The organism is Aureispira sp. CCB-QB1, assembly GCF_000724545.1.
In the GTDB taxonomy this organism is placed as follows: domain Bacteria; phylum Bacteroidota; class Bacteroidia; order Chitinophagales; family Saprospiraceae; genus Aureispira.
On record NZ_JHBV01000023.1, the window covers coordinates 57,672 to 114,847 of the forward strand.

The 57,176-nt window shown below is 35.8% G+C and carries 42 protein-coding genes and 2 tRNA genes (1 of these 44 only partly in view); 20 read left to right on the plus strand and 24 right to left on the minus strand.

All coding sequences use genetic code 11. The features are described 5' to 3' along the window. A protein-coding gene (locus CG11_RS11040) for an MbnP family protein (protein ID WP_052596136.1) crosses the window boundary here: on the minus strand, window positions 1-332 show its beginning. It extends 445 nt beyond the left edge of the window; the window shows 332 of its 777 coding nt (coding positions 1-332); its start codon is at window positions 330-332; the stop codon falls past the left edge of the window. A 786-nt stretch (window positions 333-1,118) separates the two neighbouring features. On the opposite strand from CG11_RS11040, the gene CG11_RS11045 reads away from it, so the two are divergent. Then, window positions 1,119-1,865 carry a geranylgeranylglyceryl/heptaprenylglyceryl phosphate synthase gene (locus tag CG11_RS11045; RefSeq protein ID WP_052596138.1) on the plus strand — a complete coding sequence of 249 codons (747 nt, stop codon included), beginning with the start codon at window positions 1,119-1,121 and terminating at the stop codon, window positions 1,863-1,865. A 117-nt stretch (window positions 1,866-1,982) separates the two neighbouring features. Here CG11_RS11045 and CG11_RS11050 read toward each other — a convergent pair whose 3' ends face one another. From CG11_RS11050 to CG11_RS11075, 6 genes are all read right to left on the minus strand, one after another. Beyond that, window positions 1,983-2,294, minus strand: coding sequence for an HU family DNA-binding protein (locus CG11_RS11050; RefSeq protein ID WP_052596140.1), 312 nt, complete (start codon window positions 2,292-2,294; stop codon window positions 1,983-1,985). 234 nt (window positions 2,295-2,528) lie between these two features. Then, a tRNA-Gln gene (locus CG11_RS11055) sits at window positions 2,529-2,599 on the minus strand. 55 nt (window positions 2,600-2,654) lie between these two features. Next, window positions 2,655-2,725, minus strand: a tRNA-Gln gene (locus CG11_RS11060). 141 nt (window positions 2,726-2,866) lie between these two features. Then, the gene (gene tsaE / locus CG11_RS11065) at window positions 2,867-3,289 is read right to left on the minus strand and encodes a tRNA (adenosine(37)-N6)-threonylcarbamoyltransferase complex ATPase subunit type 1 TsaE (RefSeq protein ID WP_052596141.1); all 423 of its coding nucleotides are present in this window, start codon (window positions 3,287-3,289) and stop codon (window positions 2,867-2,869) included. Window positions 3,290-3,533: 244 nt separating this feature from the next. Then, complete coding sequence (locus CG11_RS11070; RefSeq protein WP_052596143.1) at window positions 3,534-4,982, minus strand: porin family protein; 1,449 nt, start codon at window positions 4,980-4,982, stop codon at window positions 3,534-3,536. 54 nt (window positions 4,983-5,036) lie between these two features. Then, window positions 5,037-5,606, minus strand: a complete 570-nt coding sequence (locus tag CG11_RS11075; RefSeq protein WP_052596145.1) for an RNA polymerase sigma factor — start codon at window positions 5,604-5,606, stop codon at window positions 5,037-5,039. A gap of 671 nt (window positions 5,607-6,277) precedes the next feature. Here CG11_RS11075 and CG11_RS11080 point away from each other — a divergent pair. Next, complete coding sequence (locus CG11_RS11080; protein ID WP_052596147.1) at window positions 6,278-6,916, plus strand: hypothetical protein; 639 nt, start codon at window positions 6,278-6,280, stop codon at window positions 6,914-6,916. A 71-nt stretch (window positions 6,917-6,987) separates the two neighbouring features. On the opposite strand, the gene CG11_RS11085 is transcribed toward CG11_RS11080, so the two are convergent. The 5 genes from CG11_RS11085 to CG11_RS11105 form a co-directional block, all read right to left on the minus strand. Further along, the gene (locus tag CG11_RS11085; protein WP_052596149.1) at window positions 6,988-7,536 is read right to left on the minus strand and encodes a glutathione peroxidase; all 549 of its coding nucleotides are present in this window, start codon (window positions 7,534-7,536) and stop codon (window positions 6,988-6,990) included. Window positions 7,537-8,002: 466 nt separating this feature from the next. Then, window positions 8,003-9,433, minus strand: a complete 1,431-nt coding sequence (locus CG11_RS11090; protein WP_052596152.1) for an amidase — start codon at window positions 9,431-9,433, stop codon at window positions 8,003-8,005. Between the two features lie 203 nt (window positions 9,434-9,636). Continuing rightward, a complete protein-coding gene (locus CG11_RS11095; RefSeq protein WP_052596153.1) occupies window positions 9,637-10,197 on the minus strand; it encodes a Crp/Fnr family transcriptional regulator in 561 nt (186 codons plus the stop codon). 206 nt (window positions 10,198-10,403) lie between these two features. Beyond that, window positions 10,404-10,958, minus strand: a complete 555-nt coding sequence (locus CG11_RS11100) for a glutathione peroxidase (protein WP_052596155.1) — start codon at window positions 10,956-10,958, stop codon at window positions 10,404-10,406. 329 nt (window positions 10,959-11,287) lie between these two features. Then, a complete protein-coding gene (locus CG11_RS11105) occupies window positions 11,288-11,845 on the minus strand; it encodes a glutathione peroxidase (RefSeq protein ID WP_052596157.1) in 558 nt (185 codons plus the stop codon). Window positions 11,846-12,418: 573 nt separating this feature from the next. Here CG11_RS11105 and CG11_RS11110 point away from each other — a divergent pair. Next, entirely contained in the window at window positions 12,419-16,180 is a 3,762-nt protein-coding gene (locus CG11_RS11110) for a DUF2339 domain-containing protein (RefSeq protein ID WP_197043825.1), read from the plus strand. Continuing rightward, complete coding sequence (locus CG11_RS11115; protein ID WP_052596161.1) at window positions 16,149-16,637, plus strand: GNAT family N-acetyltransferase; 489 nt, start codon at window positions 16,149-16,151, stop codon at window positions 16,635-16,637. The genes CG11_RS11110 and CG11_RS11115 overlap by 32 nt, the downstream gene beginning before the upstream one ends. Before the next feature lie 35 nt (window positions 16,638-16,672). Here the strand turns inward: CG11_RS11115 and CG11_RS11120 are convergent, their stop codons facing one another. Further along, a complete protein-coding gene (locus CG11_RS11120; protein ID WP_052596163.1) occupies window positions 16,673-17,551 on the minus strand; it encodes an alpha/beta fold hydrolase in 879 nt (292 codons plus the stop codon). Between the two features lie 199 nt (window positions 17,552-17,750). Between CG11_RS11120 and CG11_RS11125 the strand changes: the two genes are divergently transcribed. Continuing rightward, a complete protein-coding gene (locus tag CG11_RS11125; RefSeq protein ID WP_063833085.1) occupies window positions 17,751-21,296 on the plus strand; it encodes an SNF2-related protein in 3,546 nt (1,181 codons plus the stop codon). Here CG11_RS11125 and CG11_RS11130 read toward each other — a convergent pair. Continuing rightward, on the minus strand, window positions 21,286-21,867 hold the full coding sequence (locus CG11_RS11130) for a Crp/Fnr family transcriptional regulator (RefSeq protein ID WP_052596167.1): 582 nt from the start codon (window positions 21,865-21,867) through the stop codon (window positions 21,286-21,288). The genes CG11_RS11125 and CG11_RS11130 overlap by 11 nt on opposite strands. A 14-nt stretch (window positions 21,868-21,881) precedes the next feature. Next, on the minus strand, window positions 21,882-22,460 hold the full coding sequence (locus CG11_RS11135) for a methyltransferase domain-containing protein (protein WP_052596169.1): 579 nt from the start codon (window positions 22,458-22,460) through the stop codon (window positions 21,882-21,884). A 527-nt stretch (window positions 22,461-22,987) separates the two neighbouring features. Here CG11_RS11135 and CG11_RS11140 point away from each other — a divergent pair. The 3 genes from CG11_RS11140 to CG11_RS11150 all read left to right on the plus strand — a co-directional run bounded on the left by CG11_RS11140 (window position 22,988) and on the right by CG11_RS11150 (window position 26,459). Then, window positions 22,988-23,914: a DUF2167 domain-containing protein gene (locus CG11_RS11140; RefSeq protein WP_052596170.1), complete on the plus strand. Its 927-nt coding sequence runs from the start codon at window positions 22,988-22,990 to the stop codon at window positions 23,912-23,914. A 448-nt stretch (window positions 23,915-24,362) separates the two neighbouring features. After that, window positions 24,363-25,067, plus strand: a complete 705-nt coding sequence (locus tag CG11_RS11145) for an SH3 domain-containing protein (protein ID WP_156039746.1) — start codon at window positions 24,363-24,365, stop codon at window positions 25,065-25,067. Window positions 25,068-25,118: 51 nt separating this feature from the next. Next, the gene (locus CG11_RS11150; protein ID WP_052596174.1) at window positions 25,119-26,459 is read left to right on the plus strand and encodes a DEAD/DEAH box helicase; all 1,341 of its coding nucleotides are present in this window, start codon (window positions 25,119-25,121) and stop codon (window positions 26,457-26,459) included. A 54-nt stretch (window positions 26,460-26,513) separates the two neighbouring features. On the opposite strand, the gene CG11_RS11155 is transcribed toward CG11_RS11150, so the two are convergent. From CG11_RS11155 to CG11_RS11165, 3 genes are all read right to left on the minus strand, one after another. Further along, window positions 26,514-26,990 carry an ASCH domain-containing protein gene (locus CG11_RS11155; RefSeq protein WP_052596175.1) on the minus strand — a complete coding sequence of 159 codons (477 nt, stop codon included), beginning with the start codon at window positions 26,988-26,990 and terminating at the stop codon, window positions 26,514-26,516. Between the two features lie 112 nt (window positions 26,991-27,102). Beyond that, the gene (locus tag CG11_RS11160) at window positions 27,103-27,900 is read right to left on the minus strand and encodes a 3'-5' exonuclease (protein ID WP_052596177.1); all 798 of its coding nucleotides are present in this window, start codon (window positions 27,898-27,900) and stop codon (window positions 27,103-27,105) included. A 123-nt stretch (window positions 27,901-28,023) separates the two neighbouring features. Then, window positions 28,024-30,981 carry a CHAT domain-containing tetratricopeptide repeat protein gene (locus tag CG11_RS11165; RefSeq protein WP_081909527.1) on the minus strand — a complete coding sequence of 986 codons (2,958 nt, stop codon included), beginning with the start codon at window positions 30,979-30,981 and terminating at the stop codon, window positions 28,024-28,026. A gap of 694 nt (window positions 30,982-31,675) precedes the next feature. Between CG11_RS11165 and CG11_RS11170 the strand changes: the two genes are divergently transcribed. The 3 genes from CG11_RS11170 to CG11_RS11180 all read left to right on the plus strand — a co-directional run bounded on the left by CG11_RS11170 (window position 31,676) and on the right by CG11_RS11180 (window position 33,713). Beyond that, window positions 31,676-31,900: a hypothetical protein gene (locus CG11_RS11170; RefSeq protein ID WP_052596180.1), complete on the plus strand. Its 225-nt coding sequence runs from the start codon at window positions 31,676-31,678 to the stop codon at window positions 31,898-31,900. A 96-nt stretch (window positions 31,901-31,996) separates the two neighbouring features. Further along, window positions 31,997-32,545, plus strand: coding sequence for an RNA polymerase sigma-70 factor (locus CG11_RS11175; protein WP_052596182.1), 549 nt, complete (start codon window positions 31,997-31,999; stop codon window positions 32,543-32,545). A gap of 145 nt (window positions 32,546-32,690) precedes the next feature. Continuing rightward, window positions 32,691-33,713 carry a FecR family protein gene (locus tag CG11_RS11180; protein ID WP_052596184.1) on the plus strand — a complete coding sequence of 341 codons (1,023 nt, stop codon included), beginning with the start codon at window positions 32,691-32,693 and terminating at the stop codon, window positions 33,711-33,713. 108 nt (window positions 33,714-33,821) lie between these two features. Here CG11_RS11180 and CG11_RS11185 read toward each other — a convergent pair whose 3' ends face one another. Beyond that, window positions 33,822-36,554 carry a valine--tRNA ligase gene (locus CG11_RS11185; RefSeq protein WP_052596186.1) on the minus strand — a complete coding sequence of 911 codons (2,733 nt, stop codon included), beginning with the start codon at window positions 36,552-36,554 and terminating at the stop codon, window positions 33,822-33,824. Window positions 36,555-36,909: 355 nt separating this feature from the next. Between CG11_RS11185 and CG11_RS11190 the strand changes: the two genes are divergently transcribed. After that, on the plus strand, window positions 36,910-37,425 hold the full coding sequence (locus CG11_RS11190) for a hypothetical protein (RefSeq protein ID WP_052596188.1): 516 nt from the start codon (window positions 36,910-36,912) through the stop codon (window positions 37,423-37,425). A gap of 442 nt (window positions 37,426-37,867) precedes the next feature. Further along, complete coding sequence (locus CG11_RS11195) at window positions 37,868-38,449, plus strand: hypothetical protein (protein WP_052596190.1); 582 nt, start codon at window positions 37,868-37,870, stop codon at window positions 38,447-38,449. Window positions 38,450-38,590: 141 nt separating this feature from the next. On the opposite strand, the gene CG11_RS11200 is transcribed toward CG11_RS11195, so the two are convergent. Then, a complete protein-coding gene (locus CG11_RS11200) occupies window positions 38,591-40,450 on the minus strand; it encodes an ABC-F family ATP-binding cassette domain-containing protein (RefSeq protein WP_052596193.1) in 1,860 nt (619 codons plus the stop codon). 633 nt (window positions 40,451-41,083) lie between these two features. Here CG11_RS11200 and CG11_RS11205 point away from each other — a divergent pair. After that, complete coding sequence (locus CG11_RS11205) at window positions 41,084-41,485, plus strand: hypothetical protein (RefSeq protein WP_052596195.1); 402 nt, start codon at window positions 41,084-41,086, stop codon at window positions 41,483-41,485. A gap of 504 nt (window positions 41,486-41,989) precedes the next feature. Here the strand turns inward: CG11_RS11205 and CG11_RS11210 are convergent. Next, window positions 41,990-42,772: a phosphatidylcholine/phosphatidylserine synthase gene (locus CG11_RS11210; RefSeq protein WP_052596197.1), complete on the minus strand. Its 783-nt coding sequence runs from the start codon at window positions 42,770-42,772 to the stop codon at window positions 41,990-41,992. A 175-nt stretch (window positions 42,773-42,947) separates the two neighbouring features. Between CG11_RS11210 and CG11_RS11215 the strand changes: the two genes are divergently transcribed. From CG11_RS11215 to CG11_RS11240, 6 genes are all read left to right on the plus strand, one after another. Then, window positions 42,948-44,597, plus strand: a complete 1,650-nt coding sequence (locus CG11_RS11215; protein ID WP_052596199.1) for a sodium:solute symporter family protein — start codon at window positions 42,948-42,950, stop codon at window positions 44,595-44,597. Window positions 44,598-44,806: 209 nt separating this feature from the next. Beyond that, window positions 44,807-45,184, plus strand: a complete 378-nt coding sequence (locus CG11_RS11220; protein WP_052596201.1) for a CoA-binding protein — start codon at window positions 44,807-44,809, stop codon at window positions 45,182-45,184. A gap of 140 nt (window positions 45,185-45,324) precedes the next feature. Next, on the plus strand, window positions 45,325-46,608 hold the full coding sequence (locus CG11_RS11225) for a sigma-54 dependent transcriptional regulator (protein ID WP_052596203.1): 1,284 nt from the start codon (window positions 45,325-45,327) through the stop codon (window positions 46,606-46,608). 220 nt (window positions 46,609-46,828) lie between these two features. Then, window positions 46,829-47,524 carry a peroxiredoxin-like family protein gene (locus CG11_RS11230; RefSeq protein WP_052596205.1) on the plus strand — a complete coding sequence of 232 codons (696 nt, stop codon included), beginning with the start codon at window positions 46,829-46,831 and terminating at the stop codon, window positions 47,522-47,524. Between the two features lie 298 nt (window positions 47,525-47,822). Next, a complete protein-coding gene (locus CG11_RS11235) occupies window positions 47,823-48,227 on the plus strand; it encodes a T9SS type A sorting domain-containing protein (protein ID WP_156039747.1) in 405 nt (134 codons plus the stop codon). Window positions 48,228-48,395: 168 nt separating this feature from the next. Further along, window positions 48,396-51,350, plus strand: coding sequence for a lamin tail domain-containing protein (locus tag CG11_RS11240; protein WP_052596208.1), 2,955 nt, complete (start codon window positions 48,396-48,398; stop codon window positions 51,348-51,350). 65 nt (window positions 51,351-51,415) lie between these two features. Here CG11_RS11240 and arsM read toward each other — a convergent pair whose 3' ends face one another. From arsM to CG11_RS11255, 3 genes are all read right to left on the minus strand, one after another. Then, window positions 51,416-52,390, minus strand: a complete 975-nt coding sequence (gene arsM, locus CG11_RS11245) for an arsenosugar biosynthesis arsenite methyltransferase ArsM (protein WP_052596210.1) — start codon at window positions 52,388-52,390, stop codon at window positions 51,416-51,418. Window positions 52,391-52,587: 197 nt separating this feature from the next. After that, window positions 52,588-55,425: a tail fiber domain-containing protein gene (locus CG11_RS11250; protein ID WP_052596212.1), complete on the minus strand. Its 2,838-nt coding sequence runs from the start codon at window positions 55,423-55,425 to the stop codon at window positions 52,588-52,590. A 463-nt stretch (window positions 55,426-55,888) separates the two neighbouring features. Beyond that, window positions 55,889-56,932 (minus strand): glycosyltransferase, encoded by a 1,044-nt coding sequence (locus CG11_RS11255; protein WP_052596214.1) that lies wholly within the window; start codon window positions 56,930-56,932, stop codon window positions 55,889-55,891. Between the last annotated feature and the right edge of the window lie 244 nt (window positions 56,933-57,176).

The window sequence follows — 57,176 nt, forward strand, 5'->3', positions numbered from 1 at the left end:
TCGTTGATTGTAAAAGTAGTACCTTCTTCAGCAGCTTGTTGTGTAATACTATTAACCATAGAAATATAGCCAACATCGGCAAAATCTGTTTTAGTACCAGCATTAACTCCTTTGATATCCGAAATAAAAAAATCTAATTTTTTGAATAAAATATTGGTAGGGTTGCTTTGACCTGTTGCTGTTTGTTGAAATAAGATCAATGGATCAGCGCCATATCGAGCTTTGAATGTAATGGCTAAATTGCCAGTTATTTTGTCCTCTTTTTTGGGAGGTGTTTCGCAGGAGCTAGACCACATTGTGATGGATAGCAAAAGGAGGATAATCGTGCGCATAATTTTATTTTTAATTGTTAAAAGTTAATACTCCGTTGATTTTTTAGTTTCTCTATGAACCCGTAGGCTCAGGAAGTAAAAATATAAAAAAACACCTTGTATTAGTTTGATTATCAGTTTTTTTGGTGTAAAATATTGGTGAAAATGTATGTTGTTGATAATCAAAATAATACAATTTTTTAACGGAGTAATGAAAAGTGAGTTCTTGGATAAATTATCTAGTAGATCAAATGACCATATCTGTTTATAATGTACCTATGATAACAAACTTACAATTTTGCTTTTTAAAACACCAATCCTTTTCTAAAAAAGAGTGGTAGTATACAATTGATGACACTAGCTAGTAAAACGAGCAAAATTTGATAAATTTTTTAGCAGGATAGAATACGAGTAACATAATGACTACCAGTACCGCTAATCAAAGAACGAAAGTTATTAATAGTTAGGAGAAAGTCTATTCATTAAAACGAAATGAAAGTCATTTCTGTTGATTTGGGATAAAGGAAATTAGCGTTTTAATAGGCACAATTTTTATGCCTTGGTTTCAAAAAAAAATAGTTAAAACAGTTTATCTTTTGAATGTTACTAAATTTACTGTATTATGACACCTTGATATGCTATAATTAAGAGGTATCTATGTAAAGAAACATAATGGATGATCCATAGAATTGCTAGAAATTTTGATAAAAAAAGCAAAAGAAGTAGCGATGGGAACGCTGTCACGAGACCTTTTGACGAAGTTAATCGTAAAATTACTGCTTAAGTAATCAATATCAACAAAAAGTAATGAATACAAATCAAATTTATACCAACTGGCGAAAAGCAAAAGAAAAACAATCTAAAGAATTTGCAGTTTTGATTGATCCTGACAAATTGCGTTTAAAAGATATTGATAAAATTGTTGAATTGGCAGAACAAGCTGCTGTGGATAGTTTTTTTATAGGTGGTAGTTTGGTTGTAAATGATGCTTTGGATGATATTATTATGAATATCAAAAAAAATTGCAATATTCCTGTTGTTTTGTTTCCAGGGAGTTCTAGGCAATTGAGCTACAAAGCGGATGGTCTGTTATTCTTGTCGTTAATATCGGGTAGAAACCCAGAACTGTTAATTGGCAAACACGTAGAGACAGCTCCTTTTCTGAAAATAAGCCCAGTGGAAATTATTTCAACAGGTTATATCTTGGTAGATGGTGGGGTGCCTACTTCCGTTTCTTATATGTCCAATACTCAACCCATTCCAGCCAATAAAGATAGTATTGCTGTTTGTACGGCTATGGCAGGAGAGATGCTGGGGCTAAAATTGATTTATATGGATGCAGGGAGTGGTGCTCAAAACCCAATTAGCACTTCTATGATAGAGTCGGTTTCGATGGCAACAGAGATCCCCTTGATTATAGGAGGAGGAATTAAAACACCCGAAAAAGCAAGTGCGAATGTAAAGGCAGGGGCAGATATTATTGTGGTCGGAAATGCTATTGAGAAGGATCCGCAGTTGATTTTAGAGTTGGCTGCTGCGGTACACGAAGGCTAGGAGACCAATCCTCAATATGTCTCTTTTGTGAAGATAGATGAGTTATAGAGATAAAAGTAAAGCACATACTGTTTGAGTATGTGCTTTTATATCTTATCTATCAGGGCAAACAAAAGCTTACTTTTTCTTAGGCTTTAAAGCCTTTCTTAACTTCGCTGTGTTAACAGAATCAGAAAGAAGTTTACCTGCTTTGAATTTAACAGTAACTTTTTCATCAATCGGCACAGGTTTACCCGTACTAGGATTTACACCTGTTCTAGCTGCACGATAAGAAGTGCTCAATGTGCAGAAACCGACCAAAGTAACTTTGTCACCTTCTTTTAGTGCATCTTGAATTGAATCTAGAGTAGCATCTAATGCAGCAGCAGCATCTGCTTTTTTCAAGCCAGCTTTCTGTGCAATTTTGTCGATCAAATCTCCTTTGTTCATAATAGTAAATGATTTATAATTTGGATGACAAGCAAAAATTAGGATGTTTTTAATTAATGCTTAAAAATTAAGTACTTACAAATGTATACTCTTTTGCTGTATTTTACAATTTTTGTCTTAAAAAAACGCTATAAACGCTTTGTTTTCTGCTCTTTGAAAGACTCTTAATGTTTCAAAAATTAAAAAATACGCAAAAAAAAATCTTTAACAAAATATTTGCTAAAGACTTTTTAGTTGGCCCACTAGGGCTCGAACCTAGAATGACAGAATCAAAATCTGCTGTGTTACCATTACACCATGGGCCAAAAATGAATGTTTGTAGAACAAGACATTCTTATATAACGCTTTTAGGAAAGTTAGTTGGCCCACTAGGGCTCGAACCTAGAATGACAGAATCAAAATCTGCTGTGTTACCATTACACCATGGGCCATTACTTCCTTAAATGCGAATGCAAATATAATTGTTGTTTGCTGAACAAACAAACTTTTGAACAAAAAATTTTGCTTTTTTTTAGAAAAAAAATACGTGGCAAAACTTTTCTGTCTAAGAACGAATACTTTAGAGTGGTTCCTTATTCATAATAAATATCAAAGATTCTATTTTCGGATTCGTCAACAGATATTTTAATCCATAGAGCTGATTCAGGAAAATAGTTTTCTATGATGCTTGGCCACTCAATAAAACAATAACTATTATCATCTAAAAGTTCCATCAACCCAATAGAAAATGCTTCTTCTTCTGACTTTAGTCGATACAAATCGACATGATAAATGGTCGCTTGTGGAGCTTCATATTGATTGATGATCGAAAATGTAGGGCTAGAAGTTAAATCTTTGACACCCAAATTACGACAAAGTTGTTTGATAAATGTTGTTTTTCCAGCTCCTATTTGCCCTAAAAAGGCTACTTTTTTTCTAGTTTTTATAATAGGAGTCAATGCCTTTACAATAGCATCTAATTGGTCAATAGAATTGGCTACAAATTGCTGTCTCATTTCATTTTTTTTGACAAGAAAGATAAGAGCAGGTTAAAATTCATGTTTTTCAATTTGGATGCACATGAGTTGATTTTAGTGCCTAACAAAACAGTTGATAGGGGCAAAAAGCTTGAAGACAGAATTTAAACAGGCTCAAAGGCAAAGATAAAAAAAGGTAGCATTCTAAAAACAAGAATGCTACCTTCTGTGAGGTAAAAGTTGTATTTTCTTAGTTAAGGTACCAAAAGCAAACGATTACCTTTTAAAACGTATATTTTAGTAGTACTTGGACATCATTGTTGCGCAATTGATTGGGAACTTTCAATGCTTGATGACTCGCACCTGTCGCTTCAGAATGAACTGGTACGATCAATTCTCCATCATTTGTCAATGCATTGATATTGTATTGAGGATCGTTCCCTGCATCTATTGTTGCGCTAACTTCTTCATTATGCATGCTTGATGCTTTTTGAGTTAAGTTGATTAAGCCAAGGCTGTATTGTATGCCCATAGACCAGTGCTCATTAAAACAATATTCCATACCCAACAAAAGACTAAAGTCAAATTCACTAATTCCCATTTCTGCATTCGACAAATTGTTTAGGTCAGGATTACCTGTTTCAACATTCATCAGCCATGCTCCTTTGACACCTGCTTGTAGATTGTACTTAGGGTGTGGATGAAATTGATAAACCAAAGGTACTTCTAAAAGATCAATTCTTTGAATAGATGGTTCTGGTTTTGCGTAGGGCATATATGTTGTTGGATCGGTTACTTTTTTGCTAGAATTTTGAGTTAAATTCCCCATGCTTTTGTATTGAACACCTGTTTGTATTCCGTGGTGTTTGGCAATGCGATAAGAAGCGCTAACTCCAGCAAAAGGCATGACAGAAAAATCTTTTGTAGCACCATATAGTTTGGCACTAGCACCACCAAATACAGCTGCTTTTAAAGGCGATTTTTTAGTGTTTAATTCATCTCCAATACCAAAATTACCAATCGTATTTTGCTTTTCCATCATCTTACGCTTTTCTTGAAGGGCGCGTAATGGAGTGGTTGAATATTGGTAAATAACCTCTGTACGAGTTGTTTTTACTTTTCGTTTCTTATTTGTTGCTACTGTTGTTTGATTAGTCTCTAAAAGATCAGTTGCAAGAGGCGTTTCATTTTTCTTCTCTTGTTGTGAAGTTGTATTAGGAGTAGAAACATTGGCAACAGTTGGTGCTGTTGTCGTTTTTTTAGTACTTGTTGCAGGGCTTGTTGAAGCTACTACAGCCGATTTAACGACAACCTTTTTAGTTGGTTGATCAAGCGTTTTAGGTGCTTTTTCTTCGGCCACCTGAACTTGTTCGGATGTTGTTTTTTCAGTCGTATTTATACTTCTATTTACTGACGGATTAGCATTAGAAACATTTGGAGCAATTGCGACAAAGGATTCTTTGACATTCGTCTGTTCAGCGACAGGTGCACTTGAGTTGGTGATAGGAGCGGAAGTAGGGGTAAAATACATTCCTAATCCAATAACACCTGCTAGTGCAGCAGCAGTAACAAAAGGTACCGACCACCAATAACCTACTGCCCGTTTAGGAACTACAGGATGTTGGTCAAGTAGTGCCGACATATTTTCCCAGGCGTTGGGGGTTTGTGCAAACTCATGTTGTGTGAGTTTGTCACGTAGTAAGTTGTCATTTTTTTTGTAAAAATCGGTCATTTCATTCGGTCTTTCTTCTAGTTAGAATATTTTTTTTATTCAAATTACCATCAATTAACAGCCTCTTACCAAAAGTTCTTCTTGGTCTTGTTGGCGAATCAAGCGTTGCAATTCTTTTCGAGCGTTTGCTAAATGCCATTTTGACGTCCCTACCGTTATATCTAGCATTTCAGCAACTTCTTTATGTTTGTAGCCATCAACAACATACAAACAAAAAACTGTTCGAGAAGCAGTGGGTAATTTTTGAATGAGTTTAAATAAATCTTCAGCGTGGAGGTTATTAATACTATCATTGAGAACAGGCGCATCACGCTCTACTTCAAAATTCATTACTTGACGGTACTTGGTGTGCCTGCGAACATGATCAATAGAACAGTTGAAGACAATTTTGGCAATCCAACCAGCCAAGTTGTTGTTGTCTTGGTATTTGTCTAAAGCAGTAAAAACCTTTAGAAATGCTGCATTTAGAATTTCAACGGCCTCTTCTTGCTGTTTGGTATACCTCATAGCTATACCGAGCATCTTACCAAAATATCTTTCATACAAGACTTTTTGGGCTAGACGCTCGCCTTTGCGGCAGCCAGCAACTAATTCTTTATCAGTATTTTTTGCAGAATATCTCATTCAACCAAGTTGTACATCGTCTAAATAGAAGCGCCAATTGTTTGAGCCTCTATAATCTAAAACTTAAAATGGCACTATTTCATTTAGATACTATTGTAAGTTTGTATTAATAATAACCTTTTTGCTATAAACTTATTCAATGCCACATTCCTTTTAGAAAAATAAGCCTATTTGCATTTGATGATTTAACGCTATAAAGCTTACTTTTGGTATGAATTGTGGTGATAAAAACTCAATTCTACCTAGAAAACGCAGTAAAAAATAAAAGCGTTGGTGATTTTTGTTTTTTTTGTTAAAAAAAAATAATTGACCAACCTTAAAGAATGCCTAAAACGTATTATGTAATGTGGCTCTTTTTTTTTGATCGTAACAAAAATAGTTTGTTAAAAGTTTTAATTTATTGGTTAATAATGTGTTAGAGCTTGGTGGGGAGGAGGAGGTTTTAAGAAGTTGACCAATTGTATGAACTTTTTATAGATTATTGAATTAATAAAAAAAAGGACTTGAGTATTCTGTCATAACAATCCAAAATGGATGTTATAGTATATCAAATGAATAAAGTTTTTTAGCAAGCTGTTGTTAGGGATTTGTCAGATTAGCCTAAAAAAGCAAACGATCGGTACCAATTTTCGATAATTTTTTTCATCATTTACTTATCACAATTAATAAAAATGCAATACAAATTATTCTTCCTATTGATTATCTTATTGGGTGCACAAATTTCTTTTGCACAAGTTGATACACTTCCTGATGATGAGGTAATTGATAATACAGTTATTATAAATGATAATGTAAAAGATAGAAAATACAAAGAACCTAAGAACAAGTTTAAGGTAGAGAACTTGTTTATTGGAATGACATTTAGTCTCTCCTTTGGTCAATACGTTTTTGTAGATGTCTCACCTTATGCAGGGTATCTTTTGGGAAAATATGTTGGTTTAGGAATAGGAGGAACATATATCTATAGTGCTTATTTTAATGGGGTGCAGTATATTGGCGACAATGTTTATGGAGGAAGGGTGTTTGCTAATATTCGTCCTTTTCCAGAAGTGAGAGGAGTGAAAGGCCTATATGCACATGTAGAAGGGGAGTATTTAAACCATACTCAATACAATGGGGGGCGATTAATTCGTGCTTTTGTGCCTGCCATTAATGTAGGATTGGGATACAATACATCTTTTGACAAAGGATTCTCATTTACCGCAGAACTTTTAGTCAATGCTCTTTGGTTTGGGCAGCGAAAAGCATTGCAGCCAACGGTTTACAATTCTCCTTGGCAATATCGTTTGGGGCTATATTATGCCTTTTAGAGAAAAGACTCAGATTTTAGACGAGACACTCTTAGGAGCCTAAAATCTGAGTAATAATTCCTAAAGAATAGCTATTTTTGCTTTAATACTTTTTCAATGGCTTTAATTACTTTGGCATCGGTTACTTTTTCGTTAGGGGCGAATGATTTAATCACTTTCCCTTCTCTATCAACTAAGAATTTTTGAAAGTTCCATGTAACAGGCGCATCAAATTTGCCATTTTGTTCTTTGGAGGTCAAATACTGATATAATGGGTGTATATTTTTTCCTTTGACCGAAATCTTTGAGAACATTGGAAATGTCACATTAAATTTATTGGTACAAAACTGTTTAATTTGACTGTTTTTGCCAGGCTCTTGCCCCATAAAGTTATTGGCAGGAAACCCAAGAACGACGAGGTCTTGCTCTCTATATTTTTCATAAGTAGCTTGGAGTCCTTCGTATTGCGGTGTCAAACCACATTTGCTTGCTGTGTTGACAATGAGTAAGACTTTGCCTTTGTATTTAGATAACTCTACAGGCTGATCATCAATGTCATTCATCGTAAAGTCATGTACAGAAGTAGGGGTTGTTGTCCAACAAAATATACTTGTTAAGAGGCTAATTAATAAAAATTTCATGTTAATTTAGTTATGAATTAAGTGAAGTTTGAATGTCTAAAATAGATAGTAAGTTATCTCAGTATCAATTACTATTGCAATAATAACGGTTATTCACATAAGTTTTATATCACAATAGTTAGCTGCGCTGCTACTGCGTGGTCGTTGAAAAACTTTATTAGTTTGATGATCAATGCGTTGCGAACTTATTATATTTTGTGTTAAAATTTTGATTATCAACTGCGCAGCACTCACGAAGTACCACGCAGTAGCAGCGAAGCTAACTAAGCTTGCGACCTCATGACCGCAGGGAATAATCAACGAACTACGAATATCAATAATATGAAATAATTGTTGACAGAGTAAATACAATCAATATTCCAAACCATAACTTTTAGAACCATAAAATGTTTAGACCAAGTTGAGATTTTTTTAATATCTTCTTTCTTTCAAAGTTATATCAAACTATGTTTTGTTAGAAAGGAGCCTATTCAATTAACTTTTCCAAATGTTGACCGATGTCTAACAAGCGTTGATCAGACCACTTTTTTGCATGAATTTGAATGCCAACAGGCAAGCCATTTTTCTTTTTTCCAATGGGGATAACTAAAATAGGATGCCCTGAATAAGCAGTTGTAAAGGTATAAGAAGCAATCGCCTTTGTGTACGGTACTTTTTGTCCATTGACAGAGAAGGGAATGCCAGCCCGTTGGTGTTGGTATGCTTCTATGGCACAAACAGGTGTAATCCATATATCATACTTTGTTAAAAAATTATGGTAAATGCTAGAAAAAGTGTCTTTTTGGTCCATGGCTTTGGCATACTCTAAGTTAGACAACTTCAAGCCTTGACGCATTCCTTTTGCCCAAAGGTGGTCTCGATATTTTAGCAGAATAAATAAATACATCCATACACTCATAAAAGGAATTTGAGGGCTGTTCATACCCATTTCATAACCAATAATTTTGCTACAGTTTAGGTAGGCTGATTGTTCATCATAAATAGGCTGATCGTAGTGGATGTGATGTTGGGTGTTTTGTAGCTGCTGTACAAATAGTCTAAAAATACTCAAATATTCCTCATCTATAGGTATGTCATTAATAGACTCTGAAATGGCAATATTTAATGTTTGCCCTTGCCAAGCACTTTGATGGAGATCTACTGGTGGAATGTCAGGCAAGGGATATTCTTTGTGATTGCTGAGTACTTGCATAAACAATTTTAAATCTTCTACTTGTCGCGCAAAAGGACCAGGGACAACAATATGTCTTCTACCTTGTGGTTTATTGGGGTTTTTAAGATGCCCTTTATTTGAGAGCAATCCCTCCGTTGGTCGCAATCCACAAATGCCGCAAAAATGAGCAGGAACACGAATAGAACCTCCCGCATCTGAGCCAATAGAGATAGGGCAAAATTGAGCAGCAACAGCCGCCGAAGAACCCCCAGAGCTTCCTCCTGCTACTCTAGTTAAATCATGAGGGTTATTGGTTGTCCCATTCCAAAAATTGGTGCTTTGCCAGTCGATACAAAATAGAGGGACATTGGTCATTCCTAGAATAATAGCACCCGCATCTTTGATGCGTTTTACTAACTCGGCATCTTCTGTGGCAACGTAGTTTCGTAATAAAGGGTCGCCATTACTTACCCGAAAACCTTTGGTTAGAAAGCTTTCTTTAATGGCAATTGGGATGCCAAAAAGCAACCCTTTGGCTGTGCCATTTTTGAGTTGTGCATCCTTTTTTTTGGCTTCTTTTAGGATACTTGCCCTACTTCGTAAGTGGCAAATGGCATTGATGTTTGGGTTGAGCTGCTCGATTTGATTCAAATAACACGTAACAACATCAAGAATAGAGACTTGTTGTTGTCTAATATTGAATGCAAGTTGTTGAGTCGACCAAGATAAAATTTCTTTGTTCATCTGAAAAGAATTAGTGGTTGTGAGGCAACCATTTGCAAAAGCATCTTTGTAGGAAGAGAAAGTTATGAGATTAAAAAACTTATTTACTTGCTATAATGGATGCGTTACTTAATTGTCTTTCAACAAAGAAACAAGATGTGTAAGAAAATCTATTTGACAAATGTCAAAAAAGGAAAGATGGTTTGTTGTTGCACGGCATAATATTATTTAGAAGCCCGTATTCTGCTGAGTGTTTCTTGCGTGACACCAATATAAGAAGCAATGTGCCCAAGGTTAACTCGTTGATCAAGACTAGGATTTTTTTGCATTAGATTATCGTAACGTTCTTTGGCATTATAGAACAATAAGTCCTCTATTCGTTCGGCAAGATCGATGTAAATATGTTCTAAAAACAATCGAATAAATTTTTCATATTGAGGGTTTAGAGCTAACAATTGATCAATAGCTTGGTGGGTCATAGAATAGATGACAGCTTCTTCTAAAATTTCAATATTATAACGGCTTTTTTTGCGTTGAATAAAGCTGTCTATAGCTGTAATTGCTTCGTTTTCGAGCGCAAAATGTGCTGTAATGTCTTTTCCATCTTTGTGGTAATAAGAACGAGCAATTCCTTTTTCGATAAAAAACAATTCATTACAAATAGTTCCTTCTTCATGTAGTAAGAAATGTTTTGGGAAGGACTTTATAGTAGTAATGCTCCTAAAATCGTTAATCAAGTGATTTAAAACAAACGGATCTATACTTTGAAATTGTTTTGGTATCATGGATGGAGTAGAAAATAATAAGAATAAGGAGTGTATAATTGACAAGCACTGTCTATTAAAAGAACTTTGCAAATGCAAATATAATTGAATAGACAGTGCGTATCAATTTTTGAGAATAAGTATCGTTCAAAAAAAATAGCAAGTGCCACGCAGTAGCAGCGCAGCCAAAACAGCCTTATTTTTTCTGACCTCTTACTTAATAAATTTTATTCGCCTTTTACTTGCTTGCGAATAGCACGTTTGATGAGTTTATCATTGACTCGATCGGTTGGTTTGAACGATTTGATTACTTTACCATCTTTACCAATCAAGAATTTTTGAAAATTCCATTTAATAGGTGCATCTATACGACCATTTTCTTTCTTATTAGTTAAGTATTTATAAAGTGGGTGCATGTTCTTGCCTTTGACCGAAATTTTCGAAAACATCGGAAATGTTACCCCATATTTGCTTGTACAAAAACGATTGATTTCCTCGTTGCTGCCAGGTTCTTGATTCATAAAATTATTAGCAGGAAAACCTAAAACAACAAAGTCATCATCTTGGTATTCTTCATATAATGCTTGTAAGTCTTCATATTGGTAAGTGTTGCTGCATTTGGAGGCAACATTAACGATCAGTAGAACTTTACCTTTGTATCGGTCCATTGATACATTATTTCCAATAATATCCTTTACTTTGATATCATAAATATCGTTTGGCTTCGGCGCACTACTACTAAATAATAAGCTAACGAATAAGGCTGCAAATAAAACTTTCATATTGTATTTTTTTTTGTAAAAAGTAGGACTGTTTTAAGGTTACTGTGCGGTAATAACCTTTCTTAATCAATAATTGTTCTCAATATTTCGAGATAAAATCGTATCAATCGAACTACGTTGCTACTATGTACTGCTTTATGAGAACTATATGGTTGATTGTCAATAGAATGATTCTATGTGTTAAAGTTTTTTAAATGTTGACAATCAGGATTTTATATAGATTTTTTTGTTTTGAAATAGCAACGCAAATAAATCCACGAAATATGATCCTTAAACTTAATGATTAAATTTTACTTTTATGACTCACCCTGTGCATTTTATGAAAAAAATTAGATTCCCTTGACATGTTTTCTAATAGCCTTTTTTATCAACTTGTCGTTTACACGTTCTGCTGGTCGAAAAGAACGGATTACTTTTCCATTACGACCTACTAAGAATTTTTGAAAATTCCAACGAACGGGATCTTGAGCACGTCCATTCTTCTTTTTGTTGGTCAAGTATTCATACAATGGATGCATTTCTTTTCCTTTGACCGAAATTTTAGAGAACATCGGAAAAGTAACTCCAAATTTGCTCGTGCAAAAGCGGTTGATTTCTTCGTTAGTGCCTGGTTCTTGATTCATAAAATTGTTGGCAGGAAACCCCAAAACAACAAAGTCATCGTCTTGATATTCTTCGTACAGAGCTTGCAAATCTTTATATTGATTGGTAAAACCACATTTAGAAGCTACATTGACAATGAGTAGTACCTTGCCTTTGTACCTAGACATAGAAACTTCATTTCCAATAATATCGTGTACTTCAAAGTCATAGACGGATTCGGATTTAGGACTATTGCTCATTAATAAAATGCTTAGAGCTAGGGGAATCAGCATTAATAATTTCATAATTTTTGGATTTTAAATAGGAAAAATAAACACAATCGTTTGTTGAAACGATGTAGTAGCACTGGGAACTATCACGCAGTAGCAATGAACTGAGCTGTGTGAGTTTATGACCGCAGAGCGTAGCAAAGCGAATCAACAATCATACAATAAGCGTGCAACTAACTACTCTAGATTAAATATGTTTATTTGAATTTTTAATAATATTTTACTTTTTGAAGGTATACTTATTTGTTATTCAAAGTAAAGTGCTTCTATTTTTATAACTAAAAAAGCTCTAAATGGTTTATGAAAAAAAACATTTTTTTATGAAAAAATATTGCAATAATTACTGCCTATTTAGATGGTTTTTAATCGTCTAAATTTCAAATAACGACTTTTTAATTTAAACATCTATTTAAAATACTAGTACTTAAGTATCTATAGTTTATGAAAAAATAGCTACTTTGTAAGAGTGAGAATAACCTTGCTATATTTTATGCAACAGTTGATGAATTACTTAATAACACTAACTTTAATTGAGTATTGTTAATCGGGTAAGATTGATCGACTATTGCAGATAGATAAACTATGCCAATGAAAATTGTTTGCCCTACTTGTAGTACTATAAATGATACTACCAATGAAAATTGCACCTCGTGTACTAAAGAACTAACGTTAAATCTGACTAGCACATTCCAGTTAGAAAATGGTCTGACCTTATCAATTGTTGCTTTATTGGAGAAAGTACAACAACTTGAAAAACGTTTGGTATATGTTGAAGAAAACTATAGTGCAAGCGCTAAACAAGTTGCAGAAAAGAAAAGATTAGATGAAAAGTCCAATAATATTTTTGAGGTTCCTAAAGTGTTACCGAGTGATTTAGATGCTTTAAAAGGATTGCTAAAAGAAGTAGTTAGCGCCCAAAAAATTGCTCAGGAAAAATCGGATAGCGCACGTTTGGCAGATTTGAACTTTGTAGCAAAAAAGATCGAAAAACGAATACAACGTTTGGAGCAATCTCCAGAAAGTAATTTAGAACCTCAAACCAAAACAACTCCTATCGTAGAGCCTAAGCCTACTCAAATGCCTTTCTTACAGTCTTACCCCAACACAATAGATGGTGTGCAAAAGGCATTGAATCAAATAGCTATTCAGAAAGAACTAGCTAATCTCAATCGCGACTTAAAAAAACTGGAAGCTTTGCTGGCAGCCGAAAAAGATTTTGAGCAACGGCTTAAAAATTTACAGTTGCAAGAGACTTATGGCAGAAAAGAGCAGGAAGAAAAAAAGACTCCCCAAGTAGAGTCGCCAAGGGAAGAGGAGCTTGTTGTGAATAAAAACTTGATTTTTGAGGTCGAACAAGAGCTGGCTTCAATTTGGAGCGCTAAGCAGCGAGCGCAAATTACCCAAGATAGCATCCGATTTAAGTATTTGGCTGAAAAAGAGGTGCACTTGAAGAAAGAATTAACCATGCTAAAACGGGGGATAATAACAGCTCGTTTGGATATTGAGACTGTTGAAGAAACAAAAGAAAAAGAAGTCGCAACCAGTAGTTTTTCTATTACCTCTACTGCTAAAACTGTTCAACAACAATCGCCTATTGCTGTGAAAACGGTTGCCCCAAAAAAGGAAGGTCCAACTGCTCTGGAACAGTTCTTTGCGCCACTCATTAGTGGAATTGCATTCATTGAGGAAAAATACGACGAATACAAAACGGAAGGCAAACTTTCTCTGTTTTTTTTGACAGTGGCGGGAATTGTAACTTTATTGTTTGGTTTTGGCTTTTTGGCTCAATATTCTGCGGTGACTTATTTTGGGGATTATCTAACCCAAATTAAAGTTGGTTTTGGTTTAATTTGTTCTTGTGCGGCAATTGGGATCGGAGGGCGATTAATAAAGAAAGACAAAAAATTTGTAGAGTTTGGACAAGCCCTGATGGGGTTAGGTTTGTCTCTAAATTATTTATTTATCTACTTTCTATCAGCCGATCCTCCTTTAATTAGTTCAACCATTGGCTTTTTGCTCATCTTTTTAAACACATCCGTTTCTATCGTATTGTCGTTGCGATATGAATCCAAAATTATAGCCTTATTAGCCTTGTCAGGAGGAGCACTGGCACCAAGTTATTTACAATCAACAGGAGAAAATACACACATTTATTTTGCGTATTTGTGGTTGCTTTGTGCCGCTTCTGCCTATTCCGCCAAACGCTTGGGATGGGAAACGCTTAATTTTATATCTTTTTTATTGGTAACCTTAATTTTAGGAAGCTCTACTTATTTTAATTATGCAGATGCCAAGGGCTTGTCAGATATCATGTACTTGTTGCTCTTTCATGCTTTTGCATATATGTATGCCTATATTAGTTTGTTCGATGGCTTCGCCCCCAAAAAAGAACAAAGTGCTATTGATCTTATCATATTGATTGGAGCACAAGCAGCCATGATGATGAGTTTGTATTTTGTTTATGGACAGCAACAAGAAGCATATGCTACTTTAAGTATAGCTTATTTGCTCAATATGTTGCCATTTGTATTGATAACAGTTGTTTTTTATGAAAAATGGACCGAGCAACAAAAATCTATTCTAGTTGGTGTTTCCAGTGCTTTTGTAGCAGCTGCAATTCCTGCTTACTTTGGAGTGCAATACAGAGGTTTACTGTGGGCACTACAAGGGATTGTACTTCTGGGAGGAGGGTTGATACTTAAACTGACCAGTGTTCGCCGTTTGGCTTATTTTATCTTGTTAGGCGGTCTAGCAAATATGTTTTTCAACTTAGATTGGTATTCAATGCCGCAACGAGAAGTTGGAATATTATTTACATCAGGATACATCAACCTATGGAGTATTGGCATTGTCTTAATTGTTGTTTCTGTTTTGCTCAAAAAACAAGAAGCGGTACTAGAAAATGACGAACAAAAGGTACCCTTAGTACTCAATGAGGTTTTATCAGTGTGGGGGCTATTTGTATTTTATATTACAAGTTATTTTTACTTTGAAAACTATGCTTATAATCTAGCACTAATTCCAATGTTTGCATTGTTGATTTGGAATAATTATCGCAAACTCTACTTGGCAGAAGTGTTAGGAATATTGCAAGTCCTTGTATTAGCGTTTACTGCTTTACACTCTATGGATGCCGTAGGATCTCGTCATTTTTCAGACCAGCTTTTGTATGGTCAGTTGGCAATGGTAGAAATTCTATTTGTACTATGGTTTTTGCAATTATTTTATGAAAAAGTGCTTACAGAAGCTGCTACTTACAAACATGCCTTGGCAAAAAGAGCAAGAGAAGTTTTTTATTTGATCCTGCCGATTGCTTTAATAGATAGCATTCATCATGGATTGCCTAGCTATATTTTATATGGCTTTTGGGTAGCAACTGGGCTTGCTTTTGTATTGGCAGAATTTACAAAGAGCAAACTGGTTTTAGTAGAATTTTTGGGCTTGGTAGCCGTTTCCATGTTTTTATCCTTTGGGGCATTTGAAATTGGTCCTTTGTTGTTAGGAAATGTATTGTTATTAGGAATTGGGTTCTATAAAAAAGCATGGAAAGAAGCGGCCTTTGAAAAGCTAGATTATTTAGGGCTCTATTTAGTTTTGCCTTACTTTTTTGCTGTATCAACAGGATTGATTTACTATATAGCTTTTAATGATACTGGTGATGATGCTTTTTCAGTGATGCAATTGACGGCATTGGTTCTATTGACAATGGTGAATTTAGGGCACCAACTAGCACCAATTAAAAGAACGCTATCTGTTGCTTATCGATTGGCATGGGGCATTTCTTTTATAGCATCTATCGTATTGTTTTTATATACAAGTAATGGAGAAAGTTTTTCATCTAAGTTTTTGATTGGGTTTGTATTATTAGGAGGCGTTTTAGCATGGTCACATAGAATGATTTACAAAGCAGAGATTCCTTACAATGGCGATCAGCAAAGTGCAGTTTGGAGAATGGAAGCTGTTGTGTTGCATTTGTTAAATGTACTTTCTTATACTACTTTTTTGTGTTTTATAACAGGAAACCCAGCAAGCCTTGCTTTAACAATCGTTTTATTTGTACACGGAATTGCTTTGGTGTTTAATGGTTTACAATCCAATTTTGCGCACCTAAATAAAGTTTATATTCCTTTGTTTGGAATTGCAATGCTGAAGCTGTTTTTTGTTGATATGAAAGACGCGGATACCATTATGAAGATTATTGTCTTTATCATTGTTGGAATAATTTGTTTATTAGCAGCTTATTTCTTAATTCAATACAACAATAAAAACAAACCTGTTGAAACAATAAATACAAAAAATTTTAAGAAAACAGAAGAGGATGATTCAACTGATACGGACAAAATCGGATAACCAAGATTTTATAGATTTGGTGTATTTATTGGATGAATATTTAGCCGAAAAAGATGGGAAGGAACATTCATTTTATGCACAGTTTAATACAATAGATGCACTACGACAAGTAGTCGTTGCTTATCTTGACAAAGAGCCGGTAGCTTGCGGTGCTTTAAAAGAGATTGATAAAGATCGAATGGAGATTAAACGAATGTTTACCAAAAAGGCACAGAGAGGAAAAGGAATTGCTAGCCAAGTGCTTGAAGAGTTGGAAAAATGGGCGCAAGAGCTCAATTACCCCACTTGTGTATTGGAAACAGGGAAACGACAACTAGAGGCGGTTCAGTTTTATTTAAAAAATGAATATCAAGTTACACCTAATTACGGGCAGTATATGGGGATAAAGAATAGTATTTGCTTTCAGAAAAATTTGACATCAAAGTCCTTCAATACCAATAGCTTTAGTGAAAAATAAGAGCGAGTGCGTACTAACCCGCTCTTTATCGTTTTTTACTCCAAAAAATGCTCCATCTCTTGTATGAGTTCTTGAGGCTTTTCTTCCTGCAAAAAATGACCACAGGCATAGGTTTTTACCGTTGCATTGGTGAGCGTTTTTTTCCAAATATCTAAATATTGAGTGCTAATGAACGCATCTTTTGTTCCCCAAAGCACTAAGAATGGTTTGTCTTTGATGCGGTCAATTTGTTGCCATTGAGCTTCATACCAATCCGAAGCTCCGACAAGAGAATAGCCAATTTTTAGCAAGCCCCAACGTTCAGCTTTATTGCGAAATAAATGCGTGTAATGTCGGTGTGTTGCTTTGGATAGTTTGGTTTTATCAAAAAAGGATTTTGGAATTAAAAACTTGGGCGAAAAATTGAGTCTCAAATACAAAAACTTTCCAAGCCTACTATGTAGTATTTTGTCTACTTTTTGAGCCGCTTCTTGATCTTTGGTTTTCCAAAACCAAGTATTCATCAAGACTATATTTTGAACATTTTCGGGGTGCTTTATTGCATAAGACAACCCAATTGGACCACCAAAATCATGCACTACCAATGTAATGTTTTTTAGTTTCAATTGCTGGATAAATTCAACTAAATTTTGCGCTAATTGAGGAGCACTGCCATCAATAGCTTCTGATTTTTCGGACAAGCCAAAGCCTAAATGATCGGGAACAATACAGCGATGTGTTTTAGAAAAATGTTGAATCATTTTGCGGTACAAAAAAGACCAAACGGGTGTACCATGTACCATCAAAAGAACGGGTCCTTGTCCTTCGTCAACATAGTGCATCGCTCGTCCATTAACAGTTAGGTAATGACTTTTAAAAGGATAGGCTTTAGAATCAAACCAGGTTTCTTTTTTTATTTGATTGGCAATAGACATAGTATTAGTTTTGATAGAAATTGACTAAGGCTGAGTGTGGTGAATGTGCGCCTTAGACTTATTCTAAATGAAATGAATTAATATTGATAACTCAAAGGTCGCTGATGTTGAAATGGTAATAATTGGTCTATACCAAGATTTATATGTTGTCTGCTTTGTAGCAATAGCAAAATAAGGAGAAATACACTATATTTGTTTTATGATGAATGATATAGAATATGGTAATACGGAATGGAGTAATACTTGGTTAAAAGAACTATTAAAAGCGGTTGATGCTAAGCTCTTACAGCAGGGAATAGTTTATGCCGAAAATGGAGGTCTACGCTCTTTATATCTTAATTCCAAAGGGATTGTCGAGGCGACAGTAGAAGGTTTTGGGACCAAAAATTATGACCAACAAATTCAATTTATTTCATTCTCTTCTACTCAAAAAAAAGCTTGGTTGGATTATTTCGAGTCGAATATTCATGTCTTAACCTCCTTGCTAAATCAACAACTTCCAATAGAACTAATTGAGTTTGATGAAATGGCTCCAATTGCTTTTCTACCCAAGGACTTGAAAAAAGTAAATATGGCTTGTTCTTGTACTGCTGATAAAGTACCTTGTAAGCATTTGTTGGCGGTATTATGGGGATTAAAAGGAAGGATAGAGCAAAACCCTTTATTGCTGTTTGAATTACAAGGTCTAGATTTGACCCAAGCATTTCAAGAAAAAGGACTAAACCCTACCTTAATAGAGGATTGGACAAAGACTTGTAGCACAACAAACAAATCTAAAACAACAAATTTGGAAGTTGTAGAGTCTATTGATTTTTCTATCATTCAGCACCAATGGAAACAATACCTCCAATTATTGCCCACTCAAGTTTTATTTTATCAAGATGATTGGAAGAAAAAATTAAGTCATAGCACGAAAAAGGCATATCGTTCTTATAAAAAGAAACAATATCAAAAGGAGGACTTTGAGGGATGGCATCAAGAATTAAAGCAAACAAAAGACTTGGCATTAATTGTTGATGAAAATCATCAACTGATAAACTTATTTGCGATGCAAGACAAGGGGAATAAACCTTTGTTTGTGCAAGATAAGGCACTAGAGCAATGTATTGGGGTTTTAGAAACAGTAGCGTTGTCAGAATTGCCCTTGTATGCGGATACGTTTATTGCCTTGCATAGCGTGTATCGATTTTGTTTAAAATTATTAAAAGAGCAAAATTTTATTCCTAGGCTTAGAGCTTGTGCATCAGGATGTTTTGTGCAATGGATCCCTGCTTATACGATTAATAAGCCTATTTATAATTTAGTACAACAGTTAGTACAGCTTTGCCCATCTGATTTGTTGTTGGTCGAAAAAGGCGAATTAAAAACATTAAAACCAACGAGTCAAATATTGAGTCTTTGCCACTTGTTTTTATCTCATTTTATCCAGACGGCTACAGAAGTGATTCCAGAATTTTCTTCTTTGGATAAAAAAATTGAGTATTGCTTTTTTAGTGGAATGCCCGTAGCTTTTCAAGCTGCCAATGAACAGAATATTCCTTCCAGTATCCAAAATTGGTTGCAGCCATTTTATTTAGGACAAGAACAGTATGCGCCTGTCTTGAAGGTATTTGAGCACCAAGAGGCAGAGGAACGGAGTTTTTATATTCAATTGCAAGTCGAAAATCGTGGTGATAAGACAGCTCCTGCATTCAATTTAGAGCATTTCTTAAAACACAAGAAGTTTAAGGAATATCATTTTGTGGTTTTGAAATCATTGCAACGCTTGGCGACATATTATCCTGATTTAGAACAGGTGTTATCACAACAAAAGACCCGTACCGATAGCTATACTACTGCTGAGTTTACAGGAATCTTTTTCGATGTTCTGCCGATTTTAAAAATGCTAAATATTGCCGTGATTTTACCCAAAGCATTGCAACAGTTGACACGTCCTAGATTGGGCATTCATATCGGAAAGCAAGGGGGCGGAAAAACAAAGGGGAAATCTTTTATGAATGTTAAAACATTGCTAGAAATAGAGTGGAAAGTTATCATAGGGGATGAAATGATGGATGCTTTGGAGTTTCTCAACAAAATGAAGGGAAAAGAGGGCTTGGTCAAACACAAAGAACAGTACATTCATTTAAACAAGGAGGAACTTCAAAAAATTTTAAAGCAACTAGAACAGCCTCCAGTTGCTACAGCCAATCAAATTGTACAAGCTGTTTTAAGCCAATCTATGCAAGAGTACCCTGTCAGGGTTAGTGATGAGGTGCGTGCTTTGTTTGAAGCGTTGCGAGATAATCCTATTATTGAACCTCCTAAAACCTTGCAAGCAACCTTACGCCCTTATCAGCAAGTTGGCTATTCGTGGATGTATAAAAATGCACAACTAAATTTAGGCTCTTTGATTGCCGATGATATGGGCTTGGGCAAGACGTTGCAAGTGATTACTTTGTTGTTAAAATTTAAAGAGGAAGGGTATTTGAATGAAAAGCAGGTATTGGTTATCGTTCCAACGTCCTTGTTGACCAATTGGATGAAGGAAATTCAAAAATTTGCGCCCTTGTTAAATGCAGTAACCTACCATGGCGCAAAACGAAGGCTGACTTTAGAGGCAGATGTTATTATTACAACTTATGGTGTCGCTCGAATAGATTTGTCCCTGTTCAATCAATTGAATTTGTATTGTACGATTATTGATGAAGCACAAAATATCAAGAATGTCAACACAGCACAAACGGAGGCGGTTAAATCGATTGAAGCAGATTTGAATATTGCCATGAGTGGAACTCCTGTAGAGAACCGCTTGTCAGAATATTGGTCGATTATGGATTTTGTAAATCCCAATTATTTAGGCTCTATTGCTGAATTTACAATTGCTTATAGTGATCCAATCGAAAAAGACAACGACCAAAACCGTTTGGATGCTTTTCGGAAAATAACAGCTCCATTTATTTTGCGTCGACTCAAATCTGATCAGTCTATTATTCAAGATTTGCCAGATAAAGTGGAACAAAATTATGAAGCAAAATTACAAGGGATCCAAGCGGAAATTTATCAAAAAATTGTTCAAGATACGTTACGAGATTTAGCTAAGTTTAAAGACGATAAAAAGAAGCGTCAAGGATTGATTTTAAAATTAATGGGGGGCTTAAAACAGGTGTGCAACCACCCCTATCAATATATGAATACAGGGGGGAGTGGTCCTGAACAGTCGGGCAAAGGGCAAGTTTTAATGGACTTGTTGTCTAGAATCCAATACCAACAAGAAAAGACACTTATTTTTACACAGTATCGGAAAATGGGGAACTTGATGTTGAAATGGATAAAAGAGCGTTTTGGGAAAGAGCCAATGTATTTGCATGGGGGATGTTCTCGTACACAGCGAGATCAAATGGTGGAGGCATTTCAACAGGACAAACAACAAACTATTTTTGTCTTGTCCTTGAAGGCGGCAGGGACAGGCTTAAATTTGACCGCTGCAAATCATGTAATTCATTACGATTTGTGGTGGAATCCTGCGGTAGAAGCACAAGCAACCGATCGAGCTTATCGCATTGGTCAGAAAAAAAATGTACAGGTATATCGTTTTATTACCAAAGGAACATTGGAAGAAAAAATTGATGCTATGATTCAGAGTAAAAAAGCATTGGCAGATCGTTCGGTTTATTTGGGGGAACAATGGTTGGGCGATTTGCCAGATGATGCGTTGGCTGAATTGGTGCAGTTGGATGGAGGATTAGAGCATCTTATATCTTAATCCGCCCCATCAATTTGCTAAAATTAGTGGGATGAATATTTAAATAAGATGCCAAGTATTTTTGTGGAATCATATTTAATAAATGTGGGCTGCGCTGCACAAAAACTCTAAAACGCTCTTCAATATCCAAGGCTAGTAATTCATAATGCCGTTCCATCAAACCGATCAAAAGCCCTTCTGTTCCTTTGCGGAAAAATGTCTCGATACCTCGGTGTTTTTCGACCAATTCTTGCACTTTGTAATGAGGAATACGAAGCAGCACACTATCCGTAATACATTCCAAGCTAACTTTGGCTGGTCGTTGGGCTAAAAATGAATCAACTACTCCAGAAAAGGAAGGCGCATAAGTAAAGGCGGTGGTGTGTGCTTTCCCATCTTTTAGAAAATAAGCGTGTTGCACTCCTTTTACCACAAAATAGACATAGCGTTCTATTCCTCCTGCTTGTGTAATAATTTCCTTGCGTTTAAAGTGTACTTCTTTCCAAGCCGTCAAAAAAGCCAGCTCTTCTTCCTTATTTAAGGGATGTATTTGATTCCAAAATTTTTTTAGGACATTGGTATAATTACCCATAGATAAAAAAACGTTTACTTTCGCAACTCAATAAATAGTTCAGAACCCAAACGAGGGCGGATAGAATTTGTACAAGATTCCATTTGGATGGAGGAGAAGTAAGGTGTAAAATAAGTGAGGTACTCTGCTTTTGTTCCTCCAAAGGGTGGTCCTTCTAAATCCAATTCTTTACCAAAAAGTAGTCCAACTAGAATGCCACCATTCTTGAGCAAACTGGCTGCTTTTTGGGCATAATTAGAACGTAAGGCAGGATCAATAGCACAGAAAAACGTTTGTTCTATTATAACATCAAACGCACCTAATTCTAAATCAAAAAAATTGGCGCAAATCAATTGTTCTTTGGGAAAGTTTGGATGTTCTGCTGCAAAGGAATCGAGTGGAGCCTGTGCCCAGTCACATAAATATATATTTTTAAAACCTTGCTGAAACAAATAAGCTGCTTCGTGAGCATTGCCACACCCAGGAATCAACAGCTTGAGTTGCTTATGGTCTACGTTGTCAAAATATTCTTTAATCGGTGTGGTGATTTGACCAGCGTCCCAGCCTGTACGGTCTTCTTGGTAGCGATTTTGCCAATAGTCTTTACTAAGCATCGTATAATAATTTGGTAGTTAGTTAGGTTACTTCCTTTGTTACTTGCTGTATTACGTAAGCTCACACAGCTTGGTACACTGTGATTGTGTTGTGTTTTATGGATGGTAATTAGTTGGAGATAGTTTTATCAAAAAAATGAATACCTAGTATTAAAATAAAAGAAATGTTGAATGTTCTGGCGAATATGAAAAAAAACGCTCAAAAAAAAGCATAACCAACAGAATGATTATGCTTTGCACTATAAAAAACGCTAATTCTTTATTTAGTTATTATAATGCTATTAACGTACAAAGGTTTATCTTTTTTGTCTTTTATTCGTCATAATTTTATTTTCTATCTTTTATCTTTTGAATGAATTGTTGAACAAGTTGCTTTAAAAAGGAACTTTAACGTTTTAATTTGCGTATATTGGATGAATTGCAAAGCATCAATAACAAATGTTGCGATCAATATTAGCAATAGTTAGCTGCGTTGCTACTATATTAGAATAACAACCATTAATTCAACCAACCTTAAAACAACAACCATGAAAAAGTTAATTCTTTTCTTTTGGGCAGCTCTATGCCTAAACACAGGTATTGCACAAACCAATGATACCACGACTTCGGATGAAGTAACAGAAGCAGAAATTTTAGCCTATCTTGAAATGATGGATAGCATTGCACAAACATTTACTTACCAATATGGTACAATTGCCTTATCTAAAAATGGAGTAGACTTAGCCGTCTTAAACGTACCTGATGGATACAAGTATTTGGATCCTGAGCAGACAGAATATGTTTTGACAGAATTGTGGGGGAACCCATCTACAGGAGAACCCAATATGGGAATGCTGTTTCCTGACTCAATGTCTCCTGTGAGTTTAAATTTGACTTACGGTGTTGAAATCGACTATTCGGACGAAGGGTATATTGAGGATTCTGAAGCCAAAAACTTAGATTACGATGATTTGTTGGTGGAAATGCAAAAAGATACAAGAATCGCAAGCCAAAGTCGCGTTAATCGTGGCTATGAAGCAATTGAGTTAGTTGGCTGGGCTGCGGAGCCATTTTATGATGCACAAAATAAAAAATTGCACTGGGCAAAAGAACTTAAATTTGGAAGGGAAGAAGGCGGTATCAACACGTTGAATTATAACATTCGAATTTTGGGTAGAGGTGGCTTTTTAAATTTAAATGTAATTGGTGATATGGATGTGTTGCCAATTGTTCAGAACGATGTAGATCAAATTCTAGCAAGTGTTAATTTTATAAAAGGGCAAACTTATGCAGATTTTAATCCAAGCATAGATAAGGTGGCGGCTTATGGAGTAGGCGGTTTAATTGCTGGAAAAGTACTGGCAAAAGCTGGCTTCTTTGCATTGTTGGTTAAGTTTTGGAAGTTTATTGCTTTGGGGATTGTCGGAATGTTTGTTGGTATTAAACGAATATTTTTTGGAGATAAAGCAGCCTAAATAAACTTATAAAAAATTAGATAGTAGTTTCATTACTCCGTTGAAACCACGCAGTAGCAGCGCAGCAAACTAAAAGCAAAGCGCTCACGCAGTAAATCGTATTAGTTTACTTCGTGCGCCTACGGGTTCGTAGGAAAACTAAAAAACTAAGCTTGCCGAGTAGGCTTGTGCTAGTAGCACAAAAGCCCAAGTTCATGACCAGAGGGAACTAGCCTTGCGCTCTCATGAGCGTAGCGAATAATAATCAACGGAGTATTAAGCTTGCAATAATTACTTAAAAATGGTTCTTCTTAATATCTTTGAGAAGAACCATTTTTTATAATTGCTTATTTATCAATCGTTGTATGCGCCAAGTTAGATTTTAAGGTGTTGGTACATCCTAGTTGACATCTATAAAGAATAGAAGGTAAGTAAGTAGGATTAGTTATATTAGATAATGAATAATCACATGAGAGTCTTATTTCTATACTTATTTTTTTGGAGCTTTTCAATTCAAGCACAACTTATTCAGGACGAATCTTATTTGGATGAAAGTTTCTGGATATTTAAAAACAAGTTAGAAGCTTCTATTTTGACCGAAGATAAAGAAGCTTTCAAAAAATGCTTAGCGGATAATATTATATTAGGGGGATATGCTTGTGATAATGATGCCTCAAGTTGCTCCAAAGAAGAAGTAATGAAATCTTATTTCGAGAACGATGCCAATGCAGCTGAATCATGGAATGCACTGCGATGGATACTTCGGTTTGGTTTTAAACGAATGACCAAAAGCAGGCATATAGATAGCAGAATTATTAAAAATGGAATCCCAAGGTTTCAAGCACCCTCCTTTAAAACAAAGATTGATGAAGAAAACGAACTGATTGTTTTGGGAGAGCGAGTGAATATCCGAGAGGAACCTAGCCTTAATGCAAAGGTCATCCGTCAAGCTTCTTACGAGGTATTTGCTTGTGATTGTAATAGTAATACCCATAAAAAAACAACCTACCAAGAGGTTGATGGGATTGGATGGATGGAAATAAAACTTAAAAATGGCAAGGTTGGTTATATTGCCGCAAAATATGGTTCTAATATAGAGAGTCGAGAGTTGACAGTTGCAAAAATAAAAGGAGAATGGAAAATTATTTCCTTTTTTATGCCATTAGGTTGTTAATAGCCTTCTCGAACTGTATCTTTGCAGAAAGTAACTCAACAAAACAATAAGATGACTTTTAATGATTTAAATCTAAATACGCCACTTCGCAATGCATTGGAGGACCTAAAATTGGTAGAACCAACGCCTATTCAAGTGGAAGCTTTACCAGTTGTTATGTCTGGAAGGGATGTTGTTGGAATTGCCCAAACAGGAACAGGAAAAACATTTGCTTATTTATTGCCAATTCTTAGGCAGCTAAAATTTTCAAAGCAAAAACATCCAAGGGTATTGATTGTTGTGCCAACTAGAGAGCTGGTGGTGCAGGTAGTTGGTGAAATTGAAAAGTTAACACAATACATGTCTGTGCGTACGAAAGGTGCCTATGGAGGAGTGAATATGAACACGCAGAAGGATGAATTGGCAACAGGAATGGATATTTTAGTGGCAACTCCTGGTCGTTTGGTCGATTTGGCGCTGAGTCGAGCCGTTAAACTTAAAACAATCAAACAATTGGTGATTGATGAGGTCGATGAGATGTTAAATTTGGGGTTTAGAAAGCAATTGAACGATATCTTGGATTTGTTGCCAGAGCGTCGTCAAAATATTTTGTTTTCAGCGACTTTGACTCAAGAGGTGGAGAAGTTGATTCAATCAGCTTTTGAAAATCCACAGAAGATCGAAATTGCGGCTTCGGGAACTTCGGCTGATGGTATTGTCCAAAAGATGTATTGGGTTCCGAATTTTAATACTAAAACGAACTTATTAAAACATTTGTTGGCAACAGAAAAATCTTGGGTTAAGGTACTTCTTTTTGCCCCGACAAAGAAAGTAGCGGATGCTTTGTTTGATATCTTGGATGTTGATTTTCCAGAGCAAATAGGCGTCATTCATTCCAATAAGTCTCAAAATTACCGCCTTCGAACAGTAGAAAAATTTGATAATGGCACTCACCGAATTCTAATTGCAACTGATTTGATTGCTCGTGGACTCGATTTCCAAGAAGTTAGTCATGTGATTAACTTTGACACACCAGACGAAGCCGAAAATTACATCCATCGAGTAGGACGGACAGCTAGAGGAAACGCAGAAGGAATGGCGATTACCTTTGTAAATAAAATTGAATTAACTCAAGAACCTGATTATTTAAAAGCGATTGAGAGTTTAATGGGACAAGAGATCGAATGCCTACCTTTTCCTGATGAGGTAGACGTTTCCGAAGAGTTGATCGATGACGAGATTTTGACCTATAAACAAAAAAATGCTGCTCCAGAAACAAATATCTTAGAGCAATCTCAAGGTGCTTTTCACGAGAAAAAACTTAAAAATACCAAAGTAAACCGTGCTCAAGAAAAACGCTTTGCACGAAAACAGGAAAAATACAATTCTAAGCGTAGAGGAGGCAAGAAGTAACAAACTTCGTGGATTTTTTAGTTATTTGTCAAAAACTAAAAAATCCACGAATCACTACAATTGGTAAATTACTTCAAATTCTTCACAAATAACCATCATATCCTCTTCTGGAATTTCTCCAAAAGAAGCTAAATCTTTGCTAAAGAAATCCCAGTGTGTTTTTTTCCAATAAGACAAGCTTTGATCGCCTTCTCCTTCTTTGACAGCATAGTCTTCGGTAATCTCATCAAAAGGGACAATATTGACCTCTGTTGTACGAATAATGCATTGCGCTTCTCCGTCCCAATTGGTAATAATAGCCAAATCCCCCTCTGATGGTACCGGCACTTGATAATGCAAGTAAGAAGCTAAAGCTCCAGAAGAAGCTGTTTTAAGACCCGCTTTAATCAACATAGCACAAGTATCTGCATGCTCTTTATTAATTCCTAAATAAAAAGAATCAGGCATAGTGGTGTGGCTGTGCTCTTCTATATTGTCGGCTACAAAAGAAAACCAAAGAGCGGGAACGGATTTGTGTATTTGATCTGTCATGTTAGTATCTAAATAAAATAGTTTTTGAATGCCTCATGGAGAGTCGCTCAAAAGAATAATGTTTAACAGTATTACTTACTTTGATTGTTAGTAAACTAGGTTTGTTATCAATTTATTTCATCGTACCATTCAAAATGGCTTTAGCAATATTTTTTACTTGAGCAGGAAAATCCTTGCTAATAATCCACTTTAGAGTTTGGGGATTTTTATAAGCTTCTTGCCCTTTGTTGGTTCCAAAGTTAAAAATAATAATGCCTTCGGAATTTCTACTAAAACGACCTGTAAAATCTACGTTTCTGTTATCTGAAATAAAATCGTGAATGGCTTGCATGTCATTTTTAATAGGCGCAGCAATAACATTATCATCATTATCTACATAGTCGACACCTTCATAGCGTTGAATTTGTCCCCAAAAAACATCTGCTGTTGCTTTGGTATCTGCCATTGCATCGTGAGCATCTTCTAATTCTTTGCCACAATAAAACTTAAGAGCAGCTTTTAGCGTTCTTGGTTCCATTTTATAAAAAATTTGCATGGCGTCAATTAGACGGCGACCTTTCATAGAAAACTCCATTCCAACACGACCAAATTCTTCTATCAGCATTGGGATATCAAAACGTTTGGAATTGTATCCAGCCAAATCCGCATGTTCTAAGAATTCCATTAGTTCGACTGCATATTCTTTGAACGTAGGTTTGTTGCGAACCATATCAATCGTAATTCCATGCACTTTAAATGCGTCAGGTTTGATAGGATACTGAGGGTTCATTAAGATGTTTTTTTCAATTGGTGTGCCACCATCTTTGGGATACTTAATCATTGCAATTTGCATGATTCTGTCTCTCACTACATCTGCACCTGTAGCTTCTATATCGAAAAAGACTAAGTCTCTATCTAGATTAAAATTCATAATTAGTTTTATTTAAATTAGTAACCAACGGAGTATTATATAGTAAACAACATGAAGAGATACAACATACTTATATCCATTACCTGTTGAGCGGCTTGTTTATCTTATAAAATATCTCTAAGATTACTTTCTTCTTAAAAATAGTAGGGCAATTATCAACAAAGATAAAGTCAAGCCGCAAATGTACCATATTTTTCGATAAAATGGGCGACCTATATCCAATCTATTGGTGTTTCCAATCAAAATATACCCTGACCAAAAGTAAGGATGAGCACCAAAAGCAGACGCTTGTGTTAGATAAGTTTGCTTGGCATACTGCAATGCTTGATTTTTAGGCATGGTTTGCAAGTTTTGATAAAATTTTTGAATAACTTGGCTACTGGATTGATCGTTAATCTGCCAAAGCGTAGTTAAAATACTAGGCACCCCTGCATACATGAAATCCCTAGCCAAGCTCATAATGCCTTCTCCCTCTTGCCAATACCCAATAGCTGTTTGACAAGCTGATAAAACTACAAAATCTGCATGCAAGGGCAATTGCATGATTTCATGAGGATGCAGTGCCATAGCGTTGCTATCCGCTGTTGTTGCTGCAAAAAACAATTTTGCTTGTTGCAACTCGTGGTTATCAGCATAAGCATGAGAGGCTAGATGTAAAACACCAAAACGATTGCTTTGTTTTTGAAAGTTTTTTTTAGAGGCATTTTGATGATAATAATAGGTGCCTAAGAATTGCTGTTCCAAAAATTCGACTTCTTGAACATTCGCTTTAAGGGAAGCCAATTTAAAATGACGGTTGTAACTTGGGGCGAAACCAAGCACTTGACAATTTTTCTGATTGGTATGTTTGTATTGTTGATAATAGTAAGAAGTAGCAGAGTAGGCGTAACTAATGATGTGTTGATGCAATGCATATTTTAATTGATGGTAACCATTGGCATTAGGAGAAAAGCGAGTCGTTAAGGTTTCAAAAGGAATATAATTTAATTGCCCATCGGGAATAATTAGCAACTCTTTGGTACAGAGGGGAGGAATTAGCGTTTGATAAAGCATAAAAGCTGCTTGATCAAATTGTTGGCAAGAATGAGCTAGTTTTAGTTTGCTTTCTTCTAGGGCAAGTAAATATTTAGAAAATTGATCAATGTCTTTTTTGAGATCTAGATCAACTTGCTGTAATTGAACTTGCCGTGATTGGATATTTAAAATATAGATGTAGTGTTCGCCGTAGAAATAATTGATCACGGTTTGATTGTCCGAAAGTTTTGCTTGTAGCAAACTTAATTGAATTGGGCGATGGTGTTGAAATTGCTGCTCTTGTTGATTACTGATCTGTTCATAAGTTCTGTGCGCTTTAAATAATTGTTCTTGGAGTTGGATGGCTAATGATGTGTTTTGATCTTGTTCTGCCTTTTTCCATTTTTGCTCCAAAAGATGAATTTGTGCCAATGCCTGCTCTTGCTGCTGATAATTACTGTTGGTATGATTGTTTTGCCAGTAATTTTGCTTAATCTGTATGGATAATAAGACAGCTTTATTGTATTCCATCAATTCAAAAGCTTTGTTCAAATAAGCAGCATTTGGTTGCCGTTGGTACAACTGATAACAGAGCTCAATTCCCCTTTCGCAAACTTTTCTAAGTTGCTGAATTAGGTTTTGTTTATCAGTTAAGTAACGAACATTACTCTGAGTTAAAGCAATGATGTGCGGAATTTTGTCTAGGAGCAAAAAAGCATTTTGCTGCTCTTTGGGGGCTAAATCAAGACTAATATGCAATTGATTTTCAATGATGCCTAATAAAAGTAATCGATCCAAAGGGTGCTCTTTCAAGAGATTACATTGATAGGCTTTTTGGGTATAATAATTAGCCTTAACCAACATTTTTTGAGCTTGAAAAAGATAAGCCATGTCTAGGTACATTTTGGCTAAGTCAGGATGCTTGGTTCCAAAATGCTTTTCTTGTAATGTTGTAATTTTTTTTAGAATTCGTTCCGATTCTTGATAAGATTCTTGCTGACGATATAATTTAGCTAGTCGCCAAAGAGGCGCGATATTTTTAGGGTGTTCTGTCCCAAAGAGATGTTGGTAAATAGTAGCCGATTGATGCAAATGAGCAAACGCAGAATCTGTTTGTTCCAAACGCTGAAATGTTCCCCCAATATAGTTGTGAGATGAAGCGATAAGAGGGTGGAGTTTGGGATACGTTTTTTGTAAAATATGAAGGGTTTTATAATGATAACTTAATGCCTTTTGATAATTCCCTAATTGATAGTAACAGTTGCCAATATTGGTATATGTAGTATGCAAAGACAGGTGTTGCTGGGAATGCATTTTTTGTCGAAGAACGGCAATTTTTTGATAATAGGCTAATGACTCAAGAATGGCATGTTGTTGAAATTTTAAGGCAGCTAAATTATTATATATTCGAGCCAACAATTCTTTGTCAATTTTCGACTCAAATTGATGATAAAGTTGTTGGGTCAATAAAAATTTGTGTTGAGCTTCTTTGTATTGTCCTAGTTGAACATAAATACTGCCCAATAAAATGTGCAAATTAATCTCTGCATCAATTTGTCGCTTGGGTGCACTTTGATAAGCTTTAATGGTGTTAAGTGCAAGTGTTGTTGCCGCAACATAATCTTCTTGCAAATAGTAGGTTTGTGCCAAAAAGCGATAAATGCTAAGGCTTTCTGTATGGTTTTTACCAAATACCTTGAGGCAAATATCCAACGCCTTTTTTCCCCATATCAATGCCTTGGAATAGGCGGCTAGTGTTCTGTGCAAACTGGCAATATTAAAATATACTTCAGCTAGCTTTTTTTGATTCTGAGTTCTTCTCTGAATATTGGCTTCTTTTTGTGCGGCATCTAAAGCAGCAGTGTAATTGTGTTGTTTGGCTTGCAATCGTGTTAACTGTCGATAAATCTGTGCGGTGCTGTCAATGCTAATAGTGGGATTTTTTAAGTGTTCATATAAGTTAGATATAGCTTGGTTTTGCCCATAAGAGGAATTGGATGAAAATATCAAAATCAAGAGTAAGCACCCTCGCAGAAAGTGGCTTATTGGATAGGATAGGAGGTTCACAATATACTTTTAAAAAGTAATATTTACTTTAGTGAATAGGTTTGGTTAAAAGAGGGGCAATACTGTGTTGAGCAAGGAAAAAGAATTGAATTCAAAAAAAACATCAACTCTTCTCATCGTTAACCGAATAAGCAACAAGGATTTTATGTCAACAGAATCAGTATTTTTTGCACCGTACCCATTAAATATATATAACACTACAATTTAAATAAAAAATATTGGATCGAAATAAAATTTTATTGAGAACTGTTTTTTATAAAAGAGAAATTAACAAAAATCTTCTTCATTGTATGGGTAAACGATTATATTTGTAAGTAATTCTGTCTAAATGAGTGTGGTTGTAAATGTTTTGTATCTACAAATTAAACAACTAATAAAAATAAATTTGCCAATGTAGAAGGTGAGTTATTCAAAGGCAAAGTAGTATAGAACAAGAAGTAATTCTTTATACTTTTTTCTGAACGATTACTTAACTAGTTGTTGCTCATGAAACAGAATCAAACAATATTTTGAAAGCCTTATTGGAACAAACTTTCAAATGTATTTTTGAATTATCTATTAGTTGAGAGTTTATCTTTACAATAGTTTGTTGGAACCACACAGTCGCAATGAAGCTAACTAAAAGCAAAGCACTCATGAGGTAATCAACAAACTACAATCTTTAGATAAACTCGAATAAAATACTCTTTATAGCATGTCTAGAAAACAATTTAAGGTTGCAGGTAGTACGCATGAGAAAAAAATTACTAAAAAAGAGCGCCAACGCCTAGCCAAAGAACAACGTGCACAACTACCAAAAGAGGAAGTTGTTGTTACAGAAGAAGAAGAAGTGCAAATCAAGAACTTAGTACTTTACTCTGTCATTGGAATTGGTTTAGTTTTGGCTTTAATGTATTGGATTTTTATTTCTAATCAATAAAGAGAATAAAGTAACCTGTTTCATTTTTTAGCACAAGGTACACCTAACATTAAGGGTGTACCTTGTGCCTCTTTTACCACACTTTATACTATCAACGTGAGTCAACTTGTACAAATTAATAGTCAACGCGAATTCCAAGAGATTTACCATCGACATTTTAATGGTTTGGCCAACTATGCCTATTCGGTTCTAAAAGATAAGGATGCGGCCAAAGATGTGGTTCAAGATGTCTTCTTGGATCTTTGGAATAAACGAGAAACACTATCTATCAAAACTTCTTTGGAAGCTTATTTGATTCGGGCTGTCAAATTTAAATCGATTGATTTTATTCGCAAGGATAAAACCAAACAACAATATGTTGCTAATATGACACCTTCTGGAGTGCCGCAGACCGAGTCAGATGATGGAGACGAACGCAATGAGGATCGCAAAAAGCAGTTGTCATATGCTATTGCTCAACTGCCAGCCAAGTGTCGACAAGTTTTTTTATTGAGCCGAGTGAACGGTTATACCTACAAAGAAATTGCAGAAGAAATGGATATTTCTGCCAAAACAGTAGAAAACCAAATTTCTCGTGCCTTAAAACTGTTGCGTCAAAAGTTATCAGATCTAATGATTTTGATATTTTTTTTAAATTTCTTATAAATCTTTAGGGGGAATGTTTTTTAGAAACGACTCTTCATTGAAAGAAATATCTAAAAATGTAGTAATTGACAAATTCTATGATCTGTTAACCGTGAAAAAGAAGATTTCTATTAGAAATCTTAAAGACATATAAATCGAAAATTAAATGGAACATATTTACGCAATATTACCTAAATACTTCAACAAGCAATCTACGGCTGAAGAAAATGCGCTTGTAGAACGTTGGAGAAAAGAGCATCCAGCTGAATTTAAAGAACATAAAGCCATTTGGTCTTTAACAAAAAATGTAGAATATATTGAATTTGATTCTAAGGCATCTTGGAACGAATTACAGCCTTTGTTGAATGATTCGGCTTCCTCTACGGCAAAACCTGAAACCAAAGTGATCGGAATTGCTATGTGGAAAAAAATCGCAGTGGCAGCTGTATTTGTTCTTGTTTCTATTTTTGGAATCAATCAGTTTAACAACCGCCAGGCAGAAGAAACCGATTTGTTTGCCAATATTAATGCTGAGTTTGACAATGGTTTGAGGGGAGTGCAGTTAACGGCAGAAGCAAGTGTTGTAGAAACTACTCTTAAAAATGGGGATAAAATTTGGTTGAATAAAGGTGCAGTAGTGGAGGATATGGGCGAAAAAGATGGTCAATATGCTGTTAAAGTTCGCAAAGGAGAAGCTTTTTTTGATGTAGATTCTAAAGGAAACGAAGCCCCTTCTTTCTTTGTCCATACACATAGTGCCAAAGTTGCAGTGGTTGGAACACAATTTACAGTAACGAACAAAAAGAAAGAAACCATTATACGTGTTGTAGAAGGTGTTGTCGAAGTGATTGCTCCTGGAAGTAATATAGAAATTGAAGTGAATGCAGGCGAACAAGCGATTGTTTCTAGCAAAGGAAGTATTAAACGAATCAAGGAGTTTTCTCCAAATTTTTTAGCTTGGAAAACAGGTACATTTAAATTTGAAGCGACTTCTATACAGAAAATTGCATTGTTGTTGCAAACGTTTTATGATGTAGAAATTGAGGTGGCAGAGGGAACTGAAGGAACGCCATCTGGAGAATTTCCTGTGATGGATGTAAACGATTTATTGGAGTCCTTGACATTAGCATCTGGCTTAAAATTAGAAGTCATAGAACCCAATAAAAAATATAAAATTTCTAATCAATAATCTGCTTTATTGACGATGAGTTGTTAAGCGTTGTCAACAACGTCAAAACAAAAAGCACTTTCCAGATTATTTTGGAAAGTGCTTTTTTATTTTAAAAATTACTAAAGATTAGTTTAGCTTATCCAAGCTATCCAACAGCAATTGAATCTTCGCTTTACCATCTGCAAGTTTCTTGCGTTCTTTTTCAATAACTTGAGCAGGAGCTCCTTTGACAAAGCCTTCATTGCTTAATTTTTTCTCAATGCCTTTAACAAAACCTTGTTTTTGTTTGAGTTCTGCTTCTAGTTTTTTGCGTTCAGCTTCCACATCAATTTTTTGCTCAAACAAAAGGTAATATTGTTCGGTACCCGCAATAAAAGAGGCGCCTTCGTGCTTGTCTTCATTCGTAAATTCAAAGCTTTTTAAGTAAGCGATTTTTTCAATCGTTTCTTTCATACCCGCTTCTTCCAAAAATTGGTGTGCTGTATCGCTATCTTTTACCAATAGCTCTAATAACTCTTTCTTAGCTAATTGACCTTTGTCACGAGCATTTCGAATAGAGCTTACTAAATCCTTTGTAATGCTCATCTTATACAGAAAATCAGCATCAAATTCGCCAGCCTTAGGCCAAGTACTTACCGTACAATCATCGCCTTCGGCACGATTATCACGTAAGTGTGCCCAAATTTCTTCCGTAACAAAAGGCATGAATGGATGCAACAACGTCATAATTTTTTCAAAGAAATCAATCGTTGTTTCAAGTGTCGCTTTATCAATTGGCTGTTGATAATCCGGTTTGATCATTTCTAAATACCAAGAGCAGAAATCTCCCCAAATAAAGTTATAAAGCGTTTTAACAGCTTCAGACAAACGCAAGCTTTCAAAACTCTTCTCCACACTTTCTAAGGTTCTATTGTATTCGTTTTCCAACCACTTGATGGCAAAAGCATTGATTTTAGCAATTTCATCGTTGGCAGGTTGGTCTACTACTTCCAATCCTTTCACCATTCGCAAGGCATTCCAGAGTTTATTGGAAAATTTACTACCTGTGCTACATAGTTCAGATTCGTTGTGAATAGATGTCTTAGTTTTATCTACAAATGGAGCATCAAAAATAACATCCCCTCCAGCAGCGGCAGCAGATAAAATACCATAGCGAACACCATCAGCACCATATTTTCTGATTAATTCCAAAGAATCAGGAGAGTTGCCCAATGATTTACTCATTTTGCGACCCAATTTATCACGTACCATTCCTGTAAAGTAAACGTGCTTAAATGGATGTACTCCTTTTTTTGCTGCCAATTCTTCACCCAATAACTCAGGTGACCATTCGTAGCCAGCCATAATCATACGAGCTACCCACAAATACATAATATCCCACCCTGTTACCAAAACATTGGTAGGGTAGTAGTATTGCAATTCTTTAGGATCTTCAAAGGCATCAAAAACAGATAAGGGCCATAGCCAAGAAGAAAACCACGTATCAACAACATCCTCTTCGCGTTCTAAATCCTCCAAAGTAAGATTTTGGTTACCTAAGCTCTCTTGAGCTTGTTTTAAAGCTTCTTCCGCTGTTTCTGCAACAAAGAACTGCTCTTTATCTTCTTTTAAATACCAAGCAGGAATTTGTTGCCCCCACCACAATTGGCGAGAAATACACCAATCTCTAACGTTTTCTGGTTTTAGCCAGTTGCGGTATGTATTGAGCATATGTTCTGGTAAAAAATCGACAGGACCATTTTCTACCGCATCCAATGCCGTAGCAGAGAGTCCCTCCATTTTTAAGAACCATTGCTTAGTTAACTTAGGCTCAACAACTGCATTGGTACGTTCTGATCGTCCAACACTATTCGAGTAATTTTCGGTTTTTACAAGGTATCCTTGAGCTTTTAAATCTTTCGCAATTTGTTTGCGGGCATCTTCTCGATCCATTCCTACATAAAAAGGACCTTTTAGGCGACCATTGTCATGCAACATATCAATCACTTCCAAATTATGACGTTGACCGATTTCGTAATCGTTCATGTCATGCGCTGGAGTTACTTTCAAAGCACCTGTTCCAAAATCCATTTTTACATATTTGTCAAAAATGATTGGAACAACACGATTGACCATAGGGATAATTACTTTTTTCCCTTTTAAATGTGTGTAACGCTCATCGTCAGGGTGGATAGCTACTGCAGCATCTGCCAAAATTGTTTCTGGACGAGTAGTTGCAATGGTGAGCCATTCATCATCTGTTCCTTCGACTTTGTAACGAACGTGATATAGTTTAGAATTCTCTTGACTATGAATAACTTCCTCGTTAGACAATACGGTTTGAGCGGAAGGATCCCAGTTGGTCATTCTCAAACCACGATACAACAAGCCTTTTTTATATAAATCAACAAATGCTTTGATAACAGCATTGGATAGTTTTTGTTCCATGGTAAAACGTGTGCGCTCCCAGTCACAAGAAGCACCCAACATTTTGAGTTGTTCAAGGATAAGCCCACCGTATTTATCTTTCCATTCAAAGGCATATTTTAGAAATTCTTCTCTAGAAATATCACTTTTTTTAATGCCTTTTTCACGCAATAACTTAACTACCTTTGCCTCTGTAGCAATAGATGCATGGTCCGTTCCAGGAACCCAGCAAGCGTTTTTGCCTTCTAATCGAGCTTTGCGAATCAAGACGTCTTGGACGGTATTATTAAGCATATGTCCCATGTGCAAGACACCCGTTACATTAGGTGGAGGGATAACGATGGTATAAGGCTCTCGGTCATCTGGTGTAGATCGAAAATAGCCTTTGTCCATCCAATACTGATACCATTTCGACTCTACGTCTTTTGCGTTGTACTGCGTTGGCAAGGTCATGATTAAATTTTTTTATTAAAATTTTTATTAAATATCATTATTCTTTTATCAATTATACGATTGATGAAAACACAAATTTAATAAGTTTTTTACCTTTGTGAAAAATATTGTGCTTATTCTAGTTATAATACTCCGTTGCTTTTTTACGTTTTTCTATGAAAAACTAAAAAAGTATCTAATAGTAGTTCACTTTTAAAGAGCTTCATCGTTGATTATCAGTTTTTTAGATTCAAAATAGATGGAGTTGTATCCTTTTAGTAATCAAGTTGATACGATTTTTTAATGGAGTAATGCTAGTTAATTAGATACTAACATTTGATAGTGTACTAAAATCATAAAAAAAATAGATATAGAAATGAAGTTAAGTAATGTATTAATTGTATGTATTTTTATTGCAATGGGGCTAATGGCTTGTGAAACGCCAAAAGAACCTACAATCAAAGATGTTTTTCCGAAACAGTTGGATTTATTACAACATGGTATTCCAATCAAAATTCAGGCTCCTGAAGATGCTAAAGTAACCAACCGTTCTGATAATTTTATGCAGGATGTTGTTATTGAGGGAACCGATTACTATGTGCAGATATACAGTCAAGGGGCAAGTTCTCCTCAATGTACAGCTATGGCAACGGAGGCTTTGGATGACATAAAAAAAACAAACCCCACTTTTCAAAAGACTATTTTGGAAGAGGATTGTGGCTTTATATATGAAGTACAAATACCTGGAGATAGTACCAAGTGTTTTAACTTTAACTATTTTGCAGTGAAAGGGAACAAGTCGTTTAGTTTTAGTACTACAACTGGGCGACGTCAGCCTTTTAGCAAAGAAGAAGTAGAGCACATATACCAAGCTGTAAAAGAGCAAGAGTAGGCAAAAGAAGTGATTTTACATTCAATAGTTAGCTACGCTGCTACTAACATTAATAAGCCCCTAAAATAACTTGATTGTTTTAGGGGCTTATTGTTTGATAGAGCCTAGTAGAGCCTAGTGATCGCATGGCGGCTTTTTTATACAAAGAGACAAAATGTTTTTTTATCCGAAAATAAAATTAGAACCCTTCTTTGTAGTTAGATATATATATGTATTGATGGTATTGTATTGATTGTTAGTTTTTTATGGCTTGGGTTTTGTCGTGAAAATCTTTAAATGGCGTAAAAAGTGTTTTTTAAGTGCCAAAGAAATGAAATATTTTTGTGGTAATCAAAAACTCTAAAATTATCAAATCCCTAAATGGATAAGCATTCATAAATTTAGAAGGTGTGCTTTTTCAATGTTTTTACCAACAATTATAAACTTAAAAATATTACTTATTATGAGATTAACCAATGCGTTATTGAGCCTATTCTTTTCATCTCTATTAATCTCTTGTGGAGGGGATACAGCCCCTAAAGATTTAGAATTGACCCAAGACGTTTCTCTTGAAAAATTTAATTTAACGGCTAAAATTCCTGGAGATTGGAAATTAGAAGAAGATCTTAATTACGAAGATGAGTTTCGTGGTTACATTATCAAAGGGAAAAAAGATCGTATTCGCATCGAAAAGTCAGAAACAGATTGCTTTACAGAAACTTCTGTAGATGAATTTGCCGACTATATGAAAAAAGAAAATAGCAATATTGATTCTAAAAATATTCCAGCAGGAAAAGGAAGAACACCTGACAAATTAACGCCTGTAGAGACGTTGAAGTATCCTAATGGTGCTTATGGAGTTGTTTATAAAAATGAATTTACGACAGAAGTAGATGGGAAGAATAAATTTGTGGAAGAAAGTGGTGCTTATACGTTTAGCTTCAAAGGCAAAGATGGGGTTTGTTTTAAGATAGAGAACACACATTACAATGATGAAGGAGAAACTCTTCCGACAGATTTGAAGATTATAGCTGCTTTAAAATAGATGTATAAGCGATTGTATCTATGATAAAGCCACCCTTTTTAGTTTAAAATTAGCGTTTTGTAAAATGAGACTAAATTGTGCCTTTGGAGCACTTTTTAGTCTTTTTTATTGGAATAACAGATTGTTTTGCCTTAGAAAGAACTAGCCGAGTTCGTCCACTAGCTCCATCCAACGCAACTCTTTTTCTTCCAAATTTTCGTTCAATTCATTCAGCTCTTTCGACAATTCAGTAATTTTTTCAGGAGTCAAATTAGTATCGTTAAATTGCGCTGTAATGTTCGCTTTTTGTTCTTCCAGTTTGCTTATTTGGCGCTCTAGGCGTTTGATTTCCTTACGTTCTTCTTGCGAAATTTTGCTAGCTGTTTTGACCGTAGGTTGTTCTGATGCCAGTTCTTTTTCTTCCGCTTTGGCTTCAATGGCTTCTTGTTTAGCTACTGCTCGATAAGCAGAATAATTACCAGGAAAATCACGAACCAAACCATCTCCTTCTAATACAAAGGTATGTTCAACAATTTTGTCCATAAAGTGACGATCATGCGATACAATTACAATACAACCAGGAAAGCTTTGTAAAAATTCTTCTAGTACTTGTAGCGTAATAATATCTAAATCATTGGTCGGCTCATCCAAAATCAAGAAGTTGGGATTTTGCATGATAATCGTTAACAAATAAAGCCGTCTGCGTTCACCACCACTTAATTTAGAGACATATGTTTGTTGTTTTTTAGAATCAAACAAAAAACGTTCACAAAGTTGTACCGCAGTCAACTTTTGCCCCTTATGCATGGGAATGAATTCTGCAATATTGCGGATGACATCAATAACTCGATGATCTTCTTTTAAGTTCATCCCGCTTTGAGTGTAATAGCCAATAACAATCGTATCTCCAATGACAATTTTCCCAGCATCAACTTTTTCTTTGCCAACAATCATATTGAGCAAAGTTGTTTTTCCTGCACCGTTTTTACCCACAATGCCAACACGATCTCCTTTTTTGAACTTATAATCAAATCCTTTGAGAATGACGTGCTCTCCATAACTTTTATGGATGTTGTGGAGCTCTATGATTTTGCTACCCAGACGAGTCATTTTGATGTCCAAAATAACTTCTTCATTATCCAAAGAGCGTTTGGCTTTCTTTTCAACCTCAAAAAACTTATCAATTCTTGCTTTTGCCTTTGTGCCTCTAGCCTTAGGCTGACGGCGCATCCAGTCGAGCTCCTTTCTGTATAGGTTTTTTGCTTTTTCGGTAGTAGCCGCAAAATTACTTTCACGGTCTGCTTTTTTTTCTAGATAATAGGAATAGTCTCCCGTATATTTGAAGATTTGTTGTTGATCTAATTCTAAAATTTGATTGCACACACTATCCAAAAAATACCGATCATGCGTCACCATAAATATAGTGTGTTTACCTTGTTTTAGATACTCTTCTAGCCATTCAATCATATCCAAATCCAAGTGGTTGGTCGGCTCATCTAAAATTAAGAACTCAGGAGCATCAATTAATACTTTTGCAAGAGCAACACGTTTTTTTTGTCCCCCAGAAAGCATTTTGATCTTACGATCCATGTAATCTACCTTTAGTTTGGATAGAATTTGCTTGATTTTAAACTCATAATCCCAAGCTTGCATTCTATCCATAGCGGACATAGCTTCTTGCATTGCCTCAATATCGCTGGGATTCAGGAGGCTTTTTTCATAAGCAAGAATAGCTTTCATGATGGGGTTAGGAGAATTGTAAACAGCTTGAAAAACAGTTGCTTCTAAGTCTAGATTAGGATCTTGACTCAAATAGCCAATAGATATTTTATGATGCAGCCATACCTTTCCAGAGCTAGCTTCCTCTTTTTTCATAATAATATCCATCAAAGATGTTTTTCCTGTTCCATTTTTGGCAATAAACGCCACTCGGTCACCTTGATTGATATAAAATGTAATATCCTCAAATAAAACTCGCTCTCCAAAAGATTTGGAAACTCCCTCTACGGTTAGGTAATTCATAATTATGTGTCTAATTGTTTGCGCTTCTCTGAGATAGAAATGGACAAACCATGATTGATAACGTGTTCTTAAAAGTAGTTGGCTAATACTTTATTTTGAACTTCAAGAAAACAAATATAAAACATATCTACCAATGCTTGTTTGTTTCTTCTCAAAAGTTTGGTTAAAGACTGAAATAATGGACTTTTGTGTAGCTTGGTAAATATTTCAATTTGAATAAAAAATAGTTAGCTGTGCTGCTAACTAAAAGCAAAGCGCTCACGAAGCTAATCAACGAACTATTCAATAAAAGTACTACAATCTTTCAACAACTAATGAAAGATATGGAATTCATTAGTATTAGTATTGTAACTTTATTGGTGATTTGTAATCAAAAAAATAATTAATGCTATTTTGTGCTGAAAGTATATGTTTTTTTAAGTTTTAGGAGTTGTTAATTAGGTGTTTATGTTGTTATTTTGTTTTTGGATATATTATTTTAGTCGAAAAAATGACTTTTATTGTATTCGTTAAATGTTAACTTTGTAATCGAATAATGAATGAAAATGCTTTGGAGGAGAGAAAATGATTGTTTATGCAATTATTTTTTAATCTTTCAAGCACAACTTTAAACAAAACGCAAAAAAAAGAACAATGAAATCAACAACCTTACTATTTAGCCTGTTTTTATGCTTAACCTTATTTGCTTGTGGTAGTTCTACAGATGGCGGAGATGCCAATACAACGACGACTCCTAAAGTAGAAGCATTGTCTTGTAGTGATTTAACCAGTCAATATGAAGAAAAAGAAGGCAAGGAAATTACGATTAAAGCCATTAGCTGGGGAACAAGCAATACAGCAACAGGGGATATATATCTAAATTTGGGAGATGAACCTTTGACTGGTATGAAACAGGCAAAAGTAGTCGCTGTTTTTCCTGCTGATAAAGAGGAAGAGGCTAAAAGTATAGCAAAAGATACCGAAGTAACCCTAACGGCAACTGTGGGAGAATCTAAATATGGAGCTATTTATTTAACAAACCCTATTGTAAAATAAGGTCTAAATGACTCCATTAGACAATCTACTGTTTTTAGTGGATGATTAATTCCCGCTATATGGGAAATAATTGATTAACAGAGTTTGAGTAGCCTTAACTTTTGTTGGGGCTACTTTTTTTTTTATAAAGATTTTTAGGGGAATTGGTTCTATCAAACTACTAAAGGGTGTAGACGTTGTAGCGTTCTAATCATTTTTTAACGAAAATCCCGAAAGTAATGAGAAGTAGAAGCCAAGAGAAAGATGTGTTGGATATATTAGGGCTTTTGTAAAGCTCTAATGTGTCCGTAAAAAAAATATTTGTTTTTAGTTTAGATATTATTGCGAACGAAACGATACCCAAGGTCAACCCTGTGCCATTGGATAGTCAGATTGTTTGTGGTAATATCTTTTTTATATTCGGTTGATCAAATAGTTCGTTGAAATTCAGAAGTAGCACCGTCGGAAACTACTAGTTGATACTACTGTGTGTGTAATGGAGTAATGTTTTTTTTGATAACCGAACTAAATATCTTTAGTATCGGGATCAAACCAAGTGTGGTAGACACTCAAAACTCCGAAGTATAATAGAGAAGCAACGGACCCAACTCTTGCAATGATAAGTGCTGTTGGTAAATTGTAATTCCATTCTATCAAAACCAGCAATGCAAAATTGCTTATTAAGAATACAACTGTATTTAAAATATTGAGCTTCATGAATTTTTTGGTTCGACTAGGGTAGAGGTACTTTATTGGTACAAAGTGTAAGATAGCAAAGATCAGTACCATGATAAAATTACCAATAGGAGGAAGATTAGTTACATAATAAAGATAAAATGCTACTAAATTCCACAACACAGGAAACCCAACGAAATACATATCTCTAGAGACCATGCCCTCCTTGCCATAATAAAGAGAAGAAATAATTAGAATAATGGCAGCAGCCCAAATTCTCAAAGCATCGGGAATCATATAAACACCTCCTTCCTCTACTGGAACGCCTTTTTGGGTAGCTTCATAAATAATAAAGGCAGGGATGATGGCATAGGTGGCAAAATCAATTACATAGTCCATTGTCTTGCCCGATACATCAGGTAAAACTTCTGTTACTTTAAAAATTCTTGCGAAGGTACCGTCGACACCATCAATAATAACCGTTGCAAAAAGCATGGCAAAAGCCATAAAAAAGTCGCCATTTGCAACAGAGACAATGCCCCAAAAACCTGCAACGATTCCCGATGCAGTAAATGCGTGAACGCCCCAAGCGGCAGCTTTTTGCCCCCAAGTATAACCTGTTTGTTGTTCCATTGGTATTAATTGTTTTAGGCGAGTAAAATACAAATATTTGGCAAAATGCGAATTAGAAATCTAGAATTACATTTTTTTGTTACTTTTATAGAATTAGTTGATCGTTGCCTAAATATAAGACATCCTACATCAATACCAATTCATTGACAACCCAATGAATTAAAATTAAAAACCAATGAAAATTCCAGTTAAAGCGTTTGTTCCCACTTTAGTCATGACAGGTTTTATGTCACTTGTTGGGCTGTATATTTACTTTTTTACAGATAAAGAAGTTTTTTGGGGAGGATTTATTTCTATGCTTTTTTTTTATGGCTTAGTTTTTTTTATGGGAAGCTATATTGCTTCGCAAAAAGGAGACAATAGCAATGAGGAAGAAGTAATGTTGGCGGGGCGTTCGATTCCTTTGTGGATTGCCATTTTTACCATGAGTGCTACATGGGTAGGAGGAGGTTACATCAATGGAACAGCAGAGGCGACTTATGGGAGTGGTTTGGTTTGGGTACAAGCTCCTTGGGGGTATGCGTTAAGTTTGATTATTGGTGGACTGTTTTTTGCTAAAAAAATGCGTCGATATCAATTTAAGACAATGCTAGATCCTTTGGCGCAACGATTTGGCGAAAAAACGGCTGCATTTTTCTTTTTACCTGCTTTGAGTGGAGAAATTTTTTGGACAGCAGCCATTTTATCCGCTTTAGGCTCTACTTTTGGAGTTGTTTTGGGACTGGATCTTGAAAGTTCTATTATACTTTCTGCAATGATCGCCATTGCCTATACTGCTTTAGGAGGGCTTTGGGCGGTTGCGCTGACAGACGTAATTCAGATGGTTTTGTTGTTGCTTGGTTTGTTTATAACCATTCCTTACGCACTAGATTATGTAGGGGGATGGGACACAGCTTGGGCCGCGTATCAAGTTAAATTTGGGGCAGCTGCTTCTTTGCTGCCATCGCACGAGGCTTTGGGGGCATATTACTGGAATTGGTGGGATTATGCACTGTTGTTGATGTTTGGAGGAATACCTTGGCAAGTATATTTTCAAAGAGTATTGTCTGCAAAAGATGAGAATACAGCAAGAAGTTTGTCTGTTTTGGCTGGAGTCGTTTGCTTAATTGCTGCTATTCCGCCTATTATGATAGGTGTGGTAGGCAATGTTGCAGACTGGTCAAGCTTGGGAGGAGTACCCGAAGATAGCTTGCAAATTTTGCCTAGTGTGATGAAGGCCATGACCCCTTCTTTGGTGGCAACAATTGGATTAGGGGCTGTTGCGGCAGCGGTTATGTCTTCTGCCGATTCTTCTATTTTGTCTTCTTCTTCTATGGCAAGTTGGAACGTATATCGTCCCATTTTAAATCCAGAAGTAACTTCCGAAAAGTTAGCGAAAGTTATTCAGTCTTGTATTTGGATTGTTGGAATTGCAGCAACGCTGATAGCGTTAAGGGTCGAGAGTATTTATGATTTGTGGTATTTGTGTAGTGACTTTGTATACTGTTTGCTATTTCCTGCTTTGGTTTGTGCTTTGTTCGATCCAAAAGCAAATAAATACGGTGCTTTAGCGGGGCTAATTGTTGCTTCCATCTTGCGATTTGGAGGGGGAGATGAAACATTAGGTATTCCTACCTTTATACCTTATCCTATTACTGATGCTTCGGTAGAAATTGTGGATGGGGTACGTACTTCTGTCTTATTTCCTTTTCGAACCTTGGCTATGTTATCGGGCTTGTTGAGTATCATCCTTGTTTCTAGATTAACACAAAAGCAAGCACCGCCGCAACCCTTAAAAATAGTAACTAGTCATGACAATGATTTTGATTTGAGCGAACATTTGTAATTTATAATTTGTTAGAACTAAATTCTGAACAATTACATCTCCTATTAAAGTTGGTCTTTATTAGTATAATACTCTGTTGCCTTTTTAGTTTTTATAAAACTCAAAGATACATGAAGTAAAAACATAAAAAATCAATAGAATAGTATTAATAGAGAATAATTGTTTGGTATGAATAATTATTATCCATAAATTAAACTTAAACCACAACTATGAGCGATTACAAAACGCTTGTTTTAGGCGCAACAACGAATCCTACCCGTTATGCTTATCTTGCAACACAACGACTGTTGGACAATAATATAGAGGTAATTCCTGTTGGAATTCGCAAAGGAGAAACTGCTGGGATACCTATTCAGAATGATCGACCAATCATAGAAGATGTACACACAATTACACTCTATTTAAATCCAACAGTACAAAAAGAATATTATGATTACATTCTACAACTAAAGCCTAAGCGAGTCATTTTTAATCCAGGAACAGAAAACACAGAATTGTACGGTCTTTTGAGACAAGAATTACCAGAAACTACAATAGAGGTAGCTTGCACTTTGGTTTTGCTTTCTATTGATAATTACAAAAGCTAAAAAATCGTAATTTATAGAAGTGATAAACTTATAGGTTGAATTAGAAAATTCATAAAAAAACACTATTTTTAAAACTTCATTGTCAGGAGATCAAAATGGATATTCTGCATTAAAAACCTATAGAAAAAATAATAAATATTATGGCAAAAATACTAATTATAGATGATGAACCAAGTATCCGAAGTGTCTTGAGAGATATTTTGGAAATGGAAAATTATGAAGTAGAAGAGGCGAAAGATGGTATTGATGCTTTGTCAAAGGTAAAGAAAACCAAGTTTGATGCAGCAATTTGTGATATCAAAATGCCAAAAATGGATGGGATGGAGTTATTGGAACGCATCAATATTCTAAGTCCTGACACGCCTGTTATTATGATTTCAGGACATGGCAATATAGAAACAGCTGTAGAGGCCGTTAAAAAAGGTGCCTTTGATTATATCTCGAAACCACCAGATTTAAATCGTTTGTTGATTACCATTCGAAATGCGCTCGATAAATCATCGTTGGTGCAAGAAACGAAGGTCTTGAAGAAAAAAATTAAGAAAAGCGGAGGAGTACAAACGATTATTGGAGAGTCGGAAGGAATTGATAAAATTAAAGCAACTATAGATCGTGTAGCTCCTACCGATGCCCGTGTTTTGGTGACAGGACCCAACGGAACGGGGAAAGAACTGGTTGCTCGTTGGATTCATGAAAAAAGTGAGCGTGCCCAAAACCAAATTGTTGAGGTGAATTGTGCTGCTATTCCTGCTGAATTGATTGAAAGTGAGTTGTTTGGTCATGAAAAAGGCTCGTTTACTTCTGCTCATAAACAGCGTATAGGAAAGTTTGAGCAAGCGCACGGTGGAACGCTTTTTCTAGACGAAATTGGGGATATGAGTCTTTCTGCCCAAGCTAAGGTATTACGCGCCTTGCAAGAGGGAAGAATTACTCGTGTAGGTGGTGACAAGGACATAAAGGTAGATGTGCGAGTTATTGCTGCAACGAACAAAGATTTGCGCAAGGAAATTGAAGCCAAACGTTTTAGAGAAGATTTATACCATCGTTTGGCGGTGATTATTATTCAAGTTCCTTCTTTGAATGATAGAAAAGCTGACATCCCTTTGTTGGTGGATCATTTTATTGAGTCTGTTTGCAATGAGTATGGTCGCCCGAAAAAAGAAGTTGAAGCTGGCGCAATTCAATTGTTGCAAGAAGTAGATTGGACTGGAAATATTAGAGAATTAAGAAATGTAATTGAGCGTTTAATTATTCTTAGCGAACAAAAAATTACTCGTGCAGATGTTGAAAGTTTTGTGTTGCCGACAATGAAACGCCATGACCAGTTAAAGGCGCTTTTTGACCGATTTGAAGATGAAGAAGCAGTACAAAAATTTGTTTCTGGAGAATACCAAAAGTATGCTAGTAATAAGGCAAAAGCTTAAAAGAAATATAAGGAAATAAAGCATTGAGCTATCTGTAGAAAATAGGTAGCTTTTTTTGTTTTGTTATTTTTTAAATATGTTAAGTTGTTGATAATGTTTTGTTTGTGGGGTGTTTTGTTTTTGAGTATTCTTTGTTTTTTTGTGTTTTTATGAACAATTTGTGACTCGAAATGTTACAATAGTATAAAATTCTTCGAAATAAAATACACACATTATAATCATGAAAAAATTACTTCAAGCAACCTTAATTATAACATCAATTATTGCTTTATGCTCGTTTACTACTCCAACAAAAATAGCCAATACAACTCCTGATAAGCATGTCTTTTTGCAAGAAGGAAGCAAAGCTCCTAATTTTGTGACCAAAGATGTTTTAGGAAATCAAATCAAACTGAACAAGGTTTTAAAAGATAAAAATGTTCTGATTACATTTTTGCGCCCAGCATGGTGTCCAATTTGCAATGCACGCACACATGAATTGATTAATTCTTATCAAGAAATGAAAGAAAAGGGAATCGAGGTTATTGCTATTTATCCTTCTTCTGAGGAAGAACTGCAAGGCTATGTAAAGGATATGAATATTCCATTTACAGTAATTGCGGACCCTGATGAGGAATTGTACAAATTGTATGGAGTAGAGCGCTCAGTGGCAAAATACAAGCGTACCTTGAAAGAAAAAAAGGCATTGGAAGCAATGAAGAAGGGACAGGATTTGTACAAAGAAAATGACAACAATTATGGAGGACTTAGAGAGGTTCAAGCTCCTATTATTCCTGCGGATTTTGTCATTAGCCAAGCCAAAGTAATTGAAACAGCACATTATGGCGATTTTATTGGCGACCATATTCCTGTCAACGATATTGAAGAAAACTTAACTTATGATTTTAATCTACTAGAAGATAACATTCGATTTTAATCACAATAAATTTAGTTTGTAAATGGTGCATGATTGAAAGGTCATGCACCATTTTTATTATAGGGATAATTGAAAATTATTTGAGGAAAGTTTATCTTGGATGACTTGAGTAGGTGATTTTTTTAAGGAAGAAGAAACGCTCATTTCCATGTTTATTATTAAGAGAAATTATTAGCCTATGCTTGATTTTTTTTGAGAAATGGCTATAATTATTTTGAGAAACTTAGAATTTTGTACTTGCGATCATCAGGTGGAACATTTAGTTTAGAGCTTATTCAGTTAATAAGTCAACTACGCTATGAAAATGTATATACTCACACTTTGTTTTTTAAGTTATAGTACGATTTGGGCACAAGATCAATTGCCTTTTGCTTATTCTGATAACCAACAGAGCGAAGCAGTTTTAGAAGTGACCAAACCAATTCAAACTGTATGGAACAATCATACAAAAGTAGCCGCCTCACAAACAGCAATCATTGCTTATCCGAATCCAACCAAGCAAAAAGTGACCCTCTTTATTGAAAAAGAATTTTCTTCGATACATTTAAAAGTTATAGATGGAAAAGGAAAAACGATGTTGATAGATTTAGAGGTAGAAGGAAAGTATTATACCTTTGATTGGTTGAATTTAGCAGTCGGAACGTATTATTTTTTGATAACCATAGATGGTCAAACGGAAGTACTCTCTATGGAGAAAAATTAGGCTGTTCCATATTCTCATGGAAATAACCGAATACTCAAGATTAAGATAATGTATAACTTCCAAATAATCAGAGTGAAATCCAAATAATAAAGCAGCGTTAAGGCTGTTTTATTTATATGGTTTTTCGTGTAGTTTCGTCGCACACATTAACACCTATAGAACGAGACTATGCCTAATTTAATTTACCTACTACTGGTACTATTGGGAGCAAGCCCCATAGTAGCCAATCCCATTGTTATTACAGAAATCCATCACAGCCCCAACATATTGGGAGGAGAATTTTTAGAACTACACAATAAAAGTCAATCTGCTGTTACCCTTTCTAAGTGGAAATTTACAAAAGGAATTGAGTACACTTTTCCTGAAGGAACAATTTTAGAAGGTGGAGCTTATTTGGTAGTTGCTAAACGTGTGAAAGTAATGCTTGATGAATACGAATTGGGAGAGCGCCAGCAAGTTTTAGGTCCTTTTAAGGGACGTTTGAAAGGAGAGGGAGAGTGTCTTGTTTTGAAAAATCATTTGGGAGAGGAAGTAGATCGAGTTAATTATAAAGACAAAGCAACATGGCCGTATTGCAAGAAAAAAGTAGCTTGTTCATTACAATTAATAAACCCAGCATTTGATAATCGGATTGGTCAGTATTGGGAAGTAGCTACGCCTAGCCCTACACGGCCGAACACTCCTGTGTTTACTCCCCATTTGTTACCAATTATTAAGCATGTGGATCAGCATCCTCAAGTGCCAAAATCCAACGAAGCAGTAACAATTGTTGCCAATGTTAGGAATGCCAAAGAAGTACAATTGTGGTATCAAGTTGTTGCCCCTGGATCGTATATCGCGTTGGAGGATTCTACGTATCAAACCAATTGGATGATGTTAACTATGTTGGATAATGGCAAGGAAGGGGATTTGGAAGCTAATGATCGAATCTATACCCTCAAAATGCCACCCAGTTTGCAACGACATCGCCATTTGATTCGGTATAAAATTATTGCAAAAGGAGATAGTATCAGTATTGCACCACGACAAAGCCACCCTCAACCTAATTTTGCCTATTTTGTCTATGATAAAGTACCTGCTTTTTGTGGATATAGTTTTGACTCTTTAAGGACATTACCTGTTTGTCACTTGATTGCCAAGTCTAATGATGTTCAATATTTGATTTATGAACACGAAGCTCGAACTTATAAAGCAACAGGAACGGTTGTTTATAATGGAGTCGTCTATGATCATGTAGGGTATCGAAGTCGAGGTTATAACAATCGACATAGTCGAAGAAAGCGGAATTTAAAGTTTAATTTCCATAATAATGCTAAAATAGAAGTTGTTAACAATCAAGGAAAAGCTTACACTACTCGGCGGAATAAATTGGTATTGTCTGGTGGTTGGTTGTTGGATAATCCTAATACACATGGTTTGTCTGAATCGGTTTTGTATCGGTTATTTCGTTTGCAAGGAACTAGTGCTAGCCATGCCGATTATTTGCATCTGAGAGTTGTGCAACATCAAGAAGAACAAGATAGTGTAGAAGGTGATTTTTGGGGGTTGTATCTGATGTTAGAAAATTACGATGGTGATTTTTTAAAAACACATGACTTGCCCAACGCCAATATTTATTCTTATAAGCCCTTTAAGGTAAGACATAAGTCTAATCAGAAGATTGGATTGCAGCAAAAAAAATATGTGGATTGGGATAGCAGTTGTTATCAACAGCATTCGATAGAATGGTGGAAAGAAAACTTGGATTGGGAAAACTATTTGGGGTTTTTGATTGGAAATGAGCTTATTGCTAATAAAGAGTCTGGTTATCGGAAACAGCATTGGTGGACAGAATATCGACATCCAGAAAAAGGTTGGCAATTTTTTCCTTGGGACGTTGACAAAACATGGACCAGTTCTAGAATTAAGAGCACTATTTCTTCTGGAATTTTTAAGGCTGTATTTGAGCATCAAGCACTAGAAATTGCTTATGAAAATGAATTGCGTTCTGTCTTGGATTTGTTGTTTAATGAAGAACAAATGTTCCAACTAATTGATGAACAAGCGGCTTTTATTTATCAACCTAGTTTGAACTATTCGTTTGTTGATTTGGATAAGTTGCGATGGGGGCATGAATATGAAGGGAGCTTTGAGAACCAGATCGGTCAACTTAAGCGTTTTGTTCAGCGAAGACGTAAATTCATACTTCAAGAGATACTTCACGATAGTATTCCTGATACACCTACCATTACTTACCATGGTAGTTCACAATATGAGGTTGATGCCTTGAAATTTAAGATAGGGAACATTGATAGAGAAACAATACAAGCCGTAGAATGGCGTATTGCAGAAGTTAATAAGAAAGATCAAAAATTACATTCGGAAACAGATCCTAAAATCTATGAAATTGTGACTAAATGGGAGGGGAAGTATAGAACACCTTTTGAGACTTTACTTTCACTTCCATTGGGAGCAGTTCAGCCTAAGCATCGATATAGAATTCGAGTTCGGGTGCAAGATACAATAGGGTATTGTAGTCATTGGTCGGAGCCCATCGAATTTATACCTCAAAAAATGCCAGATTACTATGGAACAGCCTTAGTTATTAACGAATTATTGTGGCAATCTAAAGATGGTTTGGAGTTTATAGAAATTCATAATCCTAGTACAACAACAATTCATTTGGCTCAGTTTGAATTTAAGGCAGGTATTCATTTTAAATTTTCTGATACCGCCCTCATTAAGGGAGGAGAATATTGTGTGTTGACGAATAATTCGAAATTGTTTAAATCAGAGTACGGGTTTGAAGCCAATGGTAGTTATCAAGGGAAGCTGTCTAACAAAGGAGAGCGATTGATGTTGTACAATGCTTTTGGTGAATTGGTTGATAGTGTGCATTATGTGACGTATTGGAATGGTAATACCCAAGAATGTACCTCTTTAGAACTGGTTTATACAACAGCAGACAATGCACTAGCAGCCAATTGGAATTGCTCTGTTAATGTTCAGGGAACACCAGGGCGAATTAATTCAGTTCTGAAAGAAACAAGCGATACGCTTCAGCGATTGTGGATAATGTTGAGTATTTTACTTTTGGGGGTAGGGGGATATAAGCTGAAAGAAAAAGTAATTCCTACGGTATAGTCGATAGAAAAATAAGGCACTACTTCTATTGGAGTGCCTTACTTAACGGATGTAGAATAACTAAACTAACAACAACCTCCTCCATCATAGAAGTAAGTAGATTCAGAAATGAAAATATCATCACGCTCCAAATCTAACAAGGCTTTAGCCGTTTTGTCACAAATAGCAATGGGTTGATTTTGTAATAAGGTATGCCCTTTTTGATCGTCAAAAAAGGCTTCGTTGCCGTAATAAATGGCGGTTTTCCCTGTAAATACACAAGGACCGTCAGCGGGCATAGGGTCTTTTATCGCACAAACCTCTACACTCTCGATGTAGATCAATTGATCTGTTGCATAGTGCTTGGGGTCTAAGATTCGATAGGGGCGCTTGGCGCGTATTTCGACGGTTCCAAATCCCACACTGGTAATCATATCAATATAAGATTGTAAAGGAATTGACCCACTTAGACACAGTGCTCGTAGTCGATCATCGTGGCGTAATTCTTCTGGCATATGCTGCTCGCAGGTTGGATCTGACATGACTAAACGTCCATGAGGCTTCAATGTACGATAGATTTCTTCTAAAGCCTTCTTAAGGTCATCTAGTTTGAAGATGTTGAACAGGCAATTTTGAGCAGCAACATCAATAGAAGCATCTTCTACGGGCAAATTTAGTGCATCTCCTTTTTTTAAATCAATGAATTCGGATTTGAACCACGGATTTAGCGTTTCAGCTTCTTTGAAGTTTTGACGGGAGGCTGTTAGCATTTCATCTACTACATCCACGCCAATAACACCAGAAGGTTGACGGTTAAAGTAGGCAAATTGGAGTAATTCCATCCCGCCACCAACACCAACATATAAAACTTTGGGATTATTAACCAAATCCCTTGGGTTGACGGTACTGCCACAACCATAGTTCATTTCCAACATAATTGAAGGAATTTCTAATCCAGGCAATTGCCAAATAGGTGTTGTCGTACAACAAAGCCCTACATCAGGTGTTTCTGCCGCCTGTTTATAGACATTTTTAGTAGTTTCTAAATAGTGTTTTTCCATAATTTGAAATTTATGAATCCTTGATGATAATTGAGAAAATAAAAATGTAGGGGACTTAGTTGTAATGTTGTAAAGCTAGTATAAAAAAAAGGCATCTCAAATTAGAAATGCCTTTTTCAATACCTTATTAATGTTAATAGTTGGCTATTTTTTGCTAATCATGGTTGGATTAGTGAACAACTATTTTTTTTGAAGGATTACTTAAGTGCCTCAATTTCTGCTTTTAGTGCTTCAATTTGAGCTTGTTGTTCTTGAGTTGCTTTGATTAAAACAGGGATTAACTGTTGGTAAGTCATACCCATACGTTCCAATTCTATTCTTGTGTATTCTTCTGGTTTTGCTTCATCCAAAATTTTGTTGTCGTGCGTTTTGACTGCTTCAGGAACCAAAACCAATGCTTCTTGAGCAATCAACCCTAATTTTCTATCTCCAAAAGGATCTTGTTTTAATACATAAGAGACAGGACGCATTTTTAGTACTTCTTCCAAGCCATAGCTTAACTCTTTGATGTCTTCCTTTTCTCTTAAATCAGAAATATTAACAAAATTATCAGCATAAACATCGTCCCATCCACGTACAGTTGTAGAAAAACCTAAATCTCTATTGATGTGTGTAGTCGGAGAGAAGGCATTGTTAATAGTCGTTTCTGAGGAGTTATCCAACAAATACTCTACCGAACCTATCCCAATCGCGGTTCCTGTAGCACCAATACCACGATCAAAGTCAGCAACATAATCAACAGTTGTTCCACCTACTGTAGTTCCATTGCCATTATCAGAAAAAGTAGAAGCCGTACCAAATCGAACTAAGTTCTCATCAGCATCTAACCAAAACATATTTGTTCTTGTGTCGGACTCCATACGAACATCAGCGTTGTTATTGCCTTGCTCATTAAATACAGAAGTACCATTACCATGAATGCGGTGATTCATAGCATTGTTTTCGTAAACATCAATGATTCCATCATCAGCAGAGTCAAAAATACGAACAAGTATATCGCCACCGTTTACAGCGCCATCTCTTAGATAGATGTCATCAGAGTGGTATGAGTTGCCTAAAACATTAAATGTACCAGCAGAGGTTGCTGTTCCAACAGATACTCTGTTCATGCCTGCATCTACAAAGAACATGTTGGCATTGCCATCCGATTCTATACGGAAATTTCTATCTAGCCCTTGCTCATTGAAGATGAATTGGCTGTTAGCATCTAAATCTACAGAAGTTACCCCGTTTTCTCGAATGATAAAACGACCATCATTGCCATCGTCAATTAGTTGAGCAAGGATAGTACCTCCTGTATTTTCGTCTCGCCAGTAAACATCTCCACCGAATGCTGTGTTTCCATCATCAAAAGCAGAAAAGTGATTGATGCCATTGTCTTGAATGTGAAAATCTCCAGTATTGGATAAATTAAATACGAATTGACTGTTAGGATTAGTAATGGTTGTGTTTTCAACTAATGTACCTCCCAAGCGAATTCGATCGGCACCAGCATTAACATAAAGACCGTTGTCAGCAGCAGCAGTTAGAGTAACTGTTCCTGTCGTTCCACCTCCGACAATCCCTGCACCAGCATTAACAGCAGTAATATCCCCATTAGCAGGAATAGCTTGAGTCGCCAAATCTCCATTGGCATTGGCAATAACCATGCGATTGCCTGTTCCTGCCAATGTTGAAACTCTGGTTACACCAACGACATGTAATTTTTGAGCAGGTGTGCCTGTTCCAATACCAACTCTATTAGTTCCTGCATCTGAGAAAAAGTTATTTGCATCTCCATCCGATTCAATTCTAAGGTTGCGGTCTAAGCCTTGTTCGTTGAAGATAAATTGGCTATTAGCATCTAAGTCTACTGATGTAGCTCCATTTTCTCGGATGATAAAACGACCATCGTTACCATCATCAAACAAGTTTGCTAATAGTGTACCACCAGTATTGCCATCTCTCCATTCAACGTCCCCACCAAATCTAGATGTGCCATTATCTAAGACTGTAAACTTGTTAACGCCATTGTCTTGAATATTAAAATCACCAGTATTGTTAAGGTTAAAATTCATAGCAAATGTGTTGGCAGAAACGGTTGTATTTTCGATAAGCGTACCTCCTAAGTGTATAAAGTTGCCTACATTTCGCAAACCATTTCGACCAGATTCATTTAAAGAGGCTAAATTAACGGTTCTCGTACCACCGCCATCGGTAATGTTCAAATTGGTGCCAGAAAGCGAAGCACCGGTATTGTATTCGTTACCAACTACAAAGTCGGCATCATTGACCAAAGAGGCTAAATTAACGGTTCTCGTACCACCGCCATCGGTAATGTTCAGATTGGTGCCAGAAAGCGAAGCACCAGTATTGTATTCGTTACCAACTACAAAGTCGGCATCGTTGACCAAAGAGGCTAAATTAACGGTTCTCGTACCACCGCCATCGGTAATGTTCAGATTGGTACCAGAAAGCGAAGCACCGGTATTGTATTCGTTACCAATCACAAAGTCGGCATCGTTGACCAAAGAGGCTAAATTAACGGTTCTCGTACCACCACCATCGGTAATGTTCAGATTGGTGCCAGAAAGCGAAGCGCCAGTATTGTATTCGTTACCAATCACAAAGTCGGCATCGTTAACAAGAGCGGATAAATCAACTGAAGTAGAAGCTCCATCTTCAATATTGATGGTTAAGTTGGTGCCTGTAAGAGTGGCACTTGTTAAGTTTTGGTTATCTGTTCCAGCGCTAGTTGATAATCGAGTCCATTGAGTACCTGCCCAATAATAAAACCCTTCTCCACCACCGCCAATTGTAGTTGCATTGGTATTCCATACTAAGAGACCTGTTGCTGGAGTAGTGACGGGGGCTGGTGAGTTGATATTGCCAATTGAAATTTGGGGGATTAATACGCCTCGGTTGGCGTCTGTAATGTGCAGTTTTGCACTTGTGTGTGGGGTGTTTGTTCCGATACCTACATTTTGGGCATTTAGACCTAGGCTTGCGCTAGCTACCAATGCAGGTATTGCAAGAAGCTTGTAAAAGTTGTTCATTTGGAGAGTGATTTAAAATATAATAATGGTTTATTTAATATTTAAGGGGAATGATTAAAAATTTAGTTTTACCGAGTAAATATAAAGAAAAAAAAATTAAAAACAAGCTATGTTTAAAAGAAATGAATTGGTTTCTTTTGTTAAGTATTTGTAAATCAATTTATTGTTTGATTGTTTGAGAGGGGGAGATATTTTATGTTCGAAAAAGAAGTACATAAAATAAATAGCAATTCTTTTTTGCTGAAGGAGGGAGAAAGTAGTTTTATGAATTTTGTTTTGAGATATGTTATTTTTTATTCAATTGTAGTTGAATGTTATAGTTTGTTTTTTTTGTTTATCTATTTACTTAAATTATAAATAGAAATATGTGTTCTTCTAGAGCTACTATCTAGGAGCCTTCTCAATAATTGTAGTTTAAGTAAACAACTTTGGAGTAGTGAAGTTGGGAGAGTTGGTTTATTGTTTATCGTACTTTTCTTCCTTTCCACTCGTATCGTTTGATAATATTTCCTAGTAAGCCGACTACTGAAATATACCACCAATGAAAAAACAAAGAGGGAATAAACGCTCGCATTAGTTTGGGCCGATCAAAGAAAGAAGTCATCATTCCTAGAAAAAAGAAGTCTGCAAAACCTTTGGCGATAAATTTGAAAACAAACCAAAACAGGAATAAATAATTGAAAGGAGTTAGCAAAAGATCAACAATCATACTAAGGCATAAAATCCAAACAATGGCAAGGATAACTATTGTCTGCCAATTGGTATACGCACCAGATTTGGAAGCCCAACGGATGCGTTGTTGAAGAAAGGTTTTGACAGTTGGTTTGGCATAGGTCAAGGTTTGTGCTTGCTTGTTTTTGAGATAAGCAATTTGATTCGGGTATTGTGCCGCAATTTTTTGCATCAATAGCATATCATCTCCTGAAGCTAAATGGTCAATTCCTTCAAACCCATTAACAGCATCAAAAGCAGTTCTTTCATAAGCCAAATTTGCACCATTGCATAAGTTCATAAATCGCCCTTTTATGCCTGCTCCCGAAACAGCCATCATTCCCATAAAATCTAATGTTTGAAATAACTCAAAGATTGAGTTTTCTCGATGAAAAGAAACAGGGGCAGCAATTAGCTTGGATGGATATTCTTGGTAATAACTAACGATATATTTGAGCCAGTCTGTACCCATGCTACAGTCTGCATCTGTAGTCACTATCAAGTCTCCTTTAGAATGCTGAATAGCGAATTGAATGGCTTGCTTTTTTCCTCTTTGGTTCGGTGGTAAGTTTAGTAGGTGGATATTTTTATGATGAAATGAATGGACAATATCAGCAGTTTGATCTTCGGAGTGGTCATTGACAATCCAAATATCTAATAATTCAGAAGGGTAGGACTGGGCTAAAATGGCTTCTAAGCATTGTTGAATATTATCCGCTTCGTTTCTTGCTGCAATAATAACACTAACAGTTGTTCGAAAGGAATAATTAGAGGGGATTTCCCACTCTTCTATCAAATTCCAATAAAATATGTATAATAAAATTATTACTAAGTAGCATAAAATGAGGAAGATGGATAAAGTGGAGTAGAATATAAGCATGGAAAGGAATGACAAATTTTTGGTAAAAAATTAGGTAAAAATTGACAAAAGTACTACTTTGAGAGAGCAGACAAGTAGGGTTGTGTTGTTAAATGTATGATGGAAGTTCATTGAAATAAAAGACAAAAATTTTAAACAAATGCCATTGATACTTAAGTTT

Excerpts from the sequence above, each read along its gene's own strand:
- CG11_RS11045 (WP_052596138.1), top strand. The coding sequence starts at position 1,119 with ATGAATACAAATCAAATTTATACCAACTGGCGAAAAGCAAAAGAAAAA.
- CG11_RS11050 (WP_052596140.1), bottom strand. The coding sequence starts at position 2,294 with ATGAACAAAGGAGATTTGATCGACAAAATTGCACAGAAAGCTGGCTTG.
- tsaE (WP_052596141.1), bottom strand. The coding sequence starts at position 3,289 with ATGAGACAGCAATTTGTAGCCAATTCTATTGACCAATTAGATGCTATT.
- CG11_RS11070 (WP_052596143.1), bottom strand. The coding sequence starts at position 4,982 with ATGACCGATTTTTACAAAAAAAATGACAACTTACTACGTGACAAACTC.
- CG11_RS11075 (WP_052596145.1), bottom strand. The coding sequence starts at position 5,606 with ATGAGATATTCTGCAAAAAATACTGATAAAGAATTAGTTGCTGGCTGC.
- CG11_RS11080 (WP_052596147.1), top strand. The coding sequence starts at position 6,278 with ATGCAATACAAATTATTCTTCCTATTGATTATCTTATTGGGTGCACAA.
- CG11_RS11085 (WP_052596149.1), bottom strand. The coding sequence starts at position 7,536 with ATGAAATTTTTATTAATTAGCCTCTTAACAAGTATATTTTGTTGGACA.
- CG11_RS11090 (WP_052596152.1), bottom strand. The coding sequence starts at position 9,433 with ATGAACAAAGAAATTTTATCTTGGTCGACTCAACAACTTGCATTCAAT.
- CG11_RS11095 (WP_052596153.1), bottom strand. The coding sequence starts at position 10,197 with ATGATACCAAAACAATTTCAAAGTATAGATCCGTTTGTTTTAAATCAC.
- CG11_RS11100 (WP_052596155.1), bottom strand. The coding sequence starts at position 10,958 with ATGAAAGTTTTATTTGCAGCCTTATTCGTTAGCTTATTATTTAGTAGT.
- CG11_RS11105 (WP_052596157.1), bottom strand. The coding sequence starts at position 11,845 with ATGAAATTATTAATGCTGATTCCCCTAGCTCTAAGCATTTTATTAATG.
- CG11_RS11110 (WP_197043825.1), top strand. The coding sequence starts at position 12,419 with ATGAAAATTGTTTGCCCTACTTGTAGTACTATAAATGATACTACCAAT.
- CG11_RS11115 (WP_052596161.1), top strand. The coding sequence starts at position 16,149 with ATGATTCAACTGATACGGACAAAATCGGATAACCAAGATTTTATAGAT.
- CG11_RS11120 (WP_052596163.1), bottom strand. The coding sequence starts at position 17,551 with ATGTCTATTGCCAATCAAATAAAAAAAGAAACCTGGTTTGATTCTAAA.
- CG11_RS11125 (WP_063833085.1), top strand. The coding sequence starts at position 17,751 with ATGATGAATGATATAGAATATGGTAATACGGAATGGAGTAATACTTGG.
- CG11_RS11130 (WP_052596167.1), bottom strand. The coding sequence starts at position 21,867 with ATGGGTAATTATACCAATGTCCTAAAAAAATTTTGGAATCAAATACAT.
- CG11_RS11135 (WP_052596169.1), bottom strand. The coding sequence starts at position 22,460 with ATGCTTAGTAAAGACTATTGGCAAAATCGCTACCAAGAAGACCGTACA.
- CG11_RS11140 (WP_052596170.1), top strand. The coding sequence starts at position 22,988 with ATGAAAAAGTTAATTCTTTTCTTTTGGGCAGCTCTATGCCTAAACACA.
- CG11_RS11145 (WP_156039746.1), top strand. The coding sequence starts at position 24,363 with ATGAGAGTCTTATTTCTATACTTATTTTTTTGGAGCTTTTCAATTCAA.
- CG11_RS11150 (WP_052596174.1), top strand. The coding sequence starts at position 25,119 with ATGACTTTTAATGATTTAAATCTAAATACGCCACTTCGCAATGCATTG.
- CG11_RS11155 (WP_052596175.1), bottom strand. The coding sequence starts at position 26,990 with ATGACAGATCAAATACACAAATCCGTTCCCGCTCTTTGGTTTTCTTTT.
- CG11_RS11160 (WP_052596177.1), bottom strand. The coding sequence starts at position 27,900 with ATGAATTTTAATCTAGATAGAGACTTAGTCTTTTTCGATATAGAAGCT.
- CG11_RS11170 (WP_052596180.1), top strand. The coding sequence starts at position 31,676 with ATGTCTAGAAAACAATTTAAGGTTGCAGGTAGTACGCATGAGAAAAAA.
- CG11_RS11180 (WP_052596184.1), top strand. The coding sequence starts at position 32,691 with ATGGAACATATTTACGCAATATTACCTAAATACTTCAACAAGCAATCT.
- CG11_RS11185 (WP_052596186.1), bottom strand. The coding sequence starts at position 36,554 with ATGACCTTGCCAACGCAGTACAACGCAAAAGACGTAGAGTCGAAATGG.
- CG11_RS11190 (WP_052596188.1), top strand. The coding sequence starts at position 36,910 with ATGAAGTTAAGTAATGTATTAATTGTATGTATTTTTATTGCAATGGGG.
- CG11_RS11195 (WP_052596190.1), top strand. The coding sequence starts at position 37,868 with ATGAGATTAACCAATGCGTTATTGAGCCTATTCTTTTCATCTCTATTA.
- CG11_RS11200 (WP_052596193.1), bottom strand. The coding sequence starts at position 40,450 with ATGAATTACCTAACCGTAGAGGGAGTTTCCAAATCTTTTGGAGAGCGA.
- CG11_RS11205 (WP_052596195.1), top strand. The coding sequence starts at position 41,084 with ATGAAATCAACAACCTTACTATTTAGCCTGTTTTTATGCTTAACCTTA.
- CG11_RS11210 (WP_052596197.1), bottom strand. The coding sequence starts at position 42,772 with ATGGAACAACAAACAGGTTATACTTGGGGGCAAAAAGCTGCCGCTTGG.
- CG11_RS11215 (WP_052596199.1), top strand. The coding sequence starts at position 42,948 with ATGAAAATTCCAGTTAAAGCGTTTGTTCCCACTTTAGTCATGACAGGT.
- CG11_RS11220 (WP_052596201.1), top strand. The coding sequence starts at position 44,807 with ATGAGCGATTACAAAACGCTTGTTTTAGGCGCAACAACGAATCCTACC.
- CG11_RS11225 (WP_052596203.1), top strand. The coding sequence starts at position 45,325 with ATGGCAAAAATACTAATTATAGATGATGAACCAAGTATCCGAAGTGTC.
- CG11_RS11230 (WP_052596205.1), top strand. The coding sequence starts at position 46,829 with ATGAAAAAATTACTTCAAGCAACCTTAATTATAACATCAATTATTGCT.
- CG11_RS11235 (WP_156039747.1), top strand. The coding sequence starts at position 47,823 with ATGAAAATGTATATACTCACACTTTGTTTTTTAAGTTATAGTACGATT.
- CG11_RS11240 (WP_052596208.1), top strand. The coding sequence starts at position 48,396 with ATGCCTAATTTAATTTACCTACTACTGGTACTATTGGGAGCAAGCCCC.
- arsM (WP_052596210.1), bottom strand. The coding sequence starts at position 52,390 with ATGGAAAAACACTATTTAGAAACTACTAAAAATGTCTATAAACAGGCG.
- CG11_RS11250 (WP_052596212.1), bottom strand. The coding sequence starts at position 55,425 with ATGAACAACTTTTACAAGCTTCTTGCAATACCTGCATTGGTAGCTAGC.